General features: G+C 42.4%; 57 protein-coding genes and 1 pseudogene. 32 read left to right on the top strand and 26 right to left on the bottom strand.

What is annotated here, in order from left to right:
• Positions 1-210: 210 nt before the first annotated feature.
• Positions 211-471, bottom strand: a complete 261-nt coding sequence (locus tag Q0541_RS33720) for a DUF4926 domain-containing protein (RefSeq protein WP_298921356.1) — start codon at positions 469-471, stop codon at positions 211-213.
• Entirely contained in the window at positions 458-796 is a 339-nt protein-coding gene (locus Q0541_RS33715) for a DUF6883 domain-containing protein (RefSeq protein ID WP_366941962.1), read from the bottom strand. Before Q0541_RS33715 ends, Q0541_RS33720 begins: the two co-directional genes overlap by 14 nt.
• Positions 797-862: 66 nt before the next feature.
• On the opposite strand from Q0541_RS33715, the gene Q0541_RS33710 reads away from it, so the two are divergent.
• From Q0541_RS33710 to Q0541_RS33690, 5 genes are all read left to right on the top strand, one after another.
• Positions 863-2,398 (top strand): aminotransferase class I/II-fold pyridoxal phosphate-dependent enzyme, encoded by a 1,536-nt coding sequence (locus Q0541_RS33710; RefSeq protein WP_298921352.1) that lies wholly within the window; start codon positions 863-865, stop codon positions 2,396-2,398.
• Between the two features lie 204 nt (positions 2,399-2,602).
• Positions 2,603-3,580 (top strand): choice-of-anchor A family protein, encoded by a 978-nt coding sequence (locus Q0541_RS33705; protein ID WP_298921351.1) that lies wholly within the window; start codon positions 2,603-2,605, stop codon positions 3,578-3,580.
• Positions 3,581-3,708: 128 nt separating this feature from the next.
• Positions 3,709-4,728, top strand: coding sequence for an ABC transporter ATP-binding protein (locus Q0541_RS33700; RefSeq protein ID WP_298921348.1), 1,020 nt, complete (start codon positions 3,709-3,711; stop codon positions 4,726-4,728).
• A 92-nt stretch (positions 4,729-4,820) separates the two neighbouring features.
• Positions 4,821-5,708 (top strand): ABC transporter permease, encoded by an 888-nt coding sequence (locus Q0541_RS33695; RefSeq protein WP_298921346.1) that lies wholly within the window; start codon positions 4,821-4,823, stop codon positions 5,706-5,708.
• A gap of 32 nt (positions 5,709-5,740) precedes the next feature.
• A complete protein-coding gene (locus Q0541_RS33690) occupies positions 5,741-6,139 on the top strand; it encodes a hypothetical protein (protein WP_298921344.1) in 399 nt (132 codons plus the stop codon).
• A gap of 76 nt (positions 6,140-6,215) precedes the next feature.
• Here the strand turns inward: Q0541_RS33690 and Q0541_RS33685 are convergent, their stop codons facing one another.
• A complete protein-coding gene (locus Q0541_RS33685) occupies positions 6,216-6,653 on the bottom strand; it encodes a peroxiredoxin (RefSeq protein WP_298921341.1) in 438 nt (145 codons plus the stop codon).
• Positions 6,654-6,847: 194 nt separating this feature from the next.
• On the opposite strand from Q0541_RS33685, the gene Q0541_RS33680 reads away from it, so the two are divergent.
• The 6 genes from Q0541_RS33680 to Q0541_RS33655 all read left to right on the top strand — a co-directional run bounded on the left by Q0541_RS33680 (position 6,848) and on the right by Q0541_RS33655 (position 10,549).
• Complete coding sequence (locus Q0541_RS33680) at positions 6,848-7,252, top strand: Npun_F0494 family protein (protein WP_298921339.1); 405 nt, start codon at positions 6,848-6,850, stop codon at positions 7,250-7,252.
• Between the two features lie 254 nt (positions 7,253-7,506).
• Positions 7,507-8,985: a cobyric acid synthase CobQ gene (gene cobQ / locus Q0541_RS33675; protein ID WP_298921337.1), complete on the top strand. Its 1,479-nt coding sequence runs from the start codon at positions 7,507-7,509 to the stop codon at positions 8,983-8,985.
• Between the two features lie 130 nt (positions 8,986-9,115).
• Entirely contained in the window at positions 9,116-9,352 is a 237-nt protein-coding gene (locus Q0541_RS33670; protein WP_298921335.1) for a 2Fe-2S iron-sulfur cluster-binding protein, read from the top strand.
• Between the two features lie 57 nt (positions 9,353-9,409).
• Positions 9,410-9,628, top strand: coding sequence for a type II toxin-antitoxin system HicB family antitoxin (locus Q0541_RS33665; protein ID WP_298921333.1), 219 nt, complete (start codon positions 9,410-9,412; stop codon positions 9,626-9,628).
• Positions 9,629-9,885: 257 nt separating this feature from the next.
• On the top strand, positions 9,886-10,140 hold the full coding sequence (locus Q0541_RS33660) for a hypothetical protein (RefSeq protein ID WP_298921331.1): 255 nt from the start codon (positions 9,886-9,888) through the stop codon (positions 10,138-10,140).
• Between the two features lie 103 nt (positions 10,141-10,243).
• Positions 10,244-10,549: a hypothetical protein gene (locus tag Q0541_RS33655; RefSeq protein WP_298921329.1), complete on the top strand. Its 306-nt coding sequence runs from the start codon at positions 10,244-10,246 to the stop codon at positions 10,547-10,549.
• Between the two features lie 153 nt (positions 10,550-10,702).
• Here Q0541_RS33655 and Q0541_RS33650 read toward each other — a convergent pair whose 3' ends face one another.
• The 4 genes from Q0541_RS33650 to Q0541_RS33635 form a co-directional block, all read right to left on the bottom strand.
• Positions 10,703-11,146, bottom strand: coding sequence for an SRPBCC family protein (locus Q0541_RS33650; protein ID WP_298921327.1), 444 nt, complete (start codon positions 11,144-11,146; stop codon positions 10,703-10,705).
• Between the two features lie 113 nt (positions 11,147-11,259).
• The gene (gene zds, locus Q0541_RS33645; protein ID WP_298921325.1) at positions 11,260-12,696 is read right to left on the bottom strand and encodes a 9,9'-di-cis-zeta-carotene desaturase; all 1,437 of its coding nucleotides are present in this window, start codon (positions 12,694-12,696) and stop codon (positions 11,260-11,262) included.
• Between the two features lie 275 nt (positions 12,697-12,971).
• Positions 12,972-13,148 (bottom strand): CopG family transcriptional regulator, encoded by a 177-nt coding sequence (locus tag Q0541_RS33640; RefSeq protein WP_298921364.1) that lies wholly within the window; start codon positions 13,146-13,148, stop codon positions 12,972-12,974.
• A 1,892-nt stretch (positions 13,149-15,040) separates the two neighbouring features.
• Entirely contained in the window at positions 15,041-16,687 is a 1,647-nt protein-coding gene (locus tag Q0541_RS33635) for a hypothetical protein (RefSeq protein ID WP_298921323.1), read from the bottom strand.
• Between the two features lie 327 nt (positions 16,688-17,014).
• Between Q0541_RS33635 and Q0541_RS33630 the strand changes: the two genes are divergently transcribed.
• The 3 genes from Q0541_RS33630 (at position 17,015) to Q0541_RS33620 (ending at position 18,345) form a co-directional block, all read left to right on the top strand.
• Positions 17,015-17,371, top strand: coding sequence for an iron-sulfur cluster assembly accessory protein (locus tag Q0541_RS33630; RefSeq protein ID WP_298921321.1), 357 nt, complete (start codon positions 17,015-17,017; stop codon positions 17,369-17,371).
• A gap of 129 nt (positions 17,372-17,500) precedes the next feature.
• A complete protein-coding gene (locus Q0541_RS33625) occupies positions 17,501-17,923 on the top strand; it encodes a hypothetical protein (RefSeq protein ID WP_298921319.1) in 423 nt (140 codons plus the stop codon).
• 176 nt (positions 17,924-18,099) lie between these two features.
• Positions 18,100-18,345: a hypothetical protein gene (locus Q0541_RS33620; RefSeq protein WP_273768252.1), complete on the top strand. Its 246-nt coding sequence runs from the start codon at positions 18,100-18,102 to the stop codon at positions 18,343-18,345.
• Between the two features lie 116 nt (positions 18,346-18,461).
• Here Q0541_RS33620 and Q0541_RS33615 read toward each other — a convergent pair whose 3' ends face one another.
• A complete protein-coding gene (locus Q0541_RS33615; protein ID WP_298921316.1) occupies positions 18,462-19,382 on the bottom strand; it encodes a TIGR01777 family oxidoreductase in 921 nt (306 codons plus the stop codon).
• Positions 19,383-19,585: 203 nt separating this feature from the next.
• Between Q0541_RS33615 and Q0541_RS33610 the strand changes: the two genes are divergently transcribed.
• Entirely contained in the window at positions 19,586-19,933 is a 348-nt protein-coding gene (locus tag Q0541_RS33610; RefSeq protein WP_298921314.1) for a hypothetical protein, read from the top strand.
• A 77-nt stretch (positions 19,934-20,010) separates the two neighbouring features.
• Here Q0541_RS33610 and Q0541_RS33605 read toward each other — a convergent pair whose 3' ends face one another.
• The 5 genes from Q0541_RS33605 to Q0541_RS33585 form a co-directional block, all read right to left on the bottom strand.
• On the bottom strand, positions 20,011-20,508 hold the full coding sequence (locus Q0541_RS33605) for an FHA domain-containing protein (RefSeq protein ID WP_298921362.1): 498 nt from the start codon (positions 20,506-20,508) through the stop codon (positions 20,011-20,013).
• A 207-nt stretch (positions 20,509-20,715) separates the two neighbouring features.
• Complete coding sequence (locus Q0541_RS33600) at positions 20,716-23,172, bottom strand: cation-translocating P-type ATPase (RefSeq protein ID WP_298921312.1); 2,457 nt, start codon at positions 23,170-23,172, stop codon at positions 20,716-20,718.
• 135 nt (positions 23,173-23,307) lie between these two features.
• Complete coding sequence (locus Q0541_RS33595; protein WP_298921310.1) at positions 23,308-23,487, bottom strand: hypothetical protein; 180 nt, start codon at positions 23,485-23,487, stop codon at positions 23,308-23,310.
• Between the two features lie 789 nt (positions 23,488-24,276).
• Positions 24,277-24,552, bottom strand: coding sequence for an NINE protein (locus Q0541_RS33590; RefSeq protein ID WP_273768245.1), 276 nt, complete (start codon positions 24,550-24,552; stop codon positions 24,277-24,279).
• A gap of 626 nt (positions 24,553-25,178) precedes the next feature.
• Positions 25,179-26,753, bottom strand: coding sequence for a type II CAAX endopeptidase family protein (locus Q0541_RS33585; protein ID WP_298921308.1), 1,575 nt, complete (start codon positions 26,751-26,753; stop codon positions 25,179-25,181).
• A 113-nt stretch (positions 26,754-26,866) separates the two neighbouring features.
• Between Q0541_RS33585 and Q0541_RS33580 the strand changes: the two genes are divergently transcribed.
• Positions 26,867-27,544, top strand: coding sequence for a Uma2 family endonuclease (locus Q0541_RS33580; protein WP_298921360.1), 678 nt, complete (start codon positions 26,867-26,869; stop codon positions 27,542-27,544).
• A 159-nt stretch (positions 27,545-27,703) separates the two neighbouring features.
• Complete coding sequence (locus Q0541_RS33575) at positions 27,704-28,333, top strand: ribonuclease H-like domain-containing protein (protein ID WP_298921306.1); 630 nt, start codon at positions 27,704-27,706, stop codon at positions 28,331-28,333.
• 655 nt (positions 28,334-28,988) lie between these two features.
• Here Q0541_RS33575 and Q0541_RS33570 read toward each other — a convergent pair.
• Together Q0541_RS33570 and Q0541_RS33565 are read right to left on the bottom strand one after the other, a co-directional pair.
• Positions 28,989-29,435 (bottom strand): annotated as a pseudogene (locus Q0541_RS33570) (rhodanese-like domain-containing protein); the annotation flags it as partial.
• Between the two features lie 291 nt (positions 29,436-29,726).
• Positions 29,727-29,882, bottom strand: coding sequence for a hypothetical protein (locus Q0541_RS33565; RefSeq protein ID WP_298921305.1), 156 nt, complete (start codon positions 29,880-29,882; stop codon positions 29,727-29,729).
• A 1,051-nt stretch (positions 29,883-30,933) separates the two neighbouring features.
• On the opposite strand from Q0541_RS33565, the gene Q0541_RS33560 reads away from it, so the two are divergent.
• From Q0541_RS33560 to Q0541_RS33545, 4 genes are all read left to right on the top strand, one after another.
• Entirely contained in the window at positions 30,934-31,653 is a 720-nt protein-coding gene (locus Q0541_RS33560; protein ID WP_298921358.1) for a response regulator transcription factor, read from the top strand.
• A gap of 148 nt (positions 31,654-31,801) precedes the next feature.
• Positions 31,802-32,128, top strand: a complete 327-nt coding sequence (locus Q0541_RS33555; RefSeq protein WP_298921303.1) for a hypothetical protein — start codon at positions 31,802-31,804, stop codon at positions 32,126-32,128.
• A gap of 12 nt (positions 32,129-32,140) precedes the next feature.
• Entirely contained in the window at positions 32,141-32,575 is a 435-nt protein-coding gene (locus Q0541_RS33550; RefSeq protein ID WP_298921301.1) for a protein rep, read from the top strand.
• Entirely contained in the window at positions 32,572-32,889 is a 318-nt protein-coding gene (locus Q0541_RS33545; RefSeq protein ID WP_298921299.1) for a hypothetical protein, read from the top strand. The genes Q0541_RS33550 and Q0541_RS33545 overlap by 4 nt, the downstream gene beginning before the upstream one ends.
• Positions 32,890-32,966: 77 nt before the next feature.
• On the opposite strand, the gene Q0541_RS33540 is transcribed toward Q0541_RS33545, so the two are convergent.
• Both Q0541_RS33540 and pdxA read right to left on the bottom strand, forming a co-directional pair.
• Positions 32,967-33,200, bottom strand: a complete 234-nt coding sequence (locus Q0541_RS33540; RefSeq protein ID WP_298921297.1) for a hypothetical protein — start codon at positions 33,198-33,200, stop codon at positions 32,967-32,969.
• Positions 33,201-33,478: 278 nt separating this feature from the next.
• On the bottom strand, positions 33,479-34,570 hold the full coding sequence (gene pdxA / locus Q0541_RS33535; RefSeq protein ID WP_298921295.1) for a 4-hydroxythreonine-4-phosphate dehydrogenase PdxA: 1,092 nt from the start codon (positions 34,568-34,570) through the stop codon (positions 33,479-33,481).
• A 207-nt stretch (positions 34,571-34,777) separates the two neighbouring features.
• Here pdxA and Q0541_RS33530 point away from each other — a divergent pair, with 207 nt between their 5' ends.
• Complete coding sequence (locus Q0541_RS33530) at positions 34,778-34,882, top strand: PetM family cytochrome b6-f complex subunit 7 (protein WP_298921292.1); 105 nt, start codon at positions 34,778-34,780, stop codon at positions 34,880-34,882.
• A 16-nt stretch (positions 34,883-34,898) separates the two neighbouring features.
• On the opposite strand, the gene Q0541_RS33525 is transcribed toward Q0541_RS33530, so the two are convergent.
• A complete protein-coding gene (locus tag Q0541_RS33525; RefSeq protein ID WP_298921290.1) occupies positions 34,899-35,075 on the bottom strand; it encodes a hypothetical protein in 177 nt (58 codons plus the stop codon).
• 54 nt (positions 35,076-35,129) lie between these two features.
• Between Q0541_RS33525 and Q0541_RS33520 the strand changes: the two genes are divergently transcribed.
• The 5 genes from Q0541_RS33520 to Q0541_RS33500 all read left to right on the top strand — a co-directional run bounded on the left by Q0541_RS33520 (position 35,130) and on the right by Q0541_RS33500 (position 39,591).
• Positions 35,130-36,128: an SDR family oxidoreductase gene (locus Q0541_RS33520; protein ID WP_298921288.1), complete on the top strand. Its 999-nt coding sequence runs from the start codon at positions 35,130-35,132 to the stop codon at positions 36,126-36,128.
• A 130-nt stretch (positions 36,129-36,258) separates the two neighbouring features.
• The gene (locus Q0541_RS33515; protein WP_298921286.1) at positions 36,259-37,176 is read left to right on the top strand and encodes an NAD(+) kinase; all 918 of its coding nucleotides are present in this window, start codon (positions 36,259-36,261) and stop codon (positions 37,174-37,176) included.
• A gap of 320 nt (positions 37,177-37,496) precedes the next feature.
• Positions 37,497-38,183 carry a response regulator transcription factor NblR gene (nblR, locus tag Q0541_RS33510; RefSeq protein WP_273768161.1) on the top strand — a complete coding sequence of 229 codons (687 nt, stop codon included), beginning with the start codon at positions 37,497-37,499 and terminating at the stop codon, positions 38,181-38,183.
• Positions 38,184-38,346: 163 nt separating this feature from the next.
• Positions 38,347-38,853, top strand: a complete 507-nt coding sequence (locus Q0541_RS33505) for a DUF192 domain-containing protein (RefSeq protein ID WP_273768162.1) — start codon at positions 38,347-38,349, stop codon at positions 38,851-38,853.
• A 510-nt stretch (positions 38,854-39,363) separates the two neighbouring features.
• Positions 39,364-39,591, top strand: coding sequence for a DUF2949 domain-containing protein (locus tag Q0541_RS33500; protein ID WP_298921283.1), 228 nt, complete (start codon positions 39,364-39,366; stop codon positions 39,589-39,591).
• Positions 39,592-40,203: 612 nt separating this feature from the next.
• Here Q0541_RS33500 and Q0541_RS33495 read toward each other — a convergent pair.
• Positions 40,204-41,358 (bottom strand): alanine--glyoxylate aminotransferase family protein, encoded by a 1,155-nt coding sequence (locus Q0541_RS33495; RefSeq protein ID WP_298921281.1) that lies wholly within the window; start codon positions 41,356-41,358, stop codon positions 40,204-40,206.
• Between the two features lie 599 nt (positions 41,359-41,957).
• Between Q0541_RS33495 and Q0541_RS33490 the strand changes: the two genes are divergently transcribed.
• The 3 genes from Q0541_RS33490 (at position 41,958) to Q0541_RS33480 (ending at position 43,574) form a co-directional block, all read left to right on the top strand.
• Complete coding sequence (locus Q0541_RS33490) at positions 41,958-42,209, top strand: hypothetical protein (RefSeq protein WP_298921279.1); 252 nt, start codon at positions 41,958-41,960, stop codon at positions 42,207-42,209.
• Between the two features lie 348 nt (positions 42,210-42,557).
• Complete coding sequence (locus Q0541_RS33485; RefSeq protein ID WP_298921277.1) at positions 42,558-42,896, top strand: hypothetical protein; 339 nt, start codon at positions 42,558-42,560, stop codon at positions 42,894-42,896.
• A 129-nt stretch (positions 42,897-43,025) separates the two neighbouring features.
• Entirely contained in the window at positions 43,026-43,574 is a 549-nt protein-coding gene (locus tag Q0541_RS33480; RefSeq protein ID WP_298921275.1) for a hypothetical protein, read from the top strand.
• A 65-nt stretch (positions 43,575-43,639) separates the two neighbouring features.
• Here the strand turns inward: Q0541_RS33480 and leuS are convergent, their stop codons facing one another.
• Positions 43,640-46,258, bottom strand: coding sequence for a leucine--tRNA ligase (gene leuS, locus Q0541_RS33475; RefSeq protein ID WP_298921273.1), 2,619 nt, complete (start codon positions 46,256-46,258; stop codon positions 43,640-43,642).
• 171 nt (positions 46,259-46,429) lie between these two features.
• Between leuS and Q0541_RS33470 the strand changes: the two genes are divergently transcribed.
• On the top strand, positions 46,430-46,885 hold the full coding sequence (locus Q0541_RS33470; protein WP_298921271.1) for a gamma-glutamylcyclotransferase: 456 nt from the start codon (positions 46,430-46,432) through the stop codon (positions 46,883-46,885).
• Between the two features lie 13 nt (positions 46,886-46,898).
• Here Q0541_RS33470 and Q0541_RS33465 read toward each other — a convergent pair whose 3' ends face one another.
• The 3 genes from Q0541_RS33465 to Q0541_RS33455 all read right to left on the bottom strand — a co-directional run bounded on the left by Q0541_RS33465 (position 46,899) and on the right by Q0541_RS33455 (position 48,844).
• Entirely contained in the window at positions 46,899-47,513 is a 615-nt protein-coding gene (locus tag Q0541_RS33465) for an anti-sigma factor (RefSeq protein ID WP_298921269.1), read from the bottom strand.
• 156 nt (positions 47,514-47,669) lie between these two features.
• Entirely contained in the window at positions 47,670-48,326 is a 657-nt protein-coding gene (locus tag Q0541_RS33460) for a sigma-70 family RNA polymerase sigma factor (protein WP_273768177.1), read from the bottom strand.
• A gap of 368 nt (positions 48,327-48,694) precedes the next feature.
• A complete protein-coding gene (locus Q0541_RS33455; RefSeq protein ID WP_298921264.1) occupies positions 48,695-48,844 on the bottom strand; it encodes a hypothetical protein in 150 nt (49 codons plus the stop codon).
• A gap of 279 nt (positions 48,845-49,123) precedes the next feature.
• Between Q0541_RS33455 and Q0541_RS33450 the strand changes: the two genes are divergently transcribed.
• The gene (locus Q0541_RS33450) at positions 49,124-50,095 is read left to right on the top strand and encodes a L,D-transpeptidase (RefSeq protein ID WP_298921261.1); all 972 of its coding nucleotides are present in this window, start codon (positions 49,124-49,126) and stop codon (positions 50,093-50,095) included.
• A 62-nt stretch (positions 50,096-50,157) separates the two neighbouring features.
• On the opposite strand, the gene Q0541_RS33445 is transcribed toward Q0541_RS33450, so the two are convergent.
• From Q0541_RS33445 to Q0541_RS33435, 3 genes are all read right to left on the bottom strand, one after another.
• Positions 50,158-50,697: a late competence development ComFB family protein gene (locus Q0541_RS33445; RefSeq protein WP_298921257.1), complete on the bottom strand. Its 540-nt coding sequence runs from the start codon at positions 50,695-50,697 to the stop codon at positions 50,158-50,160.
• A gap of 121 nt (positions 50,698-50,818) precedes the next feature.
• Entirely contained in the window at positions 50,819-51,754 is a 936-nt protein-coding gene (locus Q0541_RS33440; protein WP_298921255.1) for a M23 family metallopeptidase, read from the bottom strand.
• A gap of 764 nt (positions 51,755-52,518) precedes the next feature.
• Positions 52,519-53,556: an efflux RND transporter periplasmic adaptor subunit gene (locus Q0541_RS33435; protein ID WP_298921253.1), complete on the bottom strand. Its 1,038-nt coding sequence runs from the start codon at positions 53,554-53,556 to the stop codon at positions 52,519-52,521.
• Positions 53,557-54,009: the final 453 nt, after the last annotated feature.

Raw genomic sequence — 54,009 nt, 5'->3', positions numbered from 1 at the left:
TTCATCCTCTATCTTGCTTCCCTCTCCAATATATCGGAGAGGGATTGAGGGTGAGTTAAGTCAGGGACATAAATTGTATGTTATTTAATTCTTATTCTTAAGTTAAACCACATCTAGTTTGCATAATCTGAAATTGTACATTTATTGTGGGGTGGGCGACACGAGCGCCCAATATATGCTTTCTTAAATATGGAACAGCTTAGTAAAAATTTAGGCAATTGCCAAATCATAATGTAAAACTAAGATTTCATCTGCTCTCAAAGTCGCCATTGCATATTCACAGCCTTGGGTATCAGCAAACTCGACTAAATAATGATATTCTTCTTCTTGCTCATACACTTTTACAATTGTTCCAACTTGCCCACTGGGTAAGCTTTTGATAAAAGTATAATCTTCTTCCACTAGTTGTAATCTTTCAATGGGAATCGGCTTAAGTGTAGCAATAGTATCCAAAAGTTTAATTTTGTTCATTTAACTTCAAAAATGCAGTAATCAACCGTGGATAGGGGTTATTAGCGGTAGTTTCCCAGATTGTCCGCAGCCTGATTCCGTGTGTATCAGGTACTATCCAATCTACTTTAAACTGTTGACCAAATTGTGTAGTACTTTGCTGAACAACTTCACCTGCAACTGCTGCTGTTTGAATAAGTTCACGCAAAACATCGGCGTTTTCTAGCGTGATTCCTAGAATTGATGCGAAAACTCTGGCTTTATGTTTTCCACTCGAATGTTCTGAATTTAGACAATAACCTATGAGCTTTTGCACAGAAATCTCTGCTTGCTCACCGTTGGTAATTTCATCGTCTATGAATATGCCCTAAAAGACTTCAAATTTTATCATTGACAGTTCGTTTTTTCAAAAATGCTCAATCAAAACCAAACACCCTTATTAGACGCCTTAAAAGCCAATGCAGCAAGACCTCATGCGCCTTTTTACACGCCAGGACATAAGCGAGGCGCAGGTATTGCTCAACCCTTGGTTGATTTATTTGGCAAAGCTGTCTTTCGCGCCGATTTAACCGAATTAGCAGATTTAGATAATCTCTTTGCACCCCAAGGCGTTATTCAAGAAGCACAACAACTAGCGGCTGAGGCATTTGGCGCTTCGCAAACATGGTTTCTTGTTAATGGTTCTACTTGTGGGATTGAAGCGGCTATTCTCGCTACCTGTGGCACTGGCGATAAAATCATTCTGCCTCGCAATGTACATTCTTCTGCGATCGCTGGTTTAATTCTCTCTGGTGCTATACCAATTTTTCTCAATCCTGAATATGATCCAGTTTTAGATATTGCCCACAGCATTACGCCCAATGCTGTACAATTTGCACTTCAACAACATCCAGACGCCAAAGCAGTGTTGACGGTTTACCCAACATATTACGGCGTTTGCGGAGATTTGAATGCGATCGCCAATATTACCCATCAATATAATATCCCTCTACTTGTAGATGAAGCACATGGTGCCCACTTTGCCTTTCATCCAGAATTACCCACTCCAGCCTTAGCCGCAGGTGCCGATTTAACTGTACAATCCATCCACAAAGTACTCGGTGCGATCACACAGGCATCGATGCTGCATGTTCAAGGTAACAGGATAGATTGCGATCGCATCAGTAAAGCTTTGCAACTCGTCCAGTCTACCAGTCCTAGTTATTTACTTTTAGCTTCTTTAGATGCAGCACGTCAGCAAATGGCACTCTACGGAAAAATGCTGATGTCTCGCACTTTACAACTTGCTGATGAAGCTAGAACAAAAATCAGTCAAATTCCTGGATTATCTATCTTAGAGATTCCTAGCCCTGCTTATAAAGGGGAGGACAATACCGTGCAGAGGTTCCCGCCATTGAGGCGACTGTCCGTAGGGCTGGGGGGATCTCCCGGCTTTGTGGCTTTAGATAAAACGCGACTAACTGTCACTGTTTCTGGTTTAGGCTTAACCGGATTTGAAGCAGATGAAATTCTCGATGAAAAATTTGCTGTCACTGCTGAATTCGCCTCACTGCAACATCTTACCTTGATCATTAGTTTGGGCAACACCCCAGCCGATATTAAGCAATTAGTGCAAGGTTTTACAACTCTTGCTAAAGAATATCGCCGAACCAACTTGAATGTTAAAAGCCATCTTTGGCAGGATTTTGTTAGTACACTAAGTCCGGCATTACATTTCTCTCCTCGTAAAGCTTTTTTTGCTGTCAGTGAAATACTACCTTTGATACAGACAAGCGATCGCATCTGTGCAGAAATCGTCTGTCCCTATCCCCCAGGAATTCCTGTATTAATGCCGGGAGAAATAATCACTAAACCTGTCCTTGATTACCTACAACAAATCCAGGCAAAGGGGGGATTTATCAGTGGTTCTGCTGATACTAGCCTTAAAACTTTAAAAGTTGTGAAATAACGTCCTAACGTCATAATTACTGAGTTTTTGTTGATAAAAAGTTAATTGATATAGTCAACAGTAAATGTGCGGCTAAATGGTTAATTAAGGTAAAAATATACACGAATTACACCCAGGATAAAAATTCAATGAAAATAGCTAGCAGACTAATGCCATCTTTAATTTATACCCATAGGATGTTGTTGATAAATCATAAATCAGAACATGAAATTAAAAACTTATTATGTTTGGGGAGTAGTAGCAGCTCCGATTTTAGTCACACTAACGCTGGGTTTCTCGGCAAGAGCGAATGCAGTTGAGTTAGGCGCTGCCTCTGATTACAATGTATTTGTCTTAGGAGATATCACTCAAAAATCTACAGATATTGAAGGAAAACTTGCTGCTGGCGGTAACGTGAATTTCGTCGGCGGACTGGGAAGCAAACTTTCTGGCAATAGCGGCAACGTAGTAGTAGCTGGACAAAACTTAACTCTGAGCAGCAGTCAAGTCTACCACGGTAATGCTGTCTACGGAGGTACCGCCAATGTGTCCAGCAATGTGGGATTTCCACAGGGAACTCTCAGCAAGGGTAAACCCATCGACTTCAATGAAGCAGGGAAACAATTGCGAGGGCTATCTCAATATTTGGCAACCTTAACTCCTACTGGTAAAACAACAGTTCAATCTTGGGGTGGTATTAACCTTAAAGGCAGTGGTACTGCCTTCAATGTTTTTAATCTTGCAGGATCATCTGTCTCCAAGGCAAACTCTTTTGAAATCAGTGGGGACGCAAAATCGACTGTTGTAGTCAATATCAGCGGTAAAGATGTGTCGCTACAAAACTTTGCCTTCAATATCCTTGGCACAGATCAACAAAAGGTGATCTACAACTTCTATGAAGCGACAAACATAACTGCCAGTGGGATTAGCATACTAGGTAGTATTCTTGCTCCTTTGGCTAATTTCAATTTCAATAATGGTCAAGTTAACGGCAACGTGGTGGTAGCTTCTTTGACAGGAAATGGGGAGTCTCACAACTATCTGTTTAATGGCGATCTGCCGGATGTCCCAACTAAGTACTACACTCCGCCTGTCATCCGCACTCAGGTTCCAGAGCCTGCAAATCTTCCAGGTTTAGGATTAATTGCTGTAGTATTTGGTTTATTTCGCCACAAACGCAATCAAGCAACTTGCCCAGAATAATCATAAACTTTTGGCAGCATGGCGCGAACTTGTTTACAGATTTTCGCTCATGCGCTCTTTCCTTGCTCCCTACCTTCTACAATAAAGATAGACTTTATTGAGATTTGTATAGTTGGGGATAAGCTGTCATGGCTCCCGCCGTTTTAATTCAAAATCTGCAAAAACGCTACGGTACAGTGGTCGCCGTCCAGGATGTTTCCTTTCAGGTAGAATCAGGAGAAATCTTTGGTTTACTTGGCCCCAACGGTGCTGGTAAAACTACTACCTTGCGTGCTTTGTGTACACTTACCACACCGGATGCTGGCAAAATCGAAGTATCTGGCATCTCTGTGTTAGATAATCCGAGAGTGGCAAGACAACGACTAGGCTACGTTGCTCAGGAAGTTGCTATAGATAAGGTGCTGACTGGAAAAGAACTCCTACAATTGCAAGCAGCACTTTATCACCTTCCAGGCGCGATCGCCAAACAGCGCATTGAGACGGTATTAAATTTACTCGGTTTGCAAGAATACGCTAATAAAAAAACAGGAACCTACTCTGGCGGTTTACGCAAGCGCCTAGACTTGGCTGCTGGATTACTCCATGCACCCGATGTTTTGGTGTTGGATGAGCCAACTGTGGGACTTGACATAGAAACTCGTTTTGTGGTATGGGATTTCCTGCGAAAATTACGCGCCTCTGGAACAACGGTAGTAATTACCAGCCATTATCTAGAAGAGATTGATGCCCTAGCCGATCGCGTGGCAATTATAGATCGGGGCGTTGTGATCGCCGCTGGCACACCTTCACAATTAAAAGATCAAGTAGGGGGCGATCGCATCACCTTGCGAATCCGCGAGTTTTCCCCCATTCAGGAAGCCGAAAAAGCTAAAAACCTTCTGCAACCTTTGCCATTTGTGCAAGAAGTGATCATCAACAGCGCTCAAGGTAATTCTCTTAACTTGGTGGTGACACCACAGAATGATGTTCTGATTAACATACAGCAAGCGCTGAATACCGCTGGACTGCCAATTTTTGGCATTGCCCAATCTCGCCCCAGCCTCGATGACGTTTACCTCGCCGCTACAGGACGCACACTGATGGATGCAGAACTCGCAGCAGTTGCTACCCGCGATCCCAAGGCGGAGAAAAAGCAGAATATGAGATAGGGGCATGGGGCATGGTGAATGCTGAATGGAAATAATTACAATGCCCAATGCCCAATGCCCAATGCCCAATGCCCAATTAATCCAAAATTGCTATGAGTGTTACTCCTAAATCTGATATAAATTGGCAGCCGCTAGCATCACCGCAAGTTGACGCTAATGCTGCACCTAACTTTTTCGGTGAATTGGTACAAGAGACGTTGGCTTTAACTCGTCGCTTGTTTATTCAGTTGCAACGCCGTCCCTCCACATTGGTTGCTGGAATTATTCAGCCAGTAATGTGGTTATTGCTATTTGGTGCTTTATTCCAAAATGCTCCCAAAGGTATATTTGGCAATACAACAAATTATGGTCAATTTTTGGCTGCCGGCATAATTGTGTTTACAGCCTTTGCTGGGGCGCTGAATGCTGGTTTACCCGTGATGTTTGACCGCGAGTTCGGCTTTTTGAATCGTTTACTGGTAGCACCATTAGCATCGCGGTTTTCCATTGTTTTTGCTTCGGCAATCTTTATTATCAGCCAAAGTTTGCTGCAAGCAGCGGTGATTGTAGCGGCAGCAGCGTTTTTGGGCGCTGGACTACCAGATGTAACTGGTTTAAGTGCGATCGCTCTAATTGTTTTCCTCTTAGCTTTGGGCGTGACAGCCATTTCCCTCGGCTTGGCTTTCGCCTTACCCGGACACATTGAACTGATTGCAGTGATTTTTGTCACTAACCTACCATTATTGTTTGCTAGTACTGCTTTGGCTCCTCTATCCTTCATGCCTCAGTGGTTGCAGGTTGTGGCTACTCTGAATCCTCTCAGTTATGCGATCGAACCAATTCGCTATCTATATCTCCACAGGAGTTGGGGACTAGGTAGTATAGTGATGCAGGCTCCTTGGGGCGATGTTACCTTTGGGGGAGCGTTGCTAGTATTGTTTGGCTTTGCCCTTGTCGCCTTAGTGAGTATTCAACCCCAACTGCGGCGGACTCTTGCTTAAGATAAAATAGAGAAATTTTAGGGTCAAAACCCATGAAAAAACCATTTTTACAAATTCCTAGACTCTTTGTGGCTACTGTGGCAGGAATTAGCTTTGCTTCCTTGCTGATGGCTCAACCAAGTTCGGCTCAAATCAGCAGCCCAACTGACCCTTTTCCCAGTACTACTACAACAGACCAAAATACCGATCCGTTCTCCCGTTCAAACTCAGACAATTTCAACATGTTTGACCTGATTCATCGGGCAAATTTCGGGACTCTCAATTGGGATTATAACCAACAGAACGAACAACTAAACTCAGCCGCAGCAGCTTTTAAAGCAAGGCAACAAAGACTGATTCGAGGTCAACAACAGCAAGCAACCCCCGGTTTGCCAGCGGTTACACAACCAGTGATTACACCAGGATCAGTTACACCACCATCAGGTAACTGAATTCAAACAAAGAACCCCAAGCTTTTAAAGCTTGGGGCTGAGACTATTTAAAAAATCCTTAGTTATCCGGTAAAAACTACAGCCCAAGTGCAGCTAAAATATCGCTGGCATGGTTGGTGGTATTTACATTAGCGTCAACATGGGTAATTTTGCCGCTGGGGTCAATTACGTAAGTGACGCGCTTGGCATAACCGCCGCCATCCACATCGAAAGCTTTGATGAGGGATTTGTCGGTGTCAGCCAGTAAGGGAAAATTCAAATTATATTTTTGGGTGAATGCCTGATGGGAGACTTCATCATCTGCACTCACTCCCAAGATTGCAACATCTTTACCTTGATATTGAGATTGGGCATCCCGAAAACTACAGGCTTGTTTGGTGCAGCCGGGCGTGTCATCTTTGGGGTAAAAATATAAAACGACCGTCTTGCCGGCAAAATCAGATGACGAGACTGTGTTGCCGTTTGTATCTTTGGCGGTAAATGCAGGTGCATCCGTACCAACTGCTAGAGGCATAATTAACCTTTCCTGTTTCAGATTGTTGATGCACTTGAAATTTTACATTAATTTATAATGATTAAATATAATTACTAAAAAATAGCATAACTATACTTGAGGAAACTAATTTTGGTTAAATCAGGTAGCTGATACAAGAAAAAATATATTCTGAAATTAATCTTTCTTAAAAGAAAAATTTCTCCCCATACACAATGCCTGCTGTTGATTCCCAAAACCCAAATATTTTTGTCTATCCTCGAAGCACAGTAGAAAGAGCCGAGCGATCGCTAGTGTGTTCACCTTTTAATCTATCTTTATTTGAAGTGATGGTACACCGGAGTGTGTCAGTAACTGCGATCGCTCTAGAAAATGGACTCAAGCAGGGTTATACTAAGCGCCCTTTGTCAGAATTAGCATGTGACAACGCCTTGGGCTGGCTGATCCAAGTGGGTGTATTGCGGCGAGAAGTCGATGGTCAGGGGATTACAGATAGTTTTCGCCTTACTCCCTTGGGTCGCCAGTTAGTAGAACAATACCAGGGAAAAAATTGGCGGACTCCTTCATGGGGCGATCATTTATCCGATGCTGTGATTCGTTGGTTACGGATACCCTTTTAGAATAAAAAACCAAAGAGTTAGGATTAGGGAATCAAAGGGAACAATATATACGGAAACATCACACCGATTCATGAAGTCTTTACCATAATCATCTAATTGAGGGCTGGTAGGAAGTAAAAAAGCGAGACAGGGAGAGGAAGAGACGCTCTGACGCCAAGAAATTATCAAATTCTCTCTCCGTGTCCGCGTTTCCTTGTGTCTTCTTCCCTCCTAAAATTTAGCCCTGTATTTTTAACAACTAAGTGATAGCAATTATGAAATCAATTATGGTGGTGGGGACAACATCTCATGCAGGGAAATCACTTTTAACTACAGCTATTTGTCGCATTCTGTCGCGGCGTGGCTGGCGGGTGACTCCCTTTAAAGGTCAAAATATGGCTTTAAATGCTTATGTTACTGCTAATGGTGGAGAAATTGGCTATGCCCAAGCAGTACAAGCTTGGGCGGCGGGAGTTGTGCCTTGGGTAGAAATGAACCCAATTTTACTCAAACCTCAAGGGGATATGACTTCCCAAGTAATTATCAAAGGTAGGTCTGTGGGTAAAGTGAGTGCCTCAGATTACTACGAGCAATATTTTGACCTGGGGTGGCGGACAATTGAAGAATCGCTACAGCATTTAGGAACAGAATTTGACTTGGTGGTTTGTGAAGGTGCTGGTAGCCCAGCAGAGATTAACCTTAAGCACCGAGACTTAACTAATATGCGGGTAGCAAAATATTTGAATGCGCCAACCATGTTAGTAGTTGATATTGATCGGGGTGGTGCTTTTGCCCATGTAGTAGGAACCCTAGAGTTATTGGAACCGGATGAACGCGCCTTAATTAAGGGTGTAGTAATTAACAAGTTTCGAGGACAGCGATCGCTTCTAGATCCGGGGATAAAATGGTTAGAAGAACGTACAGGTATCCCCGTTATCGGTGTTATACCCTACTTACAAGAAGTGTTTCCAGCAGAAGACTCTCTTGATTTGCTAGAACGTGAATCGCATAAAGCCCAAGCTGACCTCAACATTGCCGTCATCCGCTTACCTAGAATTGCCAACTTCACCGACTTTGACCCTCTGGAATCAGAAAGCACAGTTTCAGTAAAATACCTCAGTCCTAAGCAAGATTTAGGACATCCAGATGCCGTGATTCTTCCAGGTACAAAGACCACAATTGCTGATTTGCTACTGCTGCAAAAAAGCGGTATGGCAGAGGCTATTCAACACTATGCCGCCTCTGGGGGAACGGTTTTAGGTATCTGTGGTGGCTATCAAATGCTCGGTCAAATCATCGCTGATCCAGAAGGGATAGAGGGACAAGCGGGGAGATACCAGGGGTTAAATCTTTTACCAATCAGAACCGTAATTACCGGACAAAAAATCGCCCGCCAGCGCCAAGTTAGCTCGAATTATCCGCAGCAGGGCTTACCAGTCAATGGCTTTGAAATCCACCAAGGGCGATCGCGCATCGAACAGCAAGGTATAGACCCTCAATCCTACCATGCCCTATTTGACGATATTAATTTAGGGTTAGTGGATAGTTGTCAATCAGTCTGGGGAAGTTACCTCCACGGGCTTTTTGACAATGGCCCTTGGCGACGGGCTTGGTTAAATCGCCTCCGTCAACAGCGGGGTTTAAAATCTTTGCCCACAGGTGTTGCTAACTACCGAGACCAGCGAGAGCAGATTTTGGACTCCCTAGCCACTGAAGTTGAAAGCCATTTAGACTTAAGTCTGTTTTTGTCTTAAGCTAAAGTGCATAAAAATTGCACATTTTTTCGTTAAGCTAGTTATTTGTCATTTGTCTTTACAAAAGACTAATGACCAATGACAAAGAACAACCTTTACGAGTCAATACTAAATTAAATGCGTAACATTGATGATTGTTCGTGTCCGCTTTTTACCAGATGATGTCACAGTAGATGCCGAAGTGGGAGAAGCCCTGTTGGATGTAGCAGACCGGGCTGGGGTATTTATTCCCACTGGTTGTCTTATGGGGTCTTGTCACGCTTGTACTGTGGAATTAGAGGATGGAGAGATCATCCGCGCTTGTATCACCGCAGTACCACCACGCAAGGAATTGACGATTAATTTGTTTAGCGACCCAACTTGGTAGTTTTTTAACCCTCTAAGTTCAGAATGTCAGACGAACAAGTAGAGGAAAAGAAACAAGATGAGTGAGCTTAAATACGAAATGGTTATTCAGTCGTCTAAAGAAGATGATTGCTTCTTAGTAGAATTCCCTGATTTTCCAGGACAACGCTGGCGGACTCATGGGGATACTTACGAGTTGGCTGTGGCAAATGGAATTGAAGCCTTAGACTCTTTAATTATTGCTTACGAAGCTGTAGGTGATCCACTTCCAGAACCAACAGTAAGTAGGGTGCGTTAACGCAATTTACTAGGTGGTAACTAATACTGGACAATTTGCGCGATCGCAGCTTTTTTTGTCTAAATAGTATTTTTATGTATTATTACTGATTCTTTTCACTTAAATAGTTTGTATATTAGCTTGTCAATGTGTGCCTTAACTATAAAATTGGGCGATCGCACTTGGTAATTGTCACTGTTAAACGTAATTGTCTCTCAAGTACTTCAGTAGGCAAATAATATTTTATTAATAAAACACCATTTAGTCAGGTGGTAATTATGGCAAAATTTGTTCCTCTTTGGTTTTCAAGCACTACAAACTTTAGCGAAGTAGGTTTAGAACATGGGTTAATAAAAAATAAACAGCTTCATAATGGTAAATGGACTTATACTATTCTTCCTGAAAGATATTCATCATTATACGGTATTAGCGATAATGCAAACCTAATAAAGCTATTGGAAAATAAAGGCTTTGAAGACATTAAGCTAGAATTATTAGAAAGTTATATCGGTTTTGAAAAAGTAACCGATTAAACAAGTGATAATATGTATGTAAATTAAATATAGTGTTATGTTTATCTGTCTAATTGAGGTTACTTCACTGCTCACTGTCAATCAACAGCCTATATTTTGGACTGTGGCAACATATGACTTTGACCCTGGACTCAAACAAGATGAATTCTTTTGGCTTAATTGGAATATAAATGATAAAAAGAGGAAGTTGCGTATAAAAGTCCTAGAGATAGAAAAAAATGTTTTCCCAAAAGGAAGCTGTCCTCCTGATGTTTTCCCAAAAGGAATCTATCCACCCTTTTATAAAAATGAATCTGTTTTCTTGTTAAGAATTTTTGGGGAAGCAGAAGACAGAGATGAATTCGTTGAAGTTGTAGATTTCATAAAAAAGATGAATCCAGGAAAATTTGATCCTGTTTTTAGTAATTGAAAAAAAATCAAGTTTTAGGCTTTAACAAGCCCTAATCAACCAATAATAATGCTTGATTGCACCTCCTCTAACCATTAAAAAATCCATATTTCCCCATCAGACAGCAAGAAACTTATACACATTGTTTCCTACTGCCTGTTTTTGCTATCTTTATCAATTAGCTTTAACATTCAGCGCGTATTCTTTAAACCTTTCCAAATCAGCTTGAATTGTCGATTCAACTATCCGTCCCAAAAACAAGTTATCCATGATTTTGCCAAGAATGCCGGGGATAGCGTAGGAAATGGTCATTTTAACAATGCTACTATTGTTGCGATCGTAAAAGCGAATCGCTCCCTGATTTGGCAACCCATCAATCGACTCCCATTGGATAATTTGGTTGGGAATAACTTTGAGAATTCGGGATTTCCAAGTAAATTCTAAACTGCCCGTCTTTAATTTCCAAAGAGATATATCTGGATTATCTGGCGGAATTTTCACCGAATCAATCCACTTCATCCACCGGGGCATTTGCTCCAAATCAGACCAGAGGCTCCATACTAAATCTATAGGAACTTCTACTTCTACCTGTACAGTATGCTCTAACCAATCTGACATTACTCTCTTCTTCCTTTGCGTCCTTTGCGACGGCAGTCCCTCATGGGGGAGACCCCCAAGACCGCGCTGCCTCCCCTTTGCGGTAGCCTGCGGCAAGCCACTGCGTGTCTACGTTATCTCTTCAAAGTCTCCAAAATCACTTTTGCTGCCCGCCGTCCAGAAATAGTCGCTCCTTCCATGCTGTCGATATAGTCTTGCTGAGTATAACTCCCTGCAAGGAAGAAATTATCTACTGGTGTTTTTTGGTTAGGACGGTACGCGTCCATCCCTGGCGCTTCTCGGTAGAGAGACTGAGCAAGTTTTACCACGCTGTACCAAGTCATATTTAGCTCCCGCGATGAGGGAAACAGTTCATGCACTTGCTTGAGGACATGCTGCGCGATCGCTTCATTACTTTGGGCAATAAACGGATCTCCCGGTGTCAGCACTAGCTGCAATAATGACCCCTGTCCTGGGCGATAATAATCAGCAGGGCTAGTCAACGCCAAATCGGCAAAACAAGAAAAGTCAGCATCAGCTGTGTAAAGTAAATTATCTATTCCAGCCGCATGATTTAGCTGTTTACGTTGCTCTCCATCATTTAGTTCCGTTACCCAACCATCGAAGCGTAACTGCACTGTAGCCACTGGCACTGCATCCAGTTTGTAAATATTGTCAAATTCTGACCACTTACGCCACTCGTGGGGTAGGATGCGTTGAATTCCTGGAACATCACAGGCAAAAACGTAAGCATCAGCAGTAATAGTTTCTACTGTATCACCTTGCGCAACTACTATACCAGTGACATGGGTTTGTTCGTTTGATGTAAACTGAATTTCCCGAACTTGCCGACGGGTATAAACTTTGGTGCCTCTAACTTCCAAATATTTCAGAATGGGCTTATGTAAATACTCGTGGGGAGAACCTTCTAGCATTCGCAAAACTGAGGCTTCTGTTCTGGCTGCAAATAACTGGAATATCGTTAACATACAACGGGCAGACATATTTTCGCAATCAATAAATCCCAATGCATAGGCGATGGGGTTCCACATGCGTTTGATGCTGCCATTACTCCCACCGTGACTGCGGAACCAGTCAGCAAAACTAATTTTATCTAATTTGCGGATGGTTTTCATCGCCCCGTTAAAGTCTACCAATCCGCGAACTATGGGACTAGTACCCAAAGCGATCGCATTTTGCAATTTATCCTGCAACGATAGTTGAGAAGTAGTGAAAAATGCCTTTAAGCCATTGAAAGGCGCACCTGTAAGGAAACGGAAATCCAAAGCACCAAGGTGCCCCCCTTTGTTAATAAAAGTGTGGGTATGTTCCTTGAGGCGTAAATTTTCTAACACCCCCACTTTTTTCATCAAGTCAAATAGTTGGTAGTAGCAGCCGAAAAATACATGCAACCCCATTTCTAGATGGTTGCCTTCTCCATCAACCCAACTGCCAACTTTACCACCCACAAACGGACGAGACTCAAAAATCTCTACTTCACAACCAGCATCCGCTAGATCTACTGCGGTTGCTAGCCCAGCCAGTCCCGCACCTACGATTGCAACGCGCATTCCGTCGTTCCTTTTCAGTTTCTTTACAGATTGTAACTGGCTTGGTGTCGGAATTTGCTACTTAATATCAACTTCACCAGTATATCAAGGTATGGCAACATCGATACTAAAACCTCTTTGATCACTTTTGTTTAATCCCCGTAAATGATCAGACGCGAGAAAAATCGCGTCTGTATTGGCTAGACAAACCTTGTCCATCATGGCAAACTCAAAAAAGTATCATAGCTATTTTTTTGTGGTAAAGCAGTTATCTGGTGAGTTGTAAAAGTATCTTCTTACCTGTTTACATCTTTGCTATCGTCGGAGATCGGCAAACTTCTAATCAGTTCGCGAATCACATCGGTTGCAGGTCTACCTGTTTGTTGACAATATTTATCTAGTTTTTCGGCTTCCTGTGTTGCGAGATTGACTGTTATGCGTTTTACGGCCCATTTTTTATTTGTCATTGTCATGCTGCTATCTGCTGTATCTTTTAGTATTTTTGAAAGAGTCCAAGTAATGAGGGAACCGATAACATTATCAGAGTTTGTCGCCGGAAACAAGTAAGACCATTAATATTAAAAATGTTCGTTTTGTCAAAGTATTCATCATTTTCTAAAAAAATCAAAAAACTACACTTTCTTTGTTACTATTTTGACAAGATGAACAGCACATAGCTGCTTTTGAAGCTGATAATCCCACTAACAGCATAAGTAAAGCCTGACAAAGAAATTTTATAAATGAATTTGAGACATCTACTTTTGACTCAATCAAGATTTACAAAATTATTCTTTATCGAAAGCATTTGACCTTCTGTGTTAACCAAGTTTGCCAAACCTGCTTTGAGAGAACATCTGGTATGACACCAGAAAATAAAGCTGTAGAATTACGATCATGCTGAAATGCTGGCTTACAGGCGGGTTTTAATGGTCTATAGAGGTCGCAAATAATCACTTAAAAGTAGGCAGATAAGCGATCGCTTTAGAACAAACATCCATCTGCACCCATTAATGTAACCAAGAAGTTCAGAGCCACGTGAACAGTTATAAATTTTGGCTCCCCTTGATCAAGCTGATTGCTTTTCCGTGCCAATATAGTAGGCATAAAAAAGGGGACAAGACTCAGTTTTCTGAGTGTAAATAGCCAAATTCTGTAATAAAATTTAACAGCATTATCTGTAATTTTACACAGATGAATCACTTGAAAATAAATATGATGTTATTTGAGTGTTGTTGATAAGAATATTTTAGTTTTATTTCATGCTTTTACACTAACTCATCGTAGAGATACGATGAAATTTTAGATGTGTTTTCTCCTCCCTCTAGCTATATAATTTATGTTAAATTCAACGATATTTTTGCTATTCATAATATTCATCTATCAGCAGGTTATACAAATCATTTTTCTCCGATTACTGTGCTAAAGATTCCATATTGAACAGGTTTTTCATATCTAAAACCAAGAAAAAACTACTACCAAAAAAGTTTTAAATTTCTACCATTATTTTTTAGTAATTACCCTTATAAAAACAATGGTATATTTCAATATTTTTGGGTAGTCTATTTATTATAGCTATGATTTCTCTGCTTTAAATAAACTTTATTTAGATACTAAATGATATCAATTTTACAGTTTATAAAAAAATTACAAAGAGAAATCTCTTACCTGAGTTTTTGCTTAATGATATTGATACATAACAAGATCCTAAGCTCAAAAACTTATTAAAAAAAAGATTTTGATATTGAAGTGTATCGGCTAGGTTTGATTAAACCGGACTTTGTAAATAATTTTCTGGTAATTTGTACTGATTTATACTGGAAAATCTCAAATTAAATTACTGGAAAACTATGAGAATACACATACTTCATGAAATTTAAGTAAAGTTAACTTTTAATCATTGGTCACATAGTGGCGTTGACATATACATGAATGTGGATAGCAAAGTGCCGCGCTTTAAGAGGTACGCGGATAAATAAGGATGAAAAGTGCTGAGTTGTGAGTAAAGCTGGAGACCTTTCCGTTAGCTCCAGTTAAAAGACTGCCGTGCAGAGCATGTATTAAAACACCAATTTAGTAATCCTGGAAGAAACTCTCCCCCAACCCCTCGATCTTGGCGTCAGCCTGCCGTTAGGCAAGCAAAGAGGGGAGTTGGGGGAGCCAAACCCTACAAGGGGCTGGGGGGTTAGGTTTTTGATTACTAAATCTATCCTCTAGGTGCAACAGTACTAAGTATTCAGTTTACTGACGACACAGTAATGCCACTTGCTCCTCAGTACTGAGTTTGCTCAATATGCAAATGAAATGCACATCAACTTAATTTTTCATGGCCACAATTTGAGATTGAGGATTGCGGCAATTCGTGCAACTATTCAAATTTAAGTTGGGGCATGAGTTGGAGAGTGCCAATACCTAAATCTTTAGGTGAAAGCGATCGCGCTTCAAACAAAGCCATCATATCTCGTAATTGAGGATTGCCACGGGAAGCTCCTGTTAGTCCTTTGGCAATGATTAAGCCACAGTAGCCCAAAGTATTTTTACACCGCTGATTCCATTTTTTCCGGGCTTCTACATGAATAGGATCTTCATCTAAAAATTCACCAAATAGGAATAATTCGCCATTTTGAGTTTGCAATAAACCGAGGTCGTAGCGATCGCCATCGAAGGGGTCGGCACCTGGATTAAAGCAAATTGCTGTTAGTCCACCTGTTGCTTCGATCCTTTCAATTACAATTTTAGCCTTGGGCCGAGAAGTTTGAATTAAAATCACCGGTAAACCATCACCCACTTGTTTGATTTCACCAGCCTTATGGTAGCTGACCCCCTTTTGCAGGTACTCCAACATTTCCCAGGACACTACACCTAAGCTGAGGAAAGAATCTTCCGGTATCAAGTCATCTTGCAATGATTGGAAAGTCGAGGAACCTTGGTTCCCAATCTCCTGTTCTTCGACATCAAAGCCAGCCATTTCCTCTAATTCTGCTGCTAACTGCGGCATGGTAGAGACTGTAACAGCCACTGATTTTGTTAATTCTTCCGACTGCGGCAGAGAAATGCGATAGCGACGGCTAAGGGTGGGGAAGGTTTCTCCATGAAGTTGGCGACGGTAATCGCGAATAAAGCGGCTTAGGCTTTCGATCGCAACAAAAATTACAAGTGCTTCTTCCTCATACAAAACAGACCGTAGTCCTTCTAAGGGGTGGATATTACCAAAGGTGGGGTCAATTTCTGATAATGGCAGATCCGCCAAATCAGCTTCTCCGTCTTCGTCTTCATCTTCATCGGTTTCGTTACTACTCTCAAAGGTGAGAAACAGGCAATCTTGCTTGAGGAACGCTTCTTCTAGATGATCGGTTGATTCTTCATCTTTTAAAACTGCGGCGCGAAACTGTTTTAAAGATACTTCTGAGCGATAAAACAAAATCCCATACTCCATTCCCAGCATTCCCATGACTGAGGCGTAGAGTGTACCAATATCCCACTTATTAATCTCAATTGATAAAATTTGTTGTTCTTCTAAAAATTCCCAAGGTGCTGCTTGCCAAATTGCAAATGCTTTCTCGCGCAAGATTTGGGCATACTGTGGGGGTAAGTCGGGGGTTTGACTATCGAGGATGTCAGCGAACCCGCGAAACAGTTCGTCAATTAAAGGCAGTTCTGGTGCGTAGTCAATGGCAATATCTAAATCTTGCAGCACCCCCCGCAGGTAAAATTGGATCTCACGATCTTTGACTACAATTGTTTGGGGTCTAGCAGGTCTTGCCGGACTGTGGGGATGCTCCATTGCTCGCATTAAGGTACGAACTATTGCTTCTGGTCCGACATCTGAAGCTACCACGTCCATTCCTCGAACCACACCTTGGGAGTAATCTACCCAAAGAATGCATTCTCCCTTTTCTTCTGAGTCTGAGTGCTGGCTTGGTGATGACAACGGACGGCGATCGCCCTCCCATACAGAAGGAATTTGAGTTAATTTCTTCAAGCGACGACTGGTAGAGCGATTAAAGCTGGTCATAGAATAAGTTAATCAAAAGAAGCAATTTGGAAGTAAACTTTGGGAGATAGCTAGCCTCGGATTAAATTTTTATGGCTGCACCTGAAAGATAGTTGCTTCTCAGGCTGCCGCAAAACTTGAACTTCAGAAATACCGAATGTATAAATACACTGAATCTCTCAATTCTAGAATAGAAATCTTTGGCTGCTTTTGACGGAGTGTTTACAATTTGGCATCTAACGACATCTAAGCCGCTAGAATGAAAACAAAAACACCAAGGGCAACCCACAGGCATTAACAAGCCGATACAGGGTAACGCTTAGATTAATTAAGGAGTTAAAAAAGCAGATGACACAAGCTATTCAGGCTCAACAACGCGGAATTCTGTTGAGCGAAGCCGCATTGCACCAGGTAAAAGCCCTCCGGGACAAGCAAGGCACAGACTTCTGCTTACGGGTAGGAGTCCGTCAGGGTGGTTGTTCTGGGATGTCTTACATGATGGACTTTGAAGACACTAGCAAGATCACCCCTCAGGATGAAGTCTTTGACTATGATGGCTTCAAAATTGTCAGCGATCGCAAGAGTCTGTTATATCTCTACGGCTTAATGCTCGATTACAGCGATGCCATGATTGGCGGTGGCTTCCAATTTACTAACCCCAATGCTAACCAAACTTGTGGTTGCGGTAAGTCATTTGGGGTTTAGTTAAGACCAAAGCCGGAGACTCCGAAAGCTCCGGTCAATAAGTCCATAGTCAAGAGTAAAGGTTTTTTAACTATTGACTATTAAGCCATGACTAATGACTATTAACTAATGACTATTGATTAATTTACTATGACTCAAACAGTTGAATCCCTGTTTGATACAGGTTTAGAGCGCTATAAAGCTGGAGTTGCAGTAGATTCTTTAATCCCTGTATTTAAAGAAGTGTGCGATCGCGCTCCTAAAAATAGTTCTGCTTGGATTTGTTTAGCGTGGTTGTATCTACTCGATAACAAACCCAATTTGGCTTACAAAGCTGCACAGAAGGGAGTCAAGTTAAATCCACAAGACCCACAAGCTAGAGTAAATATCGCCTTAGCAATGTTGGAAACAGGTCAAAAAGGTTTACGAGAACACATTGACATAGCACAACAGCTAATTTTTGTCAACCCAGAATGGCGCGATGAAATAAAAAGCAGTATTGAAGACGGTTTAAGTAGAAAACCAGATTGGCAGAGTTTGATAAAAGTCAAAAATTGGCTGTTGGAGGAGTGAGGAGTAGAGACGCGACGCCAGTCGCTATAACGGGGGGAACCCCCGCAACGCGCTGGCTGATTAATCGCGTCTGTATAGGAGTGAGGAGTTAAATTCAAGTCGGTAATCCTCACTTGTAATTTACCCGTCACTTAGTTAGCAGTCGTAAAATTTGGGGCAATTAGACAAAAGGATAGATGAAAGATAAATTGTTGAATTGGCTAAACATGGTTTTAGTCGCAGATGTTTTTTTGGTTTTATTTGGCTTTGTCTGGTTAGCGATCGCTGCGATCGGTGATGCTGTAGGAGTTAACCTGGGTTTGGATTTATGGCATAAACTGTGGCAACCCGTGTTTAATCCAGCGATTGGCATCCTTATGGGCGGTGCGATTCTCAGCGGTATTATCAGTTGGGTTTCAAGAAAATTTCTCTCTAGTCAATAGTTCAGGGATTGGGCATGGGGCATGGAGCATTGTTAGCTTTCTAACTCCCCTGCTTCTTTCCAGTCCCCAGTACCTAATACCTGATACCCAGTCTCTTGAACTGTGACTTTTGGACTCTATGTAAGAATTTGTGTTAATGCTGATTGTAAATTCGGGTATTTGTACTCAAAGCCTGTTTCTTCGGTGCGCTTGGGTAGAACTTGCTGACCTTCTAAAACTACTATAGCTCCGTCTCCTAAAAGAGCTTCGATCGCAAAAGCAGGAACAGGCAACCAAGAAGGGCGATTCATCACTCGTCCCAAAGTTTGGCTTAAATCTGCCATTCGGACTGGATTAGGGGCAGTGGCATTATATACACCTTCTATTTCCGGTTTAGTTAAAGCTTGCAAAATCAGGTTAACTAAATCGTCTACGTGAATCCAAGAGAACCACTGCCGACCACTGCCAATGGGACCACCAGCGAAGAGTTTGAAAGGCGGAATCATTTTACCTAAAGCACCACCATTGCCCAGAACAATCCCAAGACGCAGAATTACCAACCGTACACCAGCATCTTTTACCTTTCTCGCTTCTGTTTCCCAGGCTTGGCAGACTTGGGCGAGAAAATCGTTACCAGATAGGCTTGTTTCATCAAAGGTTGCGCTTTCACTAGTGCCGTAGTAGCCAATAGCCGAAGCGTTAACTAATACTGTTGGTTTGGGATTAGCGTTGGCTATTGTTTCAACTAATTTTTGTGTACCTAGCTTCCGGCTATTGAGGATTTCTTGTTTGCGTTCTGGTGTCCAGCGTCCTTCAGCAATAGGTTCTCCTGCCAAATTAACTACGCCATCACAACTAGCAATGACACTTTGCCAAGAACCAGATGCATTTGGTGTATAGGCAACGATTTCTAGATTGGGGAAAGCCTCGGATGGAAAAACCTTTTGAGCAAAGGCGGTGTTCCGAGCTAATACTACTACTTTATGACCTTTTCCGTGGAGTCGTTGTACTAAACGACTACCAACAAATCCTGTTGCTCCAGTAATTGCGACTTTCATTTTCTACCTCAGCCAAACCTTTATTGTAAAGTTTTTGATCAAACTTTCAGCTTACGGTACTTTCCTTCTCGATAGAAGAGATATGACTGTATATCTGGTAATGCCTGATCTCAAAACTCAAAAACTTTGCTTTTGAATGGCTTTCCCGTTTAGATGCTTCGGTATTATAGGATGGACGGAGTGTTGCAAGGCGTGGGGCTATTATGGCTCGCTATACCTGTTCATTTATCGTTTCTGTTCCTAGTGACCATCTCCAGCCATTACTTGTAGAACTTCTACAGGACTGTCAGTTGGATATTCAATACCACATGGGCGATTACATTATCGCTCGTGAAGTTCCCGGCAATGTTCCTTTTCCTAAATTGGTCACAGTAGAAGTACTGATTGATAAATCAAAATCTACTGAAACAGAAACCCGGATGAGTATTGTGATTAAAAATGAAGAACTACCACTCCAACTAGATAATTACTGCCGACAAATGTTTGAATTCATCAAGCAGGCTATTGAAAGTAGTCGCCATTGGCATTTGATTGAAAGTCTTGCAGGATAGGTTTAGTGAGTGATTGAATTGACACTCCCACGACTTGAAGCCGTGAGAGTGTCAGACTGTGATTGCTAGTTTAGAATTCAATCTCCCACATCCTCTAAATCCTCGGCCATACCGGGGTTTATTAGTGTAATGTCGTACTCGCTCGAATCGGTTTGTCCCAAACGCTGAGTGTTTTTTAAAAGGTAATAAATGGCACGGACTTGAGGACCAAAAACGATCTCGTCTTCATTTCTGAGATCGTGGGCTGGTATCTTACGTCCATTAATCATCAAACCGTTGGAACTAGGCTTACCTTTGGCATCGCCATCTACAATTCGGTAATAGTAGCTATGACTATTATGCTCTCGTGGCAATCTCACTAATGTGGCATGGCGGCGGGAGACAAACTGCGACATCAAACGGATATTACATTCGCGATCTCTACCGATAGAGTAGACGGGTTGCTCCAAAGAAAATTCTTTGCGACCTTGATCGTCTTCAATAATCAGTAGATGGTTTTCATTAGTTTCTGCTGCCATTGACAAATCGGTGGAACTGTAATTAATCAAGATTTGTTTAGTATCGTATCCTGCGATTCTCGCGCACCATAAGTTTGTGGTGCTGATCTAAATAAGCTTTAAAATTGCATAATACCTTGAAAGAGTAGAACATGGCCGTTCTACTCCAGTAGCTATGATAGCTTTGGGAAGTGTCTCAAGAGGCTTTGTGGGCTGGACTCAGTTTAATTTGAGATGGGAATAACCTAGATTTGTACTGGAAAATTTTACGTGCAAAAGAGTATTCTACGGGTGATGAGCTAATCGCCGTAATAATATTGAGTTTGTGACGACACTAACAGAGCTAAAAGCCATTAAGGCAGCAGCACCAGATGGGTTAAGGACAAAACCCAAACTAGGGAACAAAACACCGGCTGCTAAAGGAATGCCAACTGTATTATATGCAAAAGCCCAGAATAAATTTTGGCGGATTTTGTTGAAAGTGGCGCGACTAAGCTGAATAGATTCGACGACATCGTTTAAGCGATCGCGCATTAGGACAATTTCAGCAGTTTCCATCGCCACATCTGTCCCAGAGTGTAAAGCAATTCCTACATCTGCTTGAGATAAAGCTGGAGCATCGTTGATTCCATCTCCTACCATTGCGACTACTGAGTGCTGAGTTAGGAGTGAGGAGTTAGGAGTTGCTTTTGTCCCTGCTTGTTGTAGAGACTGGATTGCAGCTGCTTTTTTAGCTGGAGGGACACCCGCTATTACATCAGCACTAGCTAATCCTAGTTGTTTGGCTATGGCGCTAGCTGCTTCTTTGCGATCGCCACTGAGCAGCATTACCCGTAAGCCCATCTGACGCAACTTGTCTACGGTAGATTGGGCATCTGGTCTGAGGGTATCAGAAACAGCAATTAACCCGGCTAAAGTTCCCCCAACTGCTATGCAAACGACTGTTTTACCATCTGTTGCCAAATCCTGTGCTACCTGTTGTGCAGTTTCGCTAATCGCAATGCCGTGCCAACTCAACCAGTCCCAGTTACCCAATAGTACAACTGTGCCCTCTACCACGGCAGACACTCCCAATCCTGGTTCCGTGTGAAAGTCCACAGCCTCTGGAATAGATAACTGTTGCCGCTGTGCTTCTTGCTGAATCGCTTTTGCTAGGGGGTGGTGAGTACCGCTTTCTACTGCTGCTGCTATTTGGATCAGGGAGTAGGGATTCCCACTGCCCATTTCTGAAATTAACAGACAATCTGTGACGATGGGATTACCCGTGGTCAGAGTGCCAGTTTTATCAAAGACTACGGTGTTTAACTGGTGTACTCTTTCCAAAACATCGCCGCCTTTGATTAATAGACCCCGTTCTGCGCCCATAGCAGTCCCAACAAGAATGGCTGTTGGTGTGGCAAGTCCCAAAGCACATGGACAGGCGACTACCATAACTGCGATCGCTAGTTTTAAGCTGATTAATAGGGGGGAGTGGGGAGTGGGTACAGACGCGATTAATCGCGTCTGTACGGAGTGGTCAGCGTGGCTGATCATTTCCATACCATCAGACATACTGACATCAGTCCAGATGTGAGTACCGAAAAAGTACCAAAAGACAAATGTTAATACAGATGCTGTCAGCACACTGTAGGTAAAGTAACCAGCTACTGTATCTGCTAATTTCTGTACTGGAGCTTTCCGAGTTTGGGCGGTTTCTACTAAAGCGACAATTTGAGCTAGAGTTGTATCACTTCCAGTCCGGGTTGCCTGAATAGCGATCGCTCCTGACTGGTTTAGTGTCCCTCCGGTCACAGTATCTCCTGGTTGCTTAATTGCTGGCACGGCTTCCCCAGTCAGCATTGACTCATCGACCGTTGTTTGACCAACCACCACTTCACCATCGACAGGGATTTTATCACCTGGCAGCACTTGTAACCATTCACCAACACGCACCTGTTCAGCAGGAATCTCTACACTAGAAGATCCCACTCCGACTTTCTCTGGATTGGCAATCAATCGCGCTAAGAGTGGCTGGAGTGCTAGCAATTTCCTAAATGCGGCAGCAGCGCGACCTCTAGCTTGTTGCTCTAATGTCCTTCCCAAAAGAATAAAGCCCAGCATCATTACTGGTTCGTCAAAGAAGCACTCCCAACCCATTTGGGGAAAGAGCAGCGCGACTAAACTAGCAATGTAGGCTGTCAGCGTTCCCAATCCTATCAGGGTGTTCATGTTAGGCGCATTTCGCCGCCACCCCAGCCAGCCATCTACTAAAATCGAGCGACCAGGAATTAATAGCGCTACTGTCGCCAGTCCACAATGAAACCAGATGTTATTTAGCAGTGGCAGCACTGAGCTACCAAGATTACCAAAATGTCCGCTTCCCGACAATAACAGCAACATTGCTGCGATCGCCAACTGCCTAACAGAAGAGCGCATTTCTCGGCGTTGTCGTTCTGCTGGGTCTGGTAAGGTAGATATCTCGCCTGCTACTGTACCCCTAGCTTTTCGGGGTTGAGTCGGGAATCCAACGGCTGTTAATCGCTGTGCTAGTGCATCTGCATCTACTGCACCAGTTTCTGACTCTACAACTGCTACTTCTGTGGCCAGGTTCACACAGGCACTCTTGACTCCTGGATGTTGGGTTAGCTGTCGCTCTACTGCATTCACACACCCAGCACACTTCATGCCCCCAACATCGAGAATAATTTTCTCTAGGATTGGGTCAAATTCTGGGGCTAGCTTAGTTTTCGGGACAAGTTGCATGGCAAGTGTTTAGATTCGCTACAGAAATTCAACGCCTGACTAAAAGCGTCTCTAATTTGAGCGTAGGCGAAATATGGAACTACGACTGTATGTCAACCCTATTAAATTTATTAATTTATCGTATCTCGCTGAGGGTCAATGACGGCTCCAGCGGAGATAAGTCACATAGATAATAGCTACCACCTGCATTGGCATGAGGATAATCAGGCTTTTCCAAAAATTGTGAATTTCCAAATTAGACATGGCGCTGAAATAGCCAAAGCCCAACAAAAAGAAAAGTATCCAGATCAGCTGTTTACGTTTGATAGTTAGCATAGCAGTAGGATTCAGAATTTTTTAGCCAAAATATCTATTTATACCTATAAGTCTGTACAGAATACACAATAACTTTTATTAATAGTTACTCAAGAAAGAAGTTTACCCAAGGGAGAGTTAATAAAATAAAGATACATTTATCCAGTTTGTAATAGGTTATACAAACAGAGAATATAGTAAGTCATGATGTAATAGACTTCTTGCATGAATCAAAAGCCCTCACCCTAAATCCCTCTCCCAAGCTTGGGAGAGGGACTTTGAAATTGGCTCCCCTTCTCCCAATTTTGGGAGAAGGGGTTGGGGGATGTAGCTCGCTTCCCGCAGGGTGGGCGAATTTTGCATTTGTGCAAGAGGTCTAATGTCCGACTAATTAGTTGTCATTGCATTGGCGCAGCCTTCCGGTAGGGTACGAAGTGTTCGCGGTAGCGTCTTGTAGAGTTGCAATCTCCGAACCACAAGCGAATTGCAACTCTACAAGACGCACTCGCAATGATATATCGTAAGTGATTAGGTGGACATGATATGAATACCTAAGGCTCCTAACAAGATAGTGCAGATGCCACTTCTCAACCATAAATGACATCCATAATTTAAGTGTATTTATTGTTACTTATATTTAGGGATATCTCATAGGAATAAATGGTCAAATTTTAGCTAATCTAAAATATAAATAAGCACTTTAGTGTTACGGTAGACAGAATTGTAAATGTAATAAATCACAAATTTTTTTCAAAGATCCACTCAAGATATATAACTTTACAGAGTAACCCAAGTGTGAAATATAAGTTTTTAGAACCAGCCCTGCTTATTCACAAAGTAGGTATTTACAAATTCTTCAGGGGACTTATTCAAATAGATCATGCCTTCAATTAAACCTACAAGTAACATAATTAAAAAGGCAACACCGTAGCTGAAAGAACCCCCGACTACTGAAATCACCAACATGATAAAGCCTTGTGGAGCGTATCCTAGAATAAATTTATGAACCCCAAATGCTCCAAGAATAATGCCACAGTAACCAGCTAAAAGTTGTTTGGTAGGGTGACTGGGGTTGATATTTGCCATATGAGTGCTGCTCCTTGATAAGTCAGGTATAAAAATAAAGTCTTTATTGTAATGAAAGCAAGTAACTGTATTTGCTGAATAAATAAATTTTTAATTTTTTCAGTATAAGTAAGCCTCAAGACAAATAACCAAAATCAGCGTGCTTCTATTCCAGAGGAGAGGCTAAAACGTCTTGCGGCATAGCCTGAAAATCTGGCGCTCCTTAATAAATTTTGGTGGATTTGATGATCACAAACCCTGGTGCGCCAGTTTTGCAGATTTTCAGGTAAAACATTGATCTTGAGAAGAATGAACCTCAAGAATCAGCAAAAACTGCTACACCACTTTTTACAAGTCCATCAGTATTATTTCCGGATTTTTTTTGATCGCTTCCAGAGGGCGTGAAACACAATCGCACCAATAACTAGACCAGTTATTGGCTAAAATCACCCGGATGAGAATAAATGCTTAACTAGATAATTTGTTGTCTATCTTAACAGCATTCTGTGATTTGCTTTTGCCATTATCTTGATTAGGTTTTCAGCTAGTATTTATGCTTATAACCACCAATTATAACTAGTAAATTGTTCTTGCCTATGGAGATAAAAGCAGATATTCTTTTTTTAAACAACAGTAATTAAATAGTATTAATTGCTACCTAAAAGAAATAAGCTTAATAATGTACCACTATTCCAGAGGCTGTGGAGGAGCATAGGAGCAAAGAGGTTGCGCGATCGCGTGTAGACTACCCCCAACACAATCCCCAATGCCGTCAGTGGCAGAATTTCCGACAAGCTGAGGTGAGCGATCGCAAACAACAAACTGCTGATCAGAATCGATCCCCACACGGGTAAGTAACGAGTTAGAGAGGGTAACAAAAAGCCGCGAAATAGGATTTCTTCAAAAAATGGAGCTGCGATCGCTGCTGTGGAAAAAAATATACCAAGTGCTACACCATCTCGGCTTTCCAACGCTAATTGCAACAGGGGATTACTACCACCCTGTCCTTGCCATAGCTGTTGATTGATTAAAGATACCACTACAACTATAGGTAAAGCCGCGCAATAGCCTCCCAGTCCCCACAAAAACCAGTTATCTTGAAAACGGAAGCGAAACCAAAATTCTGGTAGTGGAAAAAAGCGTTTGAGAGAGAAATACAGCACTAATAGCGCACCCGATGCTACCAATAAGTAACTAATTAAAACAGAAAAAGCCTGAAGTCGCACATCAGTGATGGGACGTGGGATAGGGAGCAGCGATAGCACTAAAGGTACAAAAATTTGCCCCATGAAGAAAAAGCCGATGACAAAAACCTGCAAAACCGTTTCACCATCCCAAGGTGTTGACCAAAGGACATCAGCATTTTGAGCTAGTAACGAGGCTTTTCCTTTCAACAAGCGTTGAGCAAATAATAAAATCAGCAGTATTAGACCAATTAAAGCCGCCAAGGTGGGAATAGTGCCAATAACCGCTAATTTCACCACTGCTTGAGCCGCAGATTCTTGTTGTGCAGCTTTAACTGCTGATAAAGCGTCTTGTCGTTGCTGGAGTTGGTATAGCTTAACCAAAGCAGTAGAGCGAAACCAACCTTCTAAATTCTTTTGAATTGGTTGTTGAGCATTTGGGAGCAGACGGGAAGGATTGCTCCACAGTCCACTCAATACAGCGGCGGTTTCCCCAAATTCTGGATTGATATTTGAGCGTTGTTCTAATTTGCTCCAAGTCTTAAGGGCTGTATCCGTCTGTCCTTGCTGTGCTTGTAAAATTCCCAGGCGCAGGTCTAATTCGGCCAGTAATTTTTGTAATTGCTTGAGGGACTGCTGTAACTGTTGCTGTCCCTGTTTAGAGGTTTTAGTAGTGGGAGGAACGTCAGGTAGAGGTTTTGGAGGTATGGGAGTTATTTCAGGTTGAGAGCGTAATTGTGCAAGTTTGTTATCAACTTTGTCCAAATTAGTTTGAACTGATTGACGCGCCTCCTCATATTGGTTTGTGGCGCTTTCCAGGGGTTGCTCACCAAGTATCGCTTCCCGAATCGCCTGGAGATTGTCATCGTTGCTATCTTCTGATTGCCAAGCTTGGGCTTGTAGAGCAATATTGGTTTGGTATAGTTCCAGGCGACTTTGGAACTGAGGTTCTTGCCAACTACCGAATAAAGCCGAAACTGCCAACAGAACTGCTATCGGCGTTAGTACAAAAATTAAAACCAATCGCTTGAGTGTCATCTATCCCCCTTTAACTTACCAGTGGAGAGCGCGTCCCCCTTGGGAATTATCGCAATAAAAAGTCAGAGGTGGATAGATATCATCAATATTATGAATCTGCAATCGCACCCACCATGTTAAATTACAACCCATTGCACTGCTTGCCCTCCGCCGAGGATCTGCCCGATTCGGACGATGAACCTGTGGATAATCAACTACAACATTTGATTCCTGGCTTGCTAGAAGCCATCTTAGCTTGGCTGTGGGCAACCCGCATGGATTGGTTTTTTGGGGTTGATATGGGGATATACTACGATCCTGAATTACCGCCGATTGTGCCCGATGGGTTTTTAAGTTTGGGAGTCGAGCGAGTTTTTGATGAGAACTTGCGTTTAAGTTATGTGTTGTGGGAAGAAAAGGTGATGCCAATTGTGGCATTAGAAGTTGTTTCTCACAGACGACGTGGGGAATACACCAGCAAAAAGAAACTTTATGCTGAGATGGAGATTTTATATTATGTTGTCTACAATCCCCAATGCCGGAGAAAACCACCTTTAGAAGTTTACCGTTTTGTCAATGGGGAATATGTATTGCAGGCAGGAAATCTAATTTGGTTATCAGAGATAGGTTTAGCAATTGGTTATGAACGGGGAACCTATCAGGGAATTACGCGGGATTGGTTGTATTGGTATGACAAACAAGGAGTCAGATATCTAACACCAGAAGAACGAGCGATCGCTGCCGAACAACGCGCCGACAGGTTGGCACAAGAATTGCGAAGATTGGGGATAGATCCAGATTCTTTGAGTTGATTTTGTGGGGAGCGATCGCTTTAACTAGCTGGGCGAAATTAAATATAACTAATGTTTTACCCAATTGTAAGAGAATGCTGGTTGAAAATTTCTCGGTTGGTGACTGATAATACCGTTAAACTTTGAAAGTTAATACTATGCCTCTAAAAAACAGGGAAGATGATATTAGAAGATTTTCAGGTGAGCGATCGCGACCTCAGTGACGCAGCCCTTGGACAGTATTTAGAATCTACAGCGATCGCAGTTGATACAGAAACGATGGGATTATTGCCGCAACGCGATCGCTTGTGTCTTGTCCAGCTGTGCAATCTAGAAGGAAAAGTGACTGCAATTCGCATAGCCAAAGGACAAGCTGACGCTCCAAACTTAAAAAAACTCTTGGAAGCGGCTAATGTTGTAAAAGTGTTTCACTTTGCTCGCTTTGACCTTGCCACTTTACGAGCCAATCTGGGGATTCAGGTTCAGCCTGTTTTTTGCACCAAAATTGCTAGTAAGTTAGCCCGTACTTACACAAATCGTCACGGACTTAAAGATGTGGTGCAAGAGTTAGAAAAAGTGGAACTGGATAAAAGCTCTCAAAGTTCTGATTGGGGTAACGCTGCCAGTTTATCTGAAGCTCAACTGAGTTACGCTGCCAATGATGTGCGCTACTTACTTAGTGTGCGGCAGAAGTTAACAGAAATGCTCAAACGAGAAGAACGTTGGGAAATTGCTCAAGAATGTTTTGAATTTATACCAACAATTGTTTCTTTAGATTTGTTGCAATTCAAGGATTTGTTTGAACACTGAATCAAACAGTAAACCTCTTGCAAAAGTTATATTTCTGGAGGAGAAGCCTCTAGAGGCAGAATATTTTGTCTCCTGACTCTTCAACTTATCACATGCCTTTTATTATGGTCAACGCCAAGGGCAAACGGCAACTTGTTCTCCTGCATGCTATTACGTAGCTTGCTTCCTCATAGGGGTACGGGGAATGGCAAAAGCCGCGGCTCAGAGTTCTCTGTGAATTCTGACTTATTTCCTCACGAGAAATTGAGATTTTGCAAGAAGTCTATTACTGATTTGCTAAGTTATTTTATGCATAAGAGCCAACATTGGAATCATCTGAACCTGTAGGGGTTCTAGATTCACTAATGTCTTACTTCACGTCACTGGTATTATCTTGAATGTCTTGCTTCACGTCACTGGCTTTCTCTTGAATGCCTTCCTTAACGTCACCGGCTTTCTGTTGAATGTCTTGCTTCACATCACTAGCTTACTCTTGAATGCCTTCCTTGACGTCACTGGCTTTCTCTTTAACGTCACTGGCTTTCTCTTCAATGCCTTCTTTTAGGTTACTGGCTCCCTCTTGAATGCTTTCCTTTAAATTACTGGCTCCCTCTTGAATGCCTTCTTTTAGGTTACTAGCTCCCCTTTTAATTGCTTCTGTCGGGCTAGTGCCTCCCTTTTGCAGATTCTCTTGGTGATTTTTTAGCCGATCTACCACATTGTAGTCATCTGCACCTGGGGGAGTTGTTGATTCGACAACGCCTTCTGTTGGACCACCGATCTCCTTCCACGCGGCAAGACCACCTTTGAGTTGAGAGACACGCTCAAATCCATTAGAACGCAGTTGTTGTGCGGCTTGGGCAGTTTCTTCTTCATTAGCTCCATAAACGTAAATATCCCGGCTTTTAGCCAAAGAAGCTACTGCCCGCTCTGCTAATCCATCTACTGGCATCGGCATCGCTCCCATAATGTGACCTTCGTTGAAGGTGTTGCGATCGCGCACATCCAGTATTGTAAAAGCTGGTTCGCCCCATTCTAGACGAGTCTTCAAGACATGAGCTTCAGATTGTGATTCTATTGGTGGCTGTGGTGGAATGATGCCGCCTGCTAAATTGTTAGTCATAATTATTCCTTATTGACGATATTAATAGCAATTTAATGGACTAAGCATATTTAATTGCTCTTTCTCTGGGATGAATATTTTCAAACTATCTCCTCAGATAGAGTGGTAATTTCAATAATTTATACCAATTAATCAATTGCCAATAAAGCCATTTAAGACTATGTGTGACAAGACAATGTTTTATATTAAGTTAATTAAATATATTTAAATTTTATGTTGATGATATTGAATAAAACAGCCAAATTTAAATAAATTTAAATCTCCTATAATCTCTACATAACTAAAAAAATCTTAGTTTAAAATTAAAAATATCCAATCATTACTATAGTATTTTTGGACTTTTTCAATATCTGCGATCGCTAACAATAATATCTCTTCAATCTCTTGCTGCACTGTTAGAGTTACACAAGCAGCGCTATAGCGATTCTTATTTGTATCTGTGTTCATCTGTGGTTAATTTTTTCTGTACCTTACCCATGCGGGAACCGCTATATTACAACTATTTTCAGGTAAATAGACTACGCGGTAGGGGCGCAAGGCCTTACGCCCTACGACAGATGTGGTTCAAATACTTGAATTCTGCTGTAAAGCAATCTACCAGTAATTTCTTGATATCGTAATACTGCTGAAGCAATTCTTTTTGCTGTTCGTTAAACTACCCATAACCAATATTATGATACTTAATCAGCATATCTCTTAATTGTTCATCCCAGGCTTTACCAAAAGGACTCAAGTATGGCCAAATTTGGAGACTTGGGGAAATTGTTTCCCCATCCCAATGCACGGGCGGCAACGCGATGCGTCTTTAATGCAAAAGCACCAACTTTTTGGTGGCTCCCAATCAGGTGGGGTTACAATCTCCATCTGCAAGACCCCCCTTCGCCAGATTAAGAGCTTACAAAAATTTTGGCAAAACTGGCAAAATAACCCTTAGCTTGCCGTCAGTCCAAGACTTGTCATAGTCTCATGCTGAAACTTGTAGTATACTATATGCTTAAGAGGGTAGCTACATGTAAATGCACGCTGAGGAAATTTTCGTAGATTCTCTTCAAGAAGACATACCTGTTGCCTAGAGTACATTTGGGGAAATAGGAGTTTAGAATCTAGGTTGGCTTATAGCTTTGTTTGTAAGCCTTTGTAGATACCTAATTAATCAGGTAGTGCGTTACTCTTCCAAAGTTGTAGCAATTGCTGTAGCGTTTGTTATTTCTCTCGACTATTTGCGGTTATGGAGATGGTCTTCAATTACACTCATTTTAACTAAAAAAGTTTAGTATTATACAATAAAAATTAAAAATTTTACAAAATTCATCCAATAATTATATATTCTATAAGCATTAGATGATTGAAGTTTTCATATTTATGGAAAATTAATGGTACATAAGTACTACAGTAGCGATAGTACTCAGCATAGACGCGTGTGAATACATACTCAACAGAAACACCTCAAGCAAAACTGGCACAACAGCAAATCGCCCAATCCACAATAGGCAGCATTATGGTTATGGTTTCTGAGACTACTCCCAAAATTTTGATCGTTGATGACGACTTTGGTGTCCGAAATCTCGTGTATCGTTTTTTAAGTCGGAAATATCAAATAGAGTCGGCAGCAGATGGTAAGACTGCCTTGTCGTTGTTTGAGCAATTCAACCCAACTTTAGTAATTCTGGATTGGAATTTGCCGGATGTTAATGGTTATAGCCTCTGCCAAGAAATGCAGAGTCGTACTAATGTTTTAGTGCTGATACTGACTAGTAGGACTGACGAGGCTGATAAAATTAAAATCTTGAGCGCAGGTGCTGATGATTTCATGACTAAACCATTTAGTCTTGCAGAAGTTGAAGTTAGAGTAGAAGCTCTTTTGAGGCGGATACGTTACATCAACCCCTCCCCAACACAACGTATTCTCTTCAAGCAGCTAGCAATTAACCCAGAGGGTCGGGAGGTTACACTTAATGATAGACCTCTGGCTCTAACAGCGCTGGAATTTAATATCTTACATTTTTTGGCAAGTCATCCTAATCAAGCTTGGAGTCGTCCACAGCTAATCCAAAAAATCTGGGGTTGCGACTACATAGGAGATGGGCGAGTGGTTGATGTGCATATTGGTCAGCTTCGTAAGAAGATGGAAGTCGATGCCAGCATACCGGAGTTTATTAAAACTGTGCGGGGCTATGGTTACAAGTTTGAAGCGCCCGACGAAAATACTGATTCCTGATCTTTCTGATTTCGGGAGTACTTGATAATAATGAATGATTCAGATAAGTCAGCATTAGTCTTATTGCTTACTTAAATACTTTTACTGAGGCTTGACTGGATAACTTGCGTTAATTTGGGACATTGATACAAACTGATTTAGTAATTTCGTGTCTGCTCAAGCCTCAGACAGTAACTTTATTGCTTTTAATATATCGTCTCAAGATAAGTTCCAACAAAATCAAAATGTACAGAGCTTATCCGAAGTTTCACCTATAAGTAAAATTTGGGACAAGCACAGAGCTAATACTGATAAACTCTTGCATTATTACGCCAAAGCAGACGAGCATTCTTTTCAGCAGTATGCTTGGCGCATGAGAATCTGTTCCGAGTTGCTGGAATTTCAATTAGTGCCAGAGGAATCAGAAGGCATTCTTAAGTTAAAGCTATCAGATGCCCGATTCTGTAGGGTTCGTCACTGTCCGGTTTGTCAGTGACGACGCTCGCTCATGTGGAAAGCAAAGGCTTACAAAATTCTCCCACAGGTTGTTACTGATTACCCCAAGCACCGTTGGCTGTTTATTACTTTGACTGTAAAGAATTGTCAAATTAAGGAACTCAAGGAAAACTTGGATTCGATAAATAAAGCTTTTAAGCGATTGACTGAATTGAAAGCATGGATTGCGAAAGGTTGGGTAAAGTCCACAGAAGTAACTAAAGGTAGAGATGGAGTCTCGGCACACCCGCATTTACATATTTTGGCAATGGTGCCGCCTTCCTATTTCAGTCATGGCTATCTTTCTCATACCAAATGGGTAGCGTTGTGGCAGCAGTGCTTACGGATTGATTACCAGCCCGTTGTTCATATTAGCGCGATCGCTAAACATCATAACCTGTCATTACTTATCCCAGAAATTCTTAAGTATCAGGTGAAAGAGTCATGACTGATCCAAATCCTATTCGCACAGTTCGTGGGGGAAGAATATTCCCTGATATTCAGTGGTCAGAAGAAAAAAAATCTCAATGGAAAGCTGAACAAGAGGCTTTTTACCAACGCGGTAAAGTTATTTTTGACCGAGTTAAACCAGAGTTAATCAAAACTCACTACAACTGGTACATAGCTGTTGAGCTTGAGAGTAGAGATTATTTCATTGATACAGACGAATTAGCTGCTATAAATAAGTCTCGTCAGCAGAACCCGAATGCTCCGGTGTTTATATTTCGGATTAATGAAACAAGAATAGCTAGCACAATATGATTCAAGGCAACTTTGGTGATGAGGAACAGCTACTTTTTGAAATATATTTTAGAGTCATTGGAATGAATAATTAAATTTTAACTAGCCAAATAAAAAGCTTCTGCAACCGCTTTTGGTAATTCAATCAAGACTAAATAATTGCTAGGATATAAATAGTCTTCACCTGATTCATCAATAACTCTAATCATTTGGTGCTTAACAGCATCAGAATCACGAACAGTCTGGTAAATTTTCCGAATTTCTAAAGAAGCAGGATAATCTTTGTTGTTAATGCAAACAACATATTGAGTTTCTGTGTTCGCTGACTGCATAACGACTCCTATAGAAAGCGTTTTATTTTGATTTCTTTCTTACCAATTCCGTGGGCTTCATACCAGTGTAACTCAGCTTCATAAATACTTCCTTCGTCTAAGCTAATGGTTGCAAAGCCTTTAAGTTTCCGCCACAGTCATGAACCATAAGTTTTACGCAAGCGTTCGAGTTTACGAATGGAGTTACCAACAGCAATTATTTCAATATTGGTGATGTCTTCGATAATTTCAAAATTAAAGTAAACATTACTCCTAGTAAATATTGCAACAAAGAACTTTTAACCATAACCCACCGCCAATCTTCGACTAACCAACTCAGCCGCTAAATGTATTGCTGCTTTCATACTCGTAGCATCAGCAATTCCCTTACCCGCAATATCAAACGCTGTTCCGTGATCTGGTGAAGTCCGAACGAAAGGAAGACCAATAGAAGTATTAACTGCCCGATCAAATGCCATCAGCTTCACAGGAATTAAGCCTTGGTCGTGGTAAAGTGCTAGATAAGCATCAGCTGGATTTTGTACTAAAGAGTTTCCATACCAAGCTTGACCAGGTTTAACCCACATCGTATCTGGCGGTATCGGCCCATCTAGCTGTAATTGTGGTCGTTTTTGCCGCTCTTGGTCTAACCAGGGAATTAGCCAATCCTGTTCTTCATGTCCAAGTTGTCCCTGTTCGCCACTGTGGGGATTTAAACCTGCGATCGCAATTCTCCCTCTATCTATACTAAAATCTTTCTCCAAACACTCCACCAGCAAATCCAGTTTTTGTGTCAGCAACTGCGGTGTCAATGTCTCAGCTACTTGACGTAAAGGAATATGTGTGGTAGCTAGTATTGCACGGAGTGTCCAACCAGTATGGGGCGATCGCGCTACGAATAACATCCCAAAACGGTCAACACCTGATTTTTGTGCCAAAAGTTCCGTTTGCCCTGGATAATTATACCCTGCGGCTTTCCAAGCAGATTTAGCGATCGGCCCTGTGACAATACCATCAAATTTACCCGCGAGTGTTTGAGCGATCGCATATTCCATATAGGCAAAACTAGCCGCACCACTTGCTGCATTACCTTTTCCTGGGATGATTTCACCTTTATTTTCCCTATCAAACTGCACATCCCTGACTAACAACTCGTCTGGATTTGCCAAAGCTGCTAAATTCTCAGTTAAATTCAGTTTGTGATAAGTCTGTGCCACCAAATCCCGGTTACCCACCACTGTAACGTCATATTTTTGACTAATTTCCGGATCTGCTAAAGCTTTCAAAATCACCTCCGGCCCAATCCCCGCCGGATCTCCCAGCGTCAGCACCAAACGCGGACGATTCTCTTTGCAAAAATTTACTAAATTACCTTGATTATTTTGATACATAAAATATCTTCATAATTATTATCATCAATTTTTCCCCATTTCCCCATCTCCCTCTCTGCCAACAGTAGGGATTACCCCCTAAACCAGTAGGGATTACCTGCTAAACTAGTTTAAAATTATTTACACAGGTCTAATCCTACAGCAACTATTGAAAAGCTTCTGGTAGACCTAGTTTACACACCACTTTGCATAAGGAGAATCACACCAATGGGCGGCGAAATTTTGGATGGAGCTCTATTGTCCTTCAGTTTAATCTTCGTGGGCTGGGGCTTAGGCGCGTTGTTACTGAAAATTCAGGGCACAGAAGAATAATCCCTACAGTAATCGGCTATTGAGAGGGAAGAGGTTTTCCTTTGCCTTGGAAAGTTGTGTTCGCCTCAAGCTGGCATTTATACTTTTCGCTAACTGGGAAAAAAGCTTGTCCGTTTACCGGACAGCCATTTTCCCATGAGTATTTTCCAAATAAATTGATTTTCTGAGAAAAGATGTAAACTTTTGTTTGCATAGGTTATTCTGATAACATTCTTTTCATAAAACATTAAAATTTATTACAACCCTCATGACATTATTAATTGTTGGTGCCACTGGCACCTTAGGAAGACAAGTGGCTCGTCGTGCAATCGATGAGGGATATAAAGTACGCTGTCTTGTTCGGAGCAGTAAAAAAGCTGCTTTTCTCAAAGAATGGGGTGCAGAACTCGTACCGGGAAATTTGCGTTACCCCGAAAGCCTAGCGGAAGCATTGTTAGGTGTAACCCAAGTTATTGATGCGTCAACATCTCGCCCTACAGATTCACTGAGTATCAAACAAGTAGACTGGGACGGCAAAGTAGCATTGATTCAAGCAGCAATTGCAGCGGGTGTAGAGCGTTTTATCTTCTTTTCGATTTTAGATGCTGATAAATACCCAGAAGTGCCGCTAATGGAAATTAAGCGGTGTACAGAACTCTTCCTGGCTGAGTCTGGCTTGAATTACACCATCTTGCGGCTAGCTGGGTTCATGCAAGGATTAATTAGTCAGTATGGGATTCCGATTTTGGAAGCACAGCCAGTTTGGGTGACTGGTAATTCTTCTCCTATCGCCTATATGGACACTCAGGACATTGCTAAGTTTGCTATTCGAGCATTGAGTGTGCCCGAAACGGAAAACCAAGCTTTTCCTGTAGTCGGTACTCGTGCATGGAGTGCAGAAGAAATCATCAACCTGTGCGAACGCTTATCTGGAAAAGATGCCAGGGTAACGCGGATGCCAATAAACTTGCTGCGTACTGTGCGGGGCTTAATGCGGTTCTTTCAGTGGGCATGGAACGTGGCAGATAGGCTAGCATTTACAGAAGTGTTGGCTAGTGGAAAAGAGTTAAATGCTCCAATGGATGAAGTATACACAGTTTTTGGTTTAGATCAGCAACAAACCACAACCCTAGAAAGCTATCTACAAGAGTACTTCAGCCGAATTATGAAGAAGCTCAAAGAGTTAGACTACCAGAAAAATAAAACCAAAAAGCAGAAACCTAAAAAAACTCCTTTTAAACAGTCTTCAAAAGTTAATAGTCAATAGTCATTACAAAACAGACATTAGTCGTAAAACTCTAGACTCTGGATATTTGACTCTAGATTAATGACTACATGGTCAAAAATGTGTAAGGATTACATAATACAGAGCATCGCCTAAACTTGGATATTTGAGTGTGCCGAAAGCAGGCATTATCTACAATGACGTTAAACCGATAGCGAGTCGTGTCGCTATCGAGTTGAAAGACAAGCTAACCGCAGCCGGTTGGAATGTATGTGTGACATCGAGTATCGGTGGCATACTGGGCTACTCTAACCCAGATAGTCCTGTATGCCACACCCCCATTGACGGTCTGACACCCCCTGGTTTTGACTCAGATATGGAGTTTGCAGTGGTGTTAGGGGGAGACGGCACTGTTTTAGCAGCGTCTCGTCAAGTAGCCCCCTGTGGTATCCCACTACTAACAGTGAATACCGGCCACATGGGATTTTTGACGGAAACCTTCCTGAATCAATTGCCCCAAGCACTAGAACAGTTGATGGCGGGTGAGTATGAAATTGAAGAACGAGCCATGCTCACCGTCAAAGTGTTTCGGGGAGATTCAGTGCTATGGGAAGCACTCTGTTTGAATGAAATGGTGCTGCATCGGGAACCTTTGACCTCTATGTGCCATTTTGAAATTGCCATAGGGCGTCATGCGCCAGTAGATATTGCGGCGGATGGTGTGATTGTTTCTACGCCTACTGGTTCTACAGCTTACTCATTGAGTGCTGGTGGCCCAGTGGTGACTCCTGGTGTACCTGCTTTACAGCTAGTACCCATTTGTCCGCATTCCCTAGCTTCTAGAGCATTGGTATTTCCAGATACTGAATCTGTCAACATCTATCCAGTCAATATTGCTCGACTGGTGATGGTGGTGGATGGTAATGGCGGGTGCTATGTACTACCAGAAGATAGAGTATATATGGAGCGATCGCAATATAGTGCCAGATTTATTCGCCTGCAACCGCCTGAGTTTTTCCGAATTTTGCGAGAAAAATTAGGTTGGGGTTTGCCACATATCGCAAAACCAACTTCCGTAGAATTGCCTTAGTTATTGGCCAAACAGGGCATTGTTAAACAAGCAAGGGAGCAAACAGAAAATTCTTCCCCTCTGTTCCTCTGCTGCCATGCCCCATGCTCAATTTGCTGATTTCCTTCCAGAATTACTGGTATGGAGATGGTATTTGGAGTTAGTTATTAAGATTGCATCCGAGAATTCGATGGCTGACACCTGAACGTGCTAAAAGATCCTTAGCCACGTGTCAAATCAGGATTGCTCCATCACTACAAACTCGTAATTGCACTTCTAACTGATGTAAAGATTTTCACTGGAATATCTTTACAATCCCAAATCCAATATCCCAAATTGTTATGACAGTTGCTCAAAGTCCCTGTGTTTTGGTGATTGAAACCGATGAGAGCCTAGCAAATCAGCTTTCTTGCGATTTGCAAGAAGCCGGCTATGAATCAATTTTGGCTCATGATGCGACGAGTGGTTTGCAACATTGCCGCGATCGCCAGCCTGCTTTAATTGTTTTAGACCGGATGTTAGCAGGCGAATCAGGACTCTCATTGTGCAAAAATCTGAGAAGCACTGGTATGCGATCGCCTGTATTGATTTTAATGGCAAGGGATACAGTTGATGATCGTGTAGCTTGTCTAGAAGCTGGAGCCGATGATTATATCCTCAAGCCTTACCGCTCAGAAGACTTTTTAAAGTTAATTCGTCTCTACTTAAAACCTGATTTGGATACCACGGAGCAATTACGCTTTGGGGATCTGATTTTAGACATCGCAACTCGCCGTGCCATACACAGCGGACGGGCAATTGACTTGACAATGAAGGAATTTGAATTATTAAAATTCTTAATGGAACATCCCCGTGAGGTGTTAACCCGTGAACAAATTTTAGAAAATGTTTGGGGTTACGACTTTCTAGGTGAGTCGAATGTAATTGAAGTGTACATCCGCTACTTGCGCCTAAAAATTGAAGATGAAGGTCAAAAGCGCCTTATTCAGACAGTGCGAGGCGTAGGGTACGTTTTAAGAGAATCCTAGTACGCTGTGGTGGAAGTTTGCCTATCTTTAACAAGAGGATTCGTTGCCGCATTCCCAGTCTGAGACTGGGAATATACATTTGGGGGCCGCTGCCTCTCACCCCAAAGGTTTCTGCCTACAACACTGTAAAATTGAAATCTAAATTACAAAATCAAAAAGAATTATGACTCGTTGGCTAGGTTTGCTCTCGATGTTACTGAGTATTTTTCTGATCGGCTGTTCTGTGCCAACAACAGCTAAACCTCCCACCCTTACGTCTGGTTCTCAAACTCCAGCACCAGAGAGTTTAGGTCAAACACTACCAATTTCTGCAAAAGCCATTGTTCCTAATGGCACAACGATTCAGCTAGAAGTGGCGCAGACGTCAGAACAGCAAGCGAAGGGATTGATGTATCGGCCAGCTTTGCCAGATAACCGAGGGATGCTGTTTGGGTTTCCTTCAGCACAACCAGTCAGTTTCTGGATGAAGAATGTACCTGTGGCTTTGGACATGGTATTTCTACATAAGGGTGTAGTTAAATATATTCAGGCAGCTGCACCTCCTTGTGCAAGTGAGCCTTGTCCTACCTATGGCCCCAATACACCAATCGATAAGGTGATTGAACTTCGCTCTGGAAGAGCTGCCGAATTGAAGTTGAAAGTGGGCGATATTGTCAAAATTGAGTTTTGAAACTCCGGCGCTTTGTGAGGATAAAGATTTTGGTGGTTGCTCTGTTCAGAGCCTATACTATCGAAATATATATTTTTTTTGTAAAAAATGTCACGTATTGTGGTACAACAGTCATCTGTAACGCTACTATTTAAAAACTGTGATAATAATGCAAAATTCTACTGCCTCCAAGCTCAAATCGCAGTTTTAAGGTTTGGTTGCAAAAATATTCCCTTCGGCGTAAATGTAAATAGTCGCCAATAAGAGAATATAGGCTATGGAATCTTTGTTACTAGATGTGTAATTAAATAAAGCATAAAAGTAAACAAGATTGAGTCAATTTAACTAAGTAAAAATACTGCTTGAGAATCGAGCAGATGATTTGTACGCAAATTTCTATTTCTCGGACCCTGTATGAAAAGCCTTTCTTTAAGGCAGATTAAATAACTGTGTTGGGGTGTATAGCCGATAACGGCACAGTGACAGATGAAATATTGGCTACTGGCTACCGAGCAATGGTGAACTGATTATATGACAATACATTCTGTACAAGGAGGTGAGATACAAATGTCACCATCAAAATATTCTCGACTTATTCATTTCTTGCAAGAAGATTTGGCAATTTCCACAGCATCGCTAGCGGTGGCGCTTCGGCATCGGGAGCAAGATCCAGGCCCTTTGGCAATGATTCTTTGGCAGTATGGGTTAATTACTCTAGAGCAGTTAGAACAAATTTATGATTGGCTGGAGACAGCGTAGATCATACCAATTTTGGATTTTGGATTTTGGATTTTGAATTTTGGATTTTTGGTAAAGCAGGGCAGTTTTTTCTCTACAGCCCTTCTCAAGACAGGGACGCTCTTGCGTTCGGGCATCCTACGGCAGGCGCTAGCGTCTCCCTTGGGAGAAGGCTTTACGCTAGCGCATAACGTAGCGTAAAGCCTTCTCTACGAGAGGCTGCGCTAACGGCATGGCAACTCTTAGAGAGGCTAGCGCCAACGCTTAAAGCGAGTCAGACGCTTGCGGACTAGCTAACCCTGTGCTATCGGGCGTCAGGGATTAAAAGTCTCTACCAAAAGGCTGTTACCAGAATCTCAAACAATGCTATTTATGCCAATTTAGGATCATACTAAGTTACCAAAGTTAGTATTGTTTAGTGTCAAATACGCTGTGCGACTGTCTCTGGAGTAAATAATACTATCTAGGGTAAGTTGGTATCATCTAGGAGAATTAAAGTTTGTCAGATCAACTCTACCTTGTGTAAAGGTTGATATATAGGTCTATTGACTGTGGCGGTTTCTACTCATTTACAGCCAAATCAAAAGAGCGAGTTGATCATTTAACTCGCTCTTTTGATTTAGTGCTCAGTACTCAGGACTGACTAAACACTCTAACTGCTGCCGCTATACCAGATCCAGGGGTAAAGTCTTCGTAGCCAAGTTCTCTTAGGGTAACTTCTAAGGATGCTATACAGCTAAGGATATCGCGATCGCTCACAAAACCCAAGTGACCAATGCGGAAAATTTTGTTACTCAAATGGTCTTGACCGCCTGCTAGGGCAATATCAAAGCGTTTTTTCATCAATGACCGAATCTTATCCGGTTCAATTCCCTGCGGTGCTACAGCCGTAATCGCCGGACTGGCGGAACTATCTGCTGCAAGCAGGGGTAAATTTAACCCTTGAATAGCGGCCCGGGTAGCATTCTTCAGCCGTTCGTGTCGAGCAAATATTGACTCCAAGCCTTCCTCTTTCATAATTCGCAACGTGGTGTGCAGCGCTACGATCAAGTTCACAGGCGGAGTAAATGGAGTTGTATTTTTGGCTGTGGCTTTCCGATATTTGCCTAAATCCAAATAATATTTCGGTAGCTTCGCAGTTTTGTAAGCTTCCCAAGCTTTAGGGCTGACAGAGACAAAACCCAATCCCGGCGGAATCATATAACCTTTTTGGGAACCGGAGGCGACTATATCCAAACCCCAAGCATCCACAGGTAGATTGAACGCGCCCAAGCTAGTCACGGCATCAACGATAATTAAAGCTTCACCGTGTTCTTTGACATGGCGGTTGATGGTTTCTAGGTCATTCAACACACCCGTTGAGGTTTCGCTGTGGGTAATGATTACGGCTTTGATTTGCTTTTGGGTATCAGCTTGGAGTTTTTCAGCAAATACCTCTGGAACTAAGGGTTTTCCCCATTCAACCTTAACTTCTTCTACATTCAAACCGTAGGCTTGACCGATTTCTACCCAACGTTCGCCAAATTTACCATTAGAGCCAACTAAAATGCGATCGCCTGGAGAGAGAAAATTAATTATTCCAGCTTCTACAGCACCTGTACCACTGACATTCAGCGTCAGCACATCACTTTGAGTTTGATGCAACCACTTGAGGTTTTCTGTCACCTCTGCCAATATGTTGCTAAATTCACTGGTGCGGTGCCCAATCGGATGCTTGGCTAATGCCAGTAAGGCAGCTTCTGGCACCGGGGTTGGGCCAGGAATCATCAGCATCAGCTTATCGTTCATGTGTCTATCCTAAAGTTAAATAGAAGTCAAAATTGTGGGAAGTTGGTTAAGTCTGGTAGCAAATTCTAGATATTTATTTACAAATTACACTCAGTTTGTCACCAGTCTTGTTGTATATTTTCCGAATCCATAGGAAAAGTATCGTGGGAGTTATTGATCGGTAAGTTTGACCTTTGCAATTTATATGAGACTTCAACGCAGATGAAACCTCTGTTCCAGGCAATTTTACCACACACTTAGATGCCAGGTTAAGGCGTCTGCTTGTAGGGGAGTGGCTATTTTAGCCAAGCGTGAAGCGTCCATCTAGACTTTTACAATTTTAGGCACAGGTATGAGAAATTCTTAAATCTTACCTATAATCCGCTCCTGTTGTTTTTATTGAAACACGCAAAATCGTTTTGAATGTCGCGGGAATTGTCGGTGAAAAAGCTATGTTTTGCTTCAAGCAAGGAAGTAACCTCTTACACTATGCGGAAGACTAGGATGTCACCGTTTGCTAAGAGATAGAAGATACCTAACCCAAATTTTTCAATCTGCTTGGGTCGAAGATTTGTTATTGGATTGCCATTTTCTAAAGAATACCTCCATCTATAGAGGAGGTGACGATTTATTTGAGTCCAAATCGCTTCGATACTTATATCCAAGACTTTTCTGGCTTACTCGATGGCGATTCATTTGCCGCTGAAGTTGAGATATTTATGCTACTAATTGCTGCACATTGTGAATCGGCACTCAGTGGTAGGCGATGGCTACGGCAAGCTACGCCTACGCTAATAAATTATAAGTTTTTATACTATACTTACAAAATTGCTACAGTTGTGCTTAGTCTTGTTAGTTACCATTCATGGTGAGTCGTTTTTAACTAGTGTCAGTTCATAAACTGTCACTCACTAGATCCCCGGTTTTCTTGCAAAAGAGATATTCTTAGTTAGTGCAAGGAGTGATACCATTTCACCACATGTTTGTCACAAGTTATCCCCGCAATACTCCCTGTCAAGGGAGTGTTGCAGATTTCAAATGTTACATCAAACGAGTGAGTTGGTATAAGCTTTTACGGAGAAGCGCTTGAGTGAGCAAAACTCTCAAGTGCTTTTTCGTGTATAAATCAAACAGTCCTACTCTCTGGACGATCATATAGATGTTATTAAATACACATATACCAGAGAAAGAAACTACTGTTACAATACTTCTTGCAACAAATGTTTCATGGCTTTAACATCCCTACAGAAGAATTAAAAAGTGACTCCTATAAGACTTATCCAGGCAGAGCAGATAAACTAGCAAGACGCGCCATATACGCTCTGGAAATGCACATAACAACAATACCGAGAAAGCCTACAAGTGGTATATTAATCAGACTGCTATCCAATGTCTCACAGCTAGCAAGCCTGCCACAATTAAAGAAATTCTACAGACTTAATGACCACAACGCCAAACACGATTTAAATCCTTACGATAACCGCCAAGCCAATGGTCGCAAAATTGATTTAGAAATCGATTTAGTAGCACTTGTACGAAACGGGCAAGATATGATTTAGCAATGTGTACTCTCCGTCTAAAACTAACGTTTAGCAGATTTTGGGGAGATGTCGGGATAGATCAAATTCGGTCTGCCACTCTCTCAATATACAAAGTCCATTGCTCAGGCATTAGGAAGAACAAACACGATGAAAAGAGTTATCTTAGGGTTCTTACCCTGGATTATTTATTCTGTGTTGGCAAACAGAGGGGAGAGTGGTATCCTCCACGGGGCAATTATTGCACTCGTCCTGACGTTCATTCTTGGACGTGAAAATTTACGTAAAGGCTTCATTTTAGATTGGTGTACGGTTGTCTTTTTTGCCTTCGTTCTAGTTGTGGGTGTTTACTTGCGGCATCCTTTCATTACGCAACATCCAGGACTTTTTGCTGACGGTGCCTTGGCGGTGATTGCGATTGGCTCCTTACTCGTAGGTATCCCATTTACGATTCAGTATGCCCGTGAGCAAATTACTCAAGAACATTGGAATAGTCCTATTTTTATTCGCGTGAATCAGATTCTTACCCTGACCTGGGGGATTGCCTTTGCGCTGAGTGTATTGATCAGTTGGCTGCTACCGCTCAACGTTTCTACGATTCTACACATTGTCGTGGTTGCGATCGCCATCTTGATAACTATACGCTTCCCCGCTTGGTATCGCAATCGGGCATTAAAAAATAGGAATACAGAGTTATGAATTCAGATGTGATTTAGCAATGGTTGGTCAGCATGAACGCCTACCGTGTTTTCTTCCCTCTACTCTTAACTGACTACAAAATTCACCAACTTCCCAGGCACCACAATTACCTTTTTAATCTCTTTGCCTTCGATGTAACGCTGGGCAACTTCTGATTCACGGGCGTACTTTTCCAACGCTGCTTTATCTGCTTGTGCTGGTACTTGAATCGCGCCGCGAGTTTTACCCATAATTTGAATCACTAAAGTGATTTCATCAGCTACCAAAGCAGCTGGGTCAAAAGATGGCCAAGTTTGAGTGTGAACTGAATCAGTTTCACCCAATAAATGCCATAATTCATCAGCAATGTGTGGTGCGAAGGGTGCTAGCAATAGCACCAAATTCTGAATACCTTCTGCGTAAATTGGTGAATTTTTGCCGCTGGCATCAGTTAAAGCATTACTCAACTTCATCAATTCTGAAATAGCTGTGTTGAATTGATATTCACCTTCGACATCTTCTGTCACCGCTTGAATAGCCGTGTGAATCGCCCGCCGCAATTCCTTTTCTGCCTTAGTTAAATCAAATTGGGCTTTCTTGCGGGATACCCCAGCCGCAACATAATCCGTCACCAAACGCCAAACCCGATTTAAAAAGCGGAATTGTCCTTCCACATCGGCTTCATCCCATTCCAAGTCTTTTTCTGGTGGCGCTTTGAACAAGATAAACATCCGCGCTGTGTCTACACCGTATTTGGCAATTACATCTTCTGGCGCTACACCGTTACCCTTTGACTTAGACATTGTGGCATAGAGACGTTGTAATGGTTCGCCTGTCTGAGGGTCACGAGGGTCGGCTGAATTTACTAGATTAGAAGGAATCCATTTATCTTTCCCGCCCTTGTTGGGATTTAGGTAAGTTAAACCCTGTACCATACCTTGAGTTAACAGGCGTTGGAAGGGTTCATCAAAGTTCAGCAACCCTCTGTCCCGCAACACTTTAGTAAAGAACCGCGAATACAACAAATGTAAAATCGCGTGTTCAATCCCACCTACATACTGATCAACTGGCATCCAGTCATTAATTTTACTGGAATCAAAAACCTGTCGTTCATTTTTAGCGTCAGGGAAGCGCAAGAAATACCACGAGGAATCAATAAAAGTATCCATCGTGTCAGTTTCCCGCTTTGCTGGAGTGCTACAAGTCGGACAAGGCACATTTACCCAGCTTTCTAACTGACTTAAAGGTGAACCGCCACGTCCAGAAAATTCTACCTCTTCTGGCAACTGAACTGGCAAATCTTTGTCTGGCACTGGCACTATCCCACAGTTGGGACAGTGAATTACAGGTATCGGTGCGCCCCAGTAACGCTGCCGCGAAATTAACCAATCCCGCAAGCGATATTGCACCCGCACTTTACCAAAACCTTCTTTTTCGGCGTATTCAATTATGACTTGTTTAGCATCTGCCGAAGCCATACCAGTAAAAGGCCCAGAATTAATTAAAATTCCTGGTTCAGTGTATGCCTGGTTATATTCAATTTGGATGAGTTGTGTGACTTCATCTATGTCTGATGTTGGACTTAAGTCAAAACCTGCAACATCATCTAGGGAAGCTATGACAAAATCAATTGGCAAATCGTAATTTTTGGCAAACTTAAAATCCCGGACATCGTGTGCTGGTACTCCCATCACTGCCCCAGTACCATACTCATACAGTACATAGTCAGCAATCCAAATGGGCACTTTTTCTGCTGTAAACGGGTTAATTGCCACCCCACCTGTGGGGATACCCCGTTTAGGTTTGTCTTCAGCAGTCCGTTCCAACTCACTTTGATTGGAAACGTCTTTAATAAAGGCTTCTACCGCTGCTTGTTGTTCTTTTGTGGTGACGCGCTTTGTTAAGGGATGTTCTGGTGCTAACACTAAGTAGCTGACACCATAAACAGTATCTGGACGTGTGGTGTACACGCCGATTTTTTCATCTATCCCAATGATCGGAAATTCTAAGTAAGCGCCTGTAGATTTACCAATCCAGTTTGCCTGCATCAACTTGACGCGTTCCGGCCAACCTGTCAATTTATCTAAGTCATTCAGCAATTCTTCGGCGTAGTCAGTAATCTTAAAAAACCACTGCCGCAATAATTTGCGCTCAACTATTGCCCCACTGCGCCAAGAACGTCCTTCGTTATCAACTTGCTCATTTGCCAGTACAGTTTGGTCAATGGGGTCCCAGTTTACCGCTGCTTCTTTTTGATAAGCTAACCCCGCTTGCAAAAACTGCAAGAAAATCCATTGCGTCCACTTGTAATAATCCGGTGAACAGGTAGCAAGTTCACATTCCCAGTCGATGGATAAACCAAGACGCTGCAATTGCTGCCGCATCTGGGCAATATTCTGATAAGTCCACTTTGCTGGCGGCACACCACGGTCAATGGCAGCGTTTTCTGCTGGCAAGCCAAAGGCATCCCAACCCATTGGGTGTATTACCCGATAGCCTTGCATTCGCTTGAGACGGGCAATCACATCGGTAATCGTATAATTACGGACGTGACCCATGTGTAGGCTGCCCGATGGATAAGGGAACATGGATAAAGCGTAAAATTTTGGCTTGTTGCTAGCTGTAGGTGTCTGATCTAAGCCAAGTTCTACCCATGTTTTTTGCCATTTTTCCTCAATTGCTGCTGGGTTATATCGGGAATCCACCAAAAAAATTCTCCTACTGGGTCTGTCTAGGTTAACCTACTATGTCAACCTGCTAGGTTAACCTATATTGTAGGTCAACTACTCACAGATTTATATAATTGAGCATCAGCCTGATTATGCCCGAACTGCTAGTGTTTCAGGTATAGTAAGAGTCATTTGATGAAGGTTTAGATGGTTGAATCAAATATACAATTTTCCGATTTGGTGCGGGTTTTTGTCTACGGCACACTCAAACCAGGTGAAGCTAACTATAAAAAATACTGTGCTGACAAGATAATAGATGTTAAAAGAGCTTTTGTACAAGGTAAATTGTTTGCTCTGCCAATGGGCTACCCAGCGATGACGCTAGGGAATACCCAAGTTTATGGATATTTACTTTCTTTTTCCAACCTAAGGATTTTAAATGAGCTAGATATGCTGGAAAATTACCAACCTACTAGACAACCATCAGAAAACCTTTATAATCGACAAATTATCGAGGTTTATCAGCTACAGTCGCTCTCTCTGGGTTGGGCTTGGGTTTATTTGATGACTCTAGACCAAGTTAACCAATTAGGAGGATTCCTCCAACCTGACGGCTGGTGGACAGGCTGTGGTTTAACAGCAAAGTACAGTTATGATCTGTGAACTGTTAATGCGATTAGTTTATATCCTGTTTAGAGTCGTGCCGTTGCGGCTGTACCGGATAGATTGGATTTTCTGGAGAAGCTACTGCTGCTTTCGGAATTTCAATTACCGGGTTATTTAGTCCTACCATCAGCGGGGAAAGTGGAACCATAGACGCTGATGACGTTTGTATCGGTTCTATTTCTGGTCGTTGTGCCAGTTGCGGCGGACTCGAACCACCAGATACTAAGCCAGATACTGCACCGATTACACAAGCAGCAATGGCTGCACCTCCCACCATCCAGTTTAAACGGGAACGGCGGCGCAAACGTGTCAATACTTGCTGAACTGTTACTTCTGGTGACTGTTGGGCTGTTGGCACTGGGAGAGTCCGCAAGCCTTGGCGCAGCTTTAAGAGTCGGGCATACAAGCATTGAACTGAGGCATCATTTGCCAGCCATTCTTCTACTTGCCTGCGTTCTGGGGCTGTGACTTCACCATCGAGATAAGCACTCAATAACTCGAAGCGATCGCGCTTCACCATATCCATAAGACCCGTTGATTCATTGGTATGCTTGGCCATTCCATCTGACAAATCTTGAGGAAGTTGCAAAGGAGAACGGTCGTAAAACTGAGAATCAGTAGTCATCTTAACATTATTACCAATTTAAACACGGGTAAACTGGACGGAAATTCGGAAAAATTAGCCAATTTTCCTCCTAAAGGCAGAGGCGATCTACATCTTTGTAGTAATTCTTAATCAATGCTTAAATTCTGCCATTGGGCAGAGGCAAGATGCTGTAAATTAGGAGTCTAGATAATTCTGCAAGTGAGCTTGTAGCCTCGATCTAGCTCTGGCAATTCTTGATTTCACAGTTCCTAATGAAACTCCAGTGATTTCGGCAATTTCTTCGTATGCCATGCCTTCGATTTCTCTGAGGACAATAGTAGTACGAAAGACTTCTGGTAAATCCGCGATCGCTTCCCGCAATTGCTCGTAAAATTCTCTAGTTGTCAGTTCTTCTTCAGGACCTGGGGTATCGCCGGCGATTTCCCAATCCATCTCGCCGTCCTCTAACAAGCGGGGAGCATCCAGTGACAAAGGACTCATAACCCGCTTGCGTTTACGCAACTCATCATAAAACAAGTTGGTGGCAATGCGGCTTAACCAGCCCCGAAATTTAGCAGGCTCTTGTAATCGGTTAATATTCCGATAGACTCGAATCCAAACTTCTTGAGCCAAATCGGCTCTGTCAGCCCAATCTGGAGCCAGGTGGTATAGAACTTTATCAACTTGACTTTGATAGCGGCGTAATAGTTCTGCAAACGCAGCACGATCTGGTCGCAGTCCCGCTTGACAGCGCAAAATTAAATCGTGATTAGGGAGTTTGTCAACTTGCACTGATGCTTCTGGATACTTTGCATCAACCGTTGACCAGGATACAGTAATCGACTGACTCATAGATCGTACTGGCTCTAAATCATCCCTATCTATTAGACCTGCTAATGGGACAGAAGTTCCATGCTAAGGTGACGGATTTATGACTGGAACACTGAAGCATACAATTTTGGATACATTTATAGCAATAAGGAGAGCCACTTTTTCCTTATACTGTTCGCATAGTTGCCCTTGCACCCATCAACTAACAAAGGCACAGCAATATGCACATTTTTGTCATTTTAGCAACTGGGTATATACGCTTGATAAAAATAATTAAATCTGGTTATAAGGATGAAGATAAAAATTTTGTAATTCTAACTTCTTGATACCTTTAAAATTCAGGCAATAATTTCTGGAAGTTGAGTTGCTGTGGTTACTATAATGGTGATTTATTTTTTTGATTTTGTTACCAGAATAGTTGCTGATTGTTCTGGTTGTGAACCGTAGCTAGCACCATTTTGTTGCTCTGGTACGCGAACTTGAAAAAAGAAATTGAGGGAAAATGTAATTGTGACTGCTAGCAATAGTTTTTCAAACATGGTTTTTCTCCCACCTACACCATTAATGATTGATTGCTACATTTCAAAAGTTCCATCAGAAAGTCCGAGTATTGGCTTACAACCCCCAGAACTTTGGAGGAATGAGGTTGGTCACTTGGAGTTTTGCTGCTGGGACAATTTGCATAGTCTTAGTTTGCCCAGAGGTGTTGGCAGATTTATATCGGAAATGATAAGTATTGATAAATTTTTGATAATCGGATGATGAACACATCCAATTGCTCGGCTGGATATGTCAGGGATAAACAATAGGCGATGGCAATGGTAAGAAACGAATCTGTAGGGCGGATGGTAATGTTGCTCTGTTTTGGCACAGCATTTTTATCTTTAGCTGTCCATTGGCGCATTACTACGGCCCAAGGGCAGTCTGATAAGTCTGCATCTACTTCGATGCGGCGAGATTCTACCCTAACCAATCCTAAGGGAAACCGCTCAGAGAAAGTCTACAAGAATGTTTCACAAGTGAGTTTAGGGGAAATTGCGCTGGGTGCATCTGTGCCAGTTGGTGAAGTTACCCAAGGCTCAACTCCTCAGAGGGCGTTTACACCAAAGTCCTCTGCTATTAAGCCTCAAACTAAATCGAAAATAATTAAGAAGAATGTAGCCAAAGCAACTGATAGACACACAATTGTTCGGAAGACGCCTACACTCAGGTCTGCTGCTATTAAGCCTCAAACTCAGCCTCAAATAATTAAGAATGATGTAGCTGAAGCAACCGACCTACCAACTAAGACGCGGCTGGTGGCGCAAGCAGAAAGACAAAATCCAGTTGCGGATAGTTGGCCAAAAGCTCTATGGTCTCAGGCTTCAGCCCAACAAATACCATCTAATAGGCTGGCTGATGCCAAGACGCAAGTAATGGTTGATTTAAGTGATCGCCGCACCTATGTTTACGCAGGAGATGAGGTCATAGCCAGCTACCCAATTGCTGTAGGTAAGAAAGGTTGGGAAACGCCCACAGGTTCTTTCCAGGTGATCCACATGCGACACTATCCAATCTGGCGTCATCCGATCACTGGTAAAGTATTTCAGGCTGGTACGGATAGTCCCTTGGGAGACAGATGGATTGGTTTTTGGTCAGATGGAAGGAATGAAATTGGCTTTCATGGCACACCGGATATTGGCCTGGTAGGAACGGCTGTATCCCACGGCTGCCTAAGAATGCGTAATTCTGATGTCCGATTGTTGTATGAGCAAGTGAGTTTAGGGACAACAGTGTTAGTGCGTGATTGATTAATTAAGAGTCCTTTGTCCTTTGTCTAAAACTCCTGACAAATGACTAATGACTCTTAAAGTTATAATTTTTGCTCAAAGTTAGGTGCGTATGTCTGGAGTAAAGCACTAACTTGACGTACAACCTCATTGCCAGTGTTTTTGCCTAAGGCTTGCCGTTCTGGGAAGAAATGGGGTCGATCAAGGTAACGGTTAATTGCCTCACTTACTTGCTGAGAAATTAATTCTTGCAGTTGTGCCCGAGCCGTTTGGCGCTGGAAGGTAGCACCTTCTTCTGTAGTAGCATACAAAGGTGGTAACCGATTGAGAGCGTAAGCAGCAATATCGCCGACATCTAGAGAACTTTCGCTGGTGGCTTCAATTTCTGCGACTCGGGCGATCGCTTCAGTCAGTACCAATTCTTCCATGACGTTAATGAATTGTTTCCGAGGTACCGCCACTACCTCACCAGTCAATAGTGCTCCCATCAGCCGATCGAGTGCCATATACTCTTCAATTGAGAGTTCCGAGGCGTTGTCACAGATTCTACCGACTTCTGCTTCCATTGCTGGTGTTAAATAACCATCCTGGAGAGCTTGTTCTACAATTTTTTCGATACTCATAACGCTGATCATCATTTATGTTAGCCAAGCAAGGTAGGGACGGTATCAATCCAATTTCTTTTGCCTAATTCTCAGCAAAAAAAACACAAATTATGCACAGACGCGATCAATTCCGCCTCTACTAGTTAACGACCTTAGTCCGCCAAGGTGTTGGATCAACAGATTGTCCGTTGACATATAGACCCCAGTGTAAATGTGGACCCGTGGCAGCACCAGTGGAACCCACTGCGCCAATTAGTTGACCAGCTTTCACAAAATCACCTTCTTTAACGTTAATACGACTCAGGTGCATGAAAATACTGATTACTCCTTGACCGTGGTCAATGCCAACTACGTTACCGTGAACCCGAAACCCTTGGGATACCCTACCTACCAAAGCAACTCGCCCAGCGGCTGGGGCAATCACGGGTGAACCGGCAGCACCAGCGTAGTCAAGACCACGATGATAGTAGTCTTTTGCAAATGTACCATTATAGTAGCGACGTACACCATAGTTTGTACTCATCCGCCCAGCATTTGGCTTCAGAAATACTCCATTCCAATACTTTTGTGGTGTTTGTAGTGCCTTGAAAGCTGCCACCCGTTTTAGTTCATATTCTGTGGCATCCACTCCGGCTTTGCCAGGTGGCAAAGTAATGCGCTGTATAGGAAATTTACGATTAAGCACATTCACTGCCAAGTTTTGCACCTGACCATCCGCTGCAACCCGAAGTGGTCTAGTTCCAGCTTTTTCTAGTGGAGTTGTAGGAACAAAAGCCCGATACTGATTGGGGGCAATTTTAAAGGCTGGGTATGTATTCTTACCACTAGCTACTGTTGGATTTGTACTATTCTCTTGATGAGCTAGATTAATCTCCACTGAGAGCGTATCTCCTAATTTAGGATTAGTTGGAGTCACCTTTACTTGTAAAGCATCTACAGGCAATGCCAAGGTGAGAGGGAAAACAGCAAATATTCCCTTTAACACATTTATTGCACGGCGATTAGGTGTCAAACTTTTGACATCAAAACCGAGCAACTTATTGTTTGAATTATTAGCGCGATTCTCAGTAATCATAGAGCTATAAAAAATACCTTGCTTAGATTGGAAAATAGACTAGCTTATTTCTACTAGTGTTTCCTGTTTGAAGCAAATGTTGTTGAAAACCATAGATGTTGGGAAATCGTCTAGGGACTTATGGAAAGCACAGGGGCAGGGGTAGGAGACAAGGGAGAATGACTTGTAACTGTAATTTAATGAATTGATATTAACTTTAATAACCAAGGTGTATTACATTGTCAATGATCTTAGAACTTAATTAGTATACTGTGGCGTCAGTTTGCCTACCTTAATTACCGTTTATATACTTATAACAGCTTTTACTGATGTTGAGATAGGGTGTAAAATAGCAGCAATTTTAGCTAAAATTCCTCGTTTCGAGTTCTGAGCTTGGATGATGGAGTAAAAAGCTCGACGTTACGAGTCCTGAGGTTGAGTAATGAACGCTTTTGAAGCTCAAACCACTTGAAGTGGCATGATTCCTGCTTCAACGATCTTTGCTTGGATTACTCCAGAACTTATACCAATTCGCTATGAAGATGCACTTAATTTTTATTAAACGAACCGCCCTACCCTGCGGGAACGCCTGCCGTAGGATGCCCGTTCGCCGCAAGGCGTCCCGGCAAGGGTTGGGCTGTAGGGCGAACGGGTGACGCTGGTTGCACGCATCGTCTCCCTTTGGGAGAGGACTCATCCTCTAAGCTGATAGTTTTAATTTTGACTTGAGCTTACCATCTTCCATGTGAACGATCGCTTTTTGATAATCTCCTCTTGCACCACGATCAAACAAAGATTCCCTGCAATTCAATCGGGAGGTAATCACCAAATACTCGCACTTGCTGCCCTGAATGCACTTTGCCAATATCGCTTTCGTAAACTTCGGCTATGACGTACATCTGGCTGGTTTGTCCAATATCTGCAATGCCATCATTTGATACTAATTCCCCAGGATGGGTGTGGATCTCAAATACCTGTCCATTTTGGGGCGATCGCACCTGGGACTGTTCGAGATTGACTTTTGCCAGATTCATGGCTGCTATGGCACGATTAACTTCTGCTTGAGCAGCTTCTACATCCACTCCGCGCACTTCGGCGATTTCATCGAGTGTTGCTGTGGCTTCTTTAATCTTTTGCTGGCTAGTTGATTGGGTGCGATTTAACTGTGCCTGTGCTTCTTGCAAGCTTTTTTGGGCCGTTTCCAAGTTTAAACGCTTGCTATCCCCTTGCTCGGTGGAAATTGCACCTTGTTGAAATAGTTGCTGATAGCGTTCGTCTTCTGTTTGGGCGTTACGCACTTCGGCTTGGAATCGCTCAATTGTTGCTGCTTGGGCATTAATATCGCCAAGGTGTTCTGCTTTTAGTCGAGCGATCGCAGCTTTTTGGGCGGCAATTTCACCGCGTTTAGCACCTGCTTGTATGCGGTTTAGGTTTGCCTGGGCTACTTTCACTTGTTCCTGCACCTCTTTTAATTCTGCTTGCAAGTGATCGCGGCTGTTCAAAATCGCAATCACCTGTCCTGCTTTTACCCTATCCCCCTCCTTCACTAACAACTTTTCTACCCGATTTCCTTCTGTAGACACCGCAGCAGAGAGTTTAATTACCTTTCCCTGTGGTTCAATCCGCCCTAAAGCTGTTACTGTTTTTAACTGTGGCAATTGTGTTGCTGGCACTTGTGCCTCTGGATTTGCATAATGCCAGCGTTTTACTATATAAAAACTTATTCCACAAACCAATAAAGATGCAATTATACTTATAGCAACGGATGGACGCAGAATAAACTTAGGGAACGTTCTGTACCCTAGCTTTGAGTTTCGCACCATAGATTACCTCTTAACTAGTGGCGCAGAAAAAACTAAATAAATTAAGTTTTTATTTTTATACCGATTACCTGTGAGCTTGCTTTTGAACAAGGGGCAGAATTCCCTTGTTTGTTCGGCGGAATGTATGCCTTATTTTGTGCAGCATTTTAGAGAATTTATATTACCTCTTTGCTAATAGTTATTATCGATTCAGAGTTTATAAAAAAGGAAAATTGTTGAGAATTTACCAGCCGACTGCGATTTAACTGGATAGGATAACAGTAAGTTATATGATGTCTGGGTAATTAAGCATAATACCCAGAACCCCACCCCGCTAAAGCTATGCTTGAGCTAACCTCCCCGCCTGCGGTGTACATACAAGTCGAATTCCCCCCCTTTCTAAGGGGGGAAACAGGAAATTTAATTCCCTCCCCTTTCTAAGGGGAGGGTTAGGGTGGGGTTCTTTTCTTATAG

Origin of the sequence: uncultured Nostoc sp., from assembly GCF_937863485.1 — a bacterium.
Taxonomy (GTDB): Bacteria; Cyanobacteriota; Cyanobacteriia; order Cyanobacteriales; family Nostocaceae; genus Nostoc.
The sequence above is the reverse complement of the archived record's forward strand: the minus strand, read 5'-3'. Positions and strand labels throughout refer to the sequence as shown.

What these genes read in the sequence shown, in the direction of transcription:
- Q0541_RS33705 (WP_298921351.1), top strand. Translation starts at nt 2,603, where the DNA reads ATGAAATTAAAAACTTATTATGTTTGGGGAGTAGTAGCAGCTCCGATT.
- Q0541_RS33580 (WP_298921360.1), top strand. Translation starts at nt 26,867, where the DNA reads ATGTTAAATTACAACCCATTGCACTGCTTGCCCTCCGCCGAGGATCTG.
- Q0541_RS33465 (WP_298921269.1), bottom strand. Translation starts at nt 47,513, where the DNA reads ATGACTACTGATTCTCAGTTTTACGACCGTTCTCCTTTGCAACTTCCT.
- Q0541_RS33530 (WP_298921292.1), top strand. Translation starts at nt 34,778, where the DNA reads ATGGGCGGCGAAATTTTGGATGGAGCTCTATTGTCCTTCAGTTTAATC.
- pdxA (WP_298921295.1), bottom strand. Translation starts at nt 34,570, where the DNA reads ATGTATCAAAATAATCAAGGTAATTTAGTAAATTTTTGCAAAGAGAAT.
- Q0541_RS33665 (WP_298921333.1), top strand. Translation starts at nt 9,410, where the DNA reads ATGAGTGAGCTTAAATACGAAATGGTTATTCAGTCGTCTAAAGAAGAT.
- Q0541_RS33680 (WP_298921339.1), top strand. Translation starts at nt 6,848, where the DNA reads ATGCCTGCTGTTGATTCCCAAAACCCAAATATTTTTGTCTATCCTCGA.
- Q0541_RS33635 (WP_298921323.1), bottom strand. Translation starts at nt 16,687, where the DNA reads ATGACCAGCTTTAATCGCTCTACCAGTCGTCGCTTGAAGAAATTAACT.
- Q0541_RS33585 (WP_298921308.1), bottom strand. Translation starts at nt 26,753, where the DNA reads ATGACACTCAAGCGATTGGTTTTAATTTTTGTACTAACGCCGATAGCA.
- Q0541_RS33480 (WP_298921275.1), top strand. Translation starts at nt 43,026, where the DNA reads ATGAAAAGAGTTATCTTAGGGTTCTTACCCTGGATTATTTATTCTGTG.
- Q0541_RS33700 (WP_298921348.1), top strand. Translation starts at nt 3,709, where the DNA reads ATGGCTCCCGCCGTTTTAATTCAAAATCTGCAAAAACGCTACGGTACA.
- Q0541_RS33685 (WP_298921341.1), bottom strand. Translation starts at nt 6,653, where the DNA reads ATGCCTCTAGCAGTTGGTACGGATGCACCTGCATTTACCGCCAAAGAT.
- Q0541_RS33670 (WP_298921335.1), top strand. Translation starts at nt 9,116, where the DNA reads ATGATTGTTCGTGTCCGCTTTTTACCAGATGATGTCACAGTAGATGCC.
- Q0541_RS33620 (WP_273768252.1), top strand. Translation starts at nt 18,100, where the DNA reads ATGAAAGATAAATTGTTGAATTGGCTAAACATGGTTTTAGTCGCAGAT.
- Q0541_RS33545 (WP_298921299.1), top strand. Translation starts at nt 32,572, where the DNA reads ATGACTGATCCAAATCCTATTCGCACAGTTCGTGGGGGAAGAATATTC.
- Q0541_RS33575 (WP_298921306.1), top strand. Translation starts at nt 27,704, where the DNA reads ATGATATTAGAAGATTTTCAGGTGAGCGATCGCGACCTCAGTGACGCA.
- zds (WP_298921325.1), bottom strand. Translation starts at nt 12,696, where the DNA reads ATGCGCGTTGCAATCGTAGGTGCGGGACTGGCTGGGCTAGCAACCGCA.
- Q0541_RS33495 (WP_298921281.1), bottom strand. Translation starts at nt 41,358, where the DNA reads ATGAACGATAAGCTGATGCTGATGATTCCTGGCCCAACCCCGGTGCCA.
- Q0541_RS33550 (WP_298921301.1), top strand. Translation starts at nt 32,141, where the DNA reads ATGTGGAAAGCAAAGGCTTACAAAATTCTCCCACAGGTTGTTACTGAT.
- Q0541_RS33540 (WP_298921297.1), bottom strand. Translation starts at nt 33,200, where the DNA reads ATGCAGTCAGCGAACACAGAAACTCAATATGTTGTTTGCATTAACAAC.
- Q0541_RS33435 (WP_298921253.1), bottom strand. Translation starts at nt 53,556, where the DNA reads ATGGTGCGAAACTCAAAGCTAGGGTACAGAACGTTCCCTAAGTTTATT.
- Q0541_RS33500 (WP_298921283.1), top strand. Translation starts at nt 39,364, where the DNA reads ATGACAATACATTCTGTACAAGGAGGTGAGATACAAATGTCACCATCA.
- Q0541_RS33710 (WP_298921352.1), top strand. Translation starts at nt 863, where the DNA reads ATGCTCAATCAAAACCAAACACCCTTATTAGACGCCTTAAAAGCCAAT.
- Q0541_RS33460 (WP_273768177.1), bottom strand. Translation starts at nt 48,326, where the DNA reads ATGAGTCAGTCGATTACTGTATCCTGGTCAACGGTTGATGCAAAGTAT.
- Q0541_RS33470 (WP_298921271.1), top strand. Translation starts at nt 46,430, where the DNA reads ATGGTTGAATCAAATATACAATTTTCCGATTTGGTGCGGGTTTTTGTC.
- Q0541_RS33520 (WP_298921288.1), top strand. Translation starts at nt 35,130, where the DNA reads ATGACATTATTAATTGTTGGTGCCACTGGCACCTTAGGAAGACAAGTG.
- nblR (WP_273768161.1), top strand. Translation starts at nt 37,497, where the DNA reads ATGACAGTTGCTCAAAGTCCCTGTGTTTTGGTGATTGAAACCGATGAG.
- Q0541_RS33560 (WP_298921358.1), top strand. Translation starts at nt 30,934, where the DNA reads ATGGTTATGGTTTCTGAGACTACTCCCAAAATTTTGATCGTTGATGAC.
- Q0541_RS33615 (WP_298921316.1), bottom strand. Translation starts at nt 19,382, where the DNA reads ATGAAAGTCGCAATTACTGGAGCAACAGGATTTGTTGGTAGTCGTTTA.
- Q0541_RS33630 (WP_298921321.1), top strand. Translation starts at nt 17,015, where the DNA reads ATGACACAAGCTATTCAGGCTCAACAACGCGGAATTCTGTTGAGCGAA.
- Q0541_RS33525 (WP_298921290.1), bottom strand. Translation starts at nt 35,075, where the DNA reads ATGCAAACAAAAGTTTACATCTTTTCTCAGAAAATCAATTTATTTGGA.
- Q0541_RS33455 (WP_298921264.1), bottom strand. Translation starts at nt 48,844, where the DNA reads ATGTTTGAAAAACTATTGCTAGCAGTCACAATTACATTTTCCCTCAAT.
- Q0541_RS33450 (WP_298921261.1), top strand. Translation starts at nt 49,124, where the DNA reads ATGGTAAGAAACGAATCTGTAGGGCGGATGGTAATGTTGCTCTGTTTT.
- Q0541_RS33590 (WP_273768245.1), bottom strand. Translation starts at nt 24,552, where the DNA reads ATGGCAAATATCAACCCCAGTCACCCTACCAAACAACTTTTAGCTGGT.
- Q0541_RS33690 (WP_298921344.1), top strand. Translation starts at nt 5,741, where the DNA reads ATGAAAAAACCATTTTTACAAATTCCTAGACTCTTTGTGGCTACTGTG.
- Q0541_RS33565 (WP_298921305.1), bottom strand. Translation starts at nt 29,882, where the DNA reads ATGAACACAGATACAAATAAGAATCGCTATAGCGCTGCTTGTGTAACT.
- Q0541_RS33505 (WP_273768162.1), top strand. Translation starts at nt 38,347, where the DNA reads ATGACTCGTTGGCTAGGTTTGCTCTCGATGTTACTGAGTATTTTTCTG.
- Q0541_RS33610 (WP_298921314.1), top strand. Translation starts at nt 19,586, where the DNA reads ATGGCTCGCTATACCTGTTCATTTATCGTTTCTGTTCCTAGTGACCAT.
- Q0541_RS33695 (WP_298921346.1), top strand. Translation starts at nt 4,821, where the DNA reads ATGAGTGTTACTCCTAAATCTGATATAAATTGGCAGCCGCTAGCATCA.
- Q0541_RS33440 (WP_298921255.1), bottom strand. Translation starts at nt 51,754, where the DNA reads ATGATTACTGAGAATCGCGCTAATAATTCAAACAATAAGTTGCTCGGT.
- Q0541_RS33600 (WP_298921312.1), bottom strand. Translation starts at nt 23,172, where the DNA reads ATGCAACTTGTCCCGAAAACTAAGCTAGCCCCAGAATTTGACCCAATC.
- Q0541_RS33640 (WP_298921364.1), bottom strand. Translation starts at nt 13,148, where the DNA reads ATGACAATGACAAATAAAAAATGGGCCGTAAAACGCATAACAGTCAAT.
- Q0541_RS33660 (WP_298921331.1), top strand. Translation starts at nt 9,886, where the DNA reads ATGGCAAAATTTGTTCCTCTTTGGTTTTCAAGCACTACAAACTTTAGC.
- Q0541_RS33485 (WP_298921277.1), top strand. Translation starts at nt 42,558, where the DNA reads ATGTTTCATGGCTTTAACATCCCTACAGAAGAATTAAAAAGTGACTCC.
- Q0541_RS33625 (WP_298921319.1), top strand. Translation starts at nt 17,501, where the DNA reads ATGACTCAAACAGTTGAATCCCTGTTTGATACAGGTTTAGAGCGCTAT.
- Q0541_RS33650 (WP_298921327.1), bottom strand. Translation starts at nt 11,146, where the DNA reads ATGTCAGATTGGTTAGAGCATACTGTACAGGTAGAAGTAGAAGTTCCT.
- cobQ (WP_298921337.1), top strand. Translation starts at nt 7,507, where the DNA reads ATGAAATCAATTATGGTGGTGGGGACAACATCTCATGCAGGGAAATCA.
- Q0541_RS33720 (WP_298921356.1), bottom strand. Translation starts at nt 471, where the DNA reads ATGAACAAAATTAAACTTTTGGATACTATTGCTACACTTAAGCCGATT.
- Q0541_RS33445 (WP_298921257.1), bottom strand. Translation starts at nt 50,697, where the DNA reads ATGAGTATCGAAAAAATTGTAGAACAAGCTCTCCAGGATGGTTATTTA.
- Q0541_RS33595 (WP_298921310.1), bottom strand. Translation starts at nt 23,487, where the DNA reads ATGCTAACTATCAAACGTAAACAGCTGATCTGGATACTTTTCTTTTTG.